This is a genomic window from Streptomyces sp. NPDC053048 (assembly GCF_044547045.1).
Taxonomy (GTDB): Bacteria; Actinomycetota; Actinomycetes; order Streptomycetales; family Streptomycetaceae; genus Streptomyces.
The window spans coordinates 281,929-338,482 of the sequence record NZ_JBITZS010000004.1; the positions used below are offsets into that span (position 1 = coordinate 281,929).

The 56,554-nt window shown below is 74.4% G+C and carries 46 protein-coding genes, 2 pseudogenes and 3 riboswitches (2 of these 51 running past the window's edge); of the genes and pseudogenes, 24 read left to right on the forward strand and 24 right to left on the reverse strand.

The window, feature by feature from the left end:
• Window positions 1–117, reverse strand: the start of a protein-coding gene (locus tag ACIG36_RS12225; protein WP_399925817.1) for a hypothetical protein. 660 nt of this gene lie to the left of the window's left edge; the window shows 117 of its 777 coding nt (coding positions 1–117); its start codon is at window positions 115–117; its stop codon lies beyond the left edge, outside the window.
• Window positions 118–184: 67 nt separating this feature from the next.
• Window positions 185–1,171 carry an NAD-dependent epimerase/dehydratase family protein gene (locus ACIG36_RS12230; protein WP_399925819.1) on the reverse strand — a complete coding sequence of 329 codons (987 nt, stop codon included), beginning with the start codon at window positions 1,169–1,171 and terminating at the stop codon, window positions 185–187.
• A 136-nt stretch (window positions 1,172–1,307) separates the two neighbouring features.
• On the opposite strand from ACIG36_RS12230, the gene ACIG36_RS12235 reads away from it, so the two are divergent.
• Window positions 1,308–2,822 carry an FAD/NAD(P)-binding protein gene (locus ACIG36_RS12235; protein ID WP_399925821.1) on the forward strand — a complete coding sequence of 505 codons (1,515 nt, stop codon included), beginning with the start codon at window positions 1,308–1,310 and terminating at the stop codon, window positions 2,820–2,822.
• Window positions 2,823–2,977: 155 nt separating this feature from the next.
• Window positions 2,978–3,895, forward strand: coding sequence for a hypothetical protein (locus ACIG36_RS12240; RefSeq protein ID WP_399926484.1), 918 nt, complete (start codon window positions 2,978–2,980; stop codon window positions 3,893–3,895).
• A gap of 138 nt (window positions 3,896–4,033) precedes the next feature.
• Here the strand turns inward: ACIG36_RS12240 and ACIG36_RS12245 are convergent.
• Window positions 4,034–4,588 (reverse strand): annotated as a pseudogene (locus tag ACIG36_RS12245) (response regulator); the annotation flags it as partial.
• Window positions 4,589–4,595: 7 nt separating this feature from the next.
• Entirely contained in the window at window positions 4,596–6,662 is a 2,067-nt protein-coding gene (locus tag ACIG36_RS12250) for an ATP-binding protein (RefSeq protein ID WP_399925823.1), read from the reverse strand.
• A 181-nt stretch (window positions 6,663–6,843) separates the two neighbouring features.
• Between ACIG36_RS12250 and ACIG36_RS12255 the strand changes: the two genes are divergently transcribed.
• The 4 genes from ACIG36_RS12255 (at window position 6,844) to ACIG36_RS12270 (ending at window position 13,974) form a co-directional block, all read left to right on the forward strand.
• Complete coding sequence (locus ACIG36_RS12255; RefSeq protein WP_399925825.1) at window positions 6,844–7,905, forward strand: radical SAM protein; 1,062 nt, start codon at window positions 6,844–6,846, stop codon at window positions 7,903–7,905.
• 59 nt (window positions 7,906–7,964) lie between these two features.
• Window positions 7,965–10,577: a class III lanthionine synthetase LanKC gene (gene lanKC / locus ACIG36_RS12260; protein WP_399925827.1), complete on the forward strand. Its 2,613-nt coding sequence runs from the start codon at window positions 7,965–7,967 to the stop codon at window positions 10,575–10,577.
• Window positions 10,578–10,783: 206 nt separating this feature from the next.
• The gene (gene lanKC / locus ACIG36_RS12265) at window positions 10,784–13,303 is read left to right on the forward strand and encodes a class III lanthionine synthetase LanKC (protein WP_399925829.1); all 2,520 of its coding nucleotides are present in this window, start codon (window positions 10,784–10,786) and stop codon (window positions 13,301–13,303) included.
• Window positions 13,304–13,443: 140 nt separating this feature from the next.
• Window positions 13,444–13,974, forward strand: a complete 531-nt coding sequence (locus ACIG36_RS12270; RefSeq protein ID WP_399925831.1) for a hypothetical protein — start codon at window positions 13,444–13,446, stop codon at window positions 13,972–13,974.
• 27 nt (window positions 13,975–14,001) lie between these two features.
• Here the strand turns inward: ACIG36_RS12270 and ACIG36_RS12275 are convergent, their stop codons facing one another.
• From ACIG36_RS12275 to ACIG36_RS12285, 3 genes are all read right to left on the reverse strand, one after another.
• Window positions 14,002–15,543 (reverse strand): MFS transporter, encoded by a 1,542-nt coding sequence (locus ACIG36_RS12275; RefSeq protein ID WP_399925833.1) that lies wholly within the window; start codon window positions 15,541–15,543, stop codon window positions 14,002–14,004.
• Window positions 15,544–15,604: 61 nt separating this feature from the next.
• Window positions 15,605–17,794, reverse strand: a complete 2,190-nt coding sequence (locus ACIG36_RS12280) for an FUSC family protein (RefSeq protein ID WP_399925835.1) — start codon at window positions 17,792–17,794, stop codon at window positions 15,605–15,607.
• A 46-nt stretch (window positions 17,795–17,840) separates the two neighbouring features.
• The gene (locus ACIG36_RS12285; RefSeq protein WP_399925837.1) at window positions 17,841–18,362 is read right to left on the reverse strand and encodes a MarR family winged helix-turn-helix transcriptional regulator; all 522 of its coding nucleotides are present in this window, start codon (window positions 18,360–18,362) and stop codon (window positions 17,841–17,843) included.
• A 101-nt stretch (window positions 18,363–18,463) separates the two neighbouring features.
• Between ACIG36_RS12285 and ACIG36_RS12290 the strand changes: the two genes are divergently transcribed.
• Window positions 18,464–18,673, forward strand: a complete 210-nt coding sequence (locus ACIG36_RS12290; RefSeq protein WP_399925839.1) for a hypothetical protein — start codon at window positions 18,464–18,466, stop codon at window positions 18,671–18,673.
• A 27-nt stretch (window positions 18,674–18,700) separates the two neighbouring features.
• Here the strand turns inward: ACIG36_RS12290 and ACIG36_RS12295 are convergent, their stop codons facing one another.
• The 3 genes from ACIG36_RS12295 to ACIG36_RS12305 are packed head-to-tail and all read right to left on the reverse strand — an operon-like array spanning window position 18,701 to window position 23,134.
• The gene (locus ACIG36_RS12295) at window positions 18,701–21,229 is read right to left on the reverse strand and encodes a bifunctional lysylphosphatidylglycerol flippase/synthetase MprF (RefSeq protein WP_399925841.1); all 2,529 of its coding nucleotides are present in this window, start codon (window positions 21,227–21,229) and stop codon (window positions 18,701–18,703) included.
• Entirely contained in the window at window positions 21,226–22,599 is a 1,374-nt protein-coding gene (locus tag ACIG36_RS12300; protein WP_399925842.1) for an alpha/beta hydrolase, read from the reverse strand. The genes ACIG36_RS12295 and ACIG36_RS12300 overlap by 4 nt, the downstream gene beginning before the upstream one ends.
• A 16-nt stretch (window positions 22,600–22,615) precedes the next feature.
• Window positions 22,616–23,134: a hypothetical protein gene (locus tag ACIG36_RS12305; protein ID WP_399925844.1), complete on the reverse strand. Its 519-nt coding sequence runs from the start codon at window positions 23,132–23,134 to the stop codon at window positions 22,616–22,618.
• A 229-nt stretch (window positions 23,135–23,363) separates the two neighbouring features.
• Here ACIG36_RS12305 and ACIG36_RS12310 point away from each other — a divergent pair, with 229 nt between their 5' ends.
• Window positions 23,364–23,780 carry a YchJ family protein gene (locus tag ACIG36_RS12310; protein ID WP_399925846.1) on the forward strand — a complete coding sequence of 139 codons (417 nt, stop codon included), beginning with the start codon at window positions 23,364–23,366 and terminating at the stop codon, window positions 23,778–23,780.
• A 229-nt stretch (window positions 23,781–24,009) separates the two neighbouring features.
• Here the strand turns inward: ACIG36_RS12310 and ACIG36_RS12315 are convergent.
• Window positions 24,010–24,198, reverse strand: a pseudogene (locus ACIG36_RS12315) (carboxylesterase family protein); the annotation flags it as partial.
• 100 nt (window positions 24,199–24,298) lie between these two features.
• A complete protein-coding gene (locus ACIG36_RS12320) occupies window positions 24,299–25,501 on the reverse strand; it encodes an ABC transporter substrate-binding protein (protein WP_399925848.1) in 1,203 nt (400 codons plus the stop codon).
• A gap of 765 nt (window positions 25,502–26,266) precedes the next feature.
• On the opposite strand from ACIG36_RS12320, the gene ACIG36_RS12325 reads away from it, so the two are divergent.
• The 9 genes from ACIG36_RS12325 (at window position 26,267) to ACIG36_RS12365 (ending at window position 36,717) form a co-directional block, all read left to right on the forward strand.
• The gene (locus ACIG36_RS12325; protein WP_399925850.1) at window positions 26,267–28,426 is read left to right on the forward strand and encodes a hypothetical protein; all 2,160 of its coding nucleotides are present in this window, start codon (window positions 26,267–26,269) and stop codon (window positions 28,424–28,426) included.
• Window positions 28,427–28,486: 60 nt separating this feature from the next.
• Complete coding sequence (gene pelF / locus ACIG36_RS12330) at window positions 28,487–30,004, forward strand: GT4 family glycosyltransferase PelF (RefSeq protein ID WP_399925852.1); 1,518 nt, start codon at window positions 28,487–28,489, stop codon at window positions 30,002–30,004.
• Window positions 30,001–31,452 (forward strand): hypothetical protein, encoded by a 1,452-nt coding sequence (locus ACIG36_RS12335; protein ID WP_399925854.1) that lies wholly within the window; start codon window positions 30,001–30,003, stop codon window positions 31,450–31,452. The genes pelF and ACIG36_RS12335 overlap by 4 nt, the downstream gene beginning before the upstream one ends.
• Window positions 31,453–31,563: 111 nt before the next feature.
• Window positions 31,564–32,565 carry an SDR family NAD(P)-dependent oxidoreductase gene (locus ACIG36_RS12340; RefSeq protein ID WP_399925856.1) on the forward strand — a complete coding sequence of 334 codons (1,002 nt, stop codon included), beginning with the start codon at window positions 31,564–31,566 and terminating at the stop codon, window positions 32,563–32,565.
• 68 nt (window positions 32,566–32,633) lie between these two features.
• Window positions 32,634–33,347 carry a sugar phosphate nucleotidyltransferase gene (locus tag ACIG36_RS12345; protein ID WP_399925858.1) on the forward strand — a complete coding sequence of 238 codons (714 nt, stop codon included), beginning with the start codon at window positions 32,634–32,636 and terminating at the stop codon, window positions 33,345–33,347.
• Window positions 33,348–33,356: 9 nt separating this feature from the next.
• Window positions 33,357–34,274: an NAD-dependent epimerase/dehydratase family protein gene (locus ACIG36_RS12350; protein WP_399925860.1), complete on the forward strand. Its 918-nt coding sequence runs from the start codon at window positions 33,357–33,359 to the stop codon at window positions 34,272–34,274.
• Entirely contained in the window at window positions 34,271–34,981 is a 711-nt protein-coding gene (locus ACIG36_RS12355; RefSeq protein ID WP_399925862.1) for a spherulation-specific family 4 protein, read from the forward strand. The genes ACIG36_RS12350 and ACIG36_RS12355 overlap by 4 nt, the downstream gene beginning before the upstream one ends.
• Window positions 34,978–35,841 (forward strand): endo alpha-1,4 polygalactosaminidase, encoded by an 864-nt coding sequence (locus tag ACIG36_RS12360; protein ID WP_399925864.1) that lies wholly within the window; start codon window positions 34,978–34,980, stop codon window positions 35,839–35,841. Before ACIG36_RS12355 ends, ACIG36_RS12360 begins: the two co-directional genes overlap by 4 nt.
• A 221-nt stretch (window positions 35,842–36,062) precedes the next feature.
• Window positions 36,063–36,240: riboswitch (cyclic di-AMP (ydaO/yuaA leader) on the forward strand.
• Window positions 36,241–36,243: 3 nt separating this feature from the next.
• Window positions 36,244–36,717 (forward strand): C40 family peptidase, encoded by a 474-nt coding sequence (locus ACIG36_RS12365; protein ID WP_399925866.1) that lies wholly within the window; start codon window positions 36,244–36,246, stop codon window positions 36,715–36,717.
• Window positions 36,718–36,803: 86 nt separating this feature from the next.
• On the opposite strand, the gene ACIG36_RS12370 is transcribed toward ACIG36_RS12365, so the two are convergent.
• The 3 genes from ACIG36_RS12370 to ACIG36_RS12380 form a co-directional block, all read right to left on the reverse strand.
• Complete coding sequence (locus ACIG36_RS12370) at window positions 36,804–37,736, reverse strand: NADP-dependent oxidoreductase (RefSeq protein WP_399925868.1); 933 nt, start codon at window positions 37,734–37,736, stop codon at window positions 36,804–36,806.
• Between the two features lie 132 nt (window positions 37,737–37,868).
• A complete protein-coding gene (locus ACIG36_RS12375) occupies window positions 37,869–38,399 on the reverse strand; it encodes an SRPBCC family protein (protein ID WP_399925870.1) in 531 nt (176 codons plus the stop codon).
• A gap of 65 nt (window positions 38,400–38,464) precedes the next feature.
• Window positions 38,465–39,223 (reverse strand): 2OG-Fe dioxygenase family protein, encoded by a 759-nt coding sequence (locus ACIG36_RS12380; RefSeq protein WP_399925872.1) that lies wholly within the window; start codon window positions 39,221–39,223, stop codon window positions 38,465–38,467.
• A 116-nt stretch (window positions 39,224–39,339) separates the two neighbouring features.
• Between ACIG36_RS12380 and ACIG36_RS12385 the strand changes: the two genes are divergently transcribed.
• Entirely contained in the window at window positions 39,340–40,119 is a 780-nt protein-coding gene (locus ACIG36_RS12385; protein ID WP_399925874.1) for a DUF2334 domain-containing protein, read from the forward strand.
• Entirely contained in the window at window positions 40,116–41,264 is a 1,149-nt protein-coding gene (locus ACIG36_RS12390; protein ID WP_399925876.1) for a glycosyltransferase, read from the forward strand. Before ACIG36_RS12385 ends, ACIG36_RS12390 begins: the two co-directional genes overlap by 4 nt.
• A gap of 14 nt (window positions 41,265–41,278) precedes the next feature.
• Here ACIG36_RS12390 and ACIG36_RS12395 read toward each other — a convergent pair whose 3' ends face one another.
• Together ACIG36_RS12395 and ACIG36_RS12400 are read right to left on the reverse strand one after the other, a co-directional pair.
• Complete coding sequence (locus ACIG36_RS12395) at window positions 41,279–42,028, reverse strand: CbtA family protein (RefSeq protein WP_399925878.1); 750 nt, start codon at window positions 42,026–42,028, stop codon at window positions 41,279–41,281.
• A 19-nt stretch (window positions 42,029–42,047) separates the two neighbouring features.
• Window positions 42,048–42,272, reverse strand: coding sequence for a CbtB domain-containing protein (locus ACIG36_RS12400; protein ID WP_399925879.1), 225 nt, complete (start codon window positions 42,270–42,272; stop codon window positions 42,048–42,050).
• 57 nt (window positions 42,273–42,329) lie between these two features.
• Window positions 42,330–42,415: riboswitch (cobalamin riboswitch) on the reverse strand.
• 146 nt (window positions 42,416–42,561) lie between these two features.
• Here ACIG36_RS12400 and ACIG36_RS12405 point away from each other — a divergent pair.
• Complete coding sequence (locus ACIG36_RS12405) at window positions 42,562–43,131, forward strand: histidine phosphatase family protein (protein WP_399925881.1); 570 nt, start codon at window positions 42,562–42,564, stop codon at window positions 43,129–43,131.
• A 119-nt stretch (window positions 43,132–43,250) separates the two neighbouring features.
• On the opposite strand, the gene metE is transcribed toward ACIG36_RS12405, so the two are convergent.
• Entirely contained in the window at window positions 43,251–45,581 is a 2,331-nt protein-coding gene (gene metE, locus ACIG36_RS12410) for a 5-methyltetrahydropteroyltriglutamate--homocysteine S-methyltransferase (protein ID WP_399925883.1), read from the reverse strand.
• 160 nt (window positions 45,582–45,741) lie between these two features.
• Window positions 45,742–45,901, reverse strand: a riboswitch (cobalamin riboswitch).
• A gap of 303 nt (window positions 45,902–46,204) precedes the next feature.
• Between metE and ACIG36_RS12415 the strand changes: the two genes are divergently transcribed.
• The 3 genes from ACIG36_RS12415 (at window position 46,205) to ACIG36_RS12425 (ending at window position 50,325) form a co-directional block, all read left to right on the forward strand.
• The gene (locus ACIG36_RS12415; RefSeq protein WP_399925885.1) at window positions 46,205–47,338 is read left to right on the forward strand and encodes an alpha/beta hydrolase; all 1,134 of its coding nucleotides are present in this window, start codon (window positions 46,205–46,207) and stop codon (window positions 47,336–47,338) included.
• A 148-nt stretch (window positions 47,339–47,486) separates the two neighbouring features.
• Entirely contained in the window at window positions 47,487–48,893 is a 1,407-nt protein-coding gene (locus ACIG36_RS12420) for a serine/threonine-protein kinase (RefSeq protein ID WP_399925886.1), read from the forward strand.
• Window positions 48,894–48,990: 97 nt separating this feature from the next.
• Window positions 48,991–50,325 (forward strand): DUF6777 domain-containing protein, encoded by a 1,335-nt coding sequence (locus tag ACIG36_RS12425; RefSeq protein WP_399925888.1) that lies wholly within the window; start codon window positions 48,991–48,993, stop codon window positions 50,323–50,325.
• Here ACIG36_RS12425 and ACIG36_RS12430 read toward each other — a convergent pair.
• The 5 genes from ACIG36_RS12430 to ACIG36_RS12450 all read right to left on the reverse strand — a co-directional run bounded on the left by ACIG36_RS12430 (window position 50,322) and on the right by ACIG36_RS12450 (window position 55,553).
• On the reverse strand, window positions 50,322–51,464 hold the full coding sequence (locus ACIG36_RS12430) for a ferritin-like protein (protein WP_399925890.1): 1,143 nt from the start codon (window positions 51,462–51,464) through the stop codon (window positions 50,322–50,324). The genes ACIG36_RS12425 and ACIG36_RS12430 overlap by 4 nt on opposite strands.
• Window positions 51,461–53,332: a GMC family oxidoreductase gene (locus tag ACIG36_RS12435; RefSeq protein WP_399925892.1), complete on the reverse strand. Its 1,872-nt coding sequence runs from the start codon at window positions 53,330–53,332 to the stop codon at window positions 51,461–51,463. Before ACIG36_RS12435 ends, ACIG36_RS12430 begins: the two co-directional genes overlap by 4 nt.
• On the reverse strand, window positions 53,329–53,838 hold the full coding sequence (locus ACIG36_RS12440) for a hypothetical protein (RefSeq protein ID WP_399925893.1): 510 nt from the start codon (window positions 53,836–53,838) through the stop codon (window positions 53,329–53,331). Before ACIG36_RS12440 ends, ACIG36_RS12435 begins: the two co-directional genes overlap by 4 nt.
• Before the next feature lie 132 nt (window positions 53,839–53,970).
• Window positions 53,971–54,912 (reverse strand): threonine/serine dehydratase, encoded by a 942-nt coding sequence (locus ACIG36_RS12445; RefSeq protein ID WP_399925895.1) that lies wholly within the window; start codon window positions 54,910–54,912, stop codon window positions 53,971–53,973.
• Between the two features lie 62 nt (window positions 54,913–54,974).
• Window positions 54,975–55,553 carry a TetR/AcrR family transcriptional regulator gene (locus tag ACIG36_RS12450; RefSeq protein ID WP_399925897.1) on the reverse strand — a complete coding sequence of 193 codons (579 nt, stop codon included), beginning with the start codon at window positions 55,551–55,553 and terminating at the stop codon, window positions 54,975–54,977.
• Between the two features lie 96 nt (window positions 55,554–55,649).
• On the opposite strand from ACIG36_RS12450, the gene ACIG36_RS12455 reads away from it, so the two are divergent.
• Window positions 55,650–56,093 (forward strand): DUF1348 family protein, encoded by a 444-nt coding sequence (locus ACIG36_RS12455; protein WP_399925900.1) that lies wholly within the window; start codon window positions 55,650–55,652, stop codon window positions 56,091–56,093.
• On the opposite strand, the gene ACIG36_RS12460 is transcribed toward ACIG36_RS12455, so the two are convergent.
• Window positions 56,038–56,554, reverse strand: the 3' portion of a protein-coding gene (locus tag ACIG36_RS12460; protein ID WP_399925902.1) for a cupin domain-containing protein. It continues 47 nt past the right edge of the window; the window shows 517 of its 564 coding nt (coding positions 48–564); the start codon falls outside the window, past its right edge; its stop codon occupies window positions 56,038–56,040. The two genes, ACIG36_RS12455 and ACIG36_RS12460, sit on opposite strands and share 56 nt — an antisense overlap.

Sequence of the window (56,554 nt, forward strand, 5' to 3'; positions counted from 1 at the left end):
GTTCACCCGGCCGTGGCCGGCGGTGGCGAACACGGCGTTGGCCTGGGCGCGGGCACCCCGCACTCCACCGAGCCGGCCGATCCGGCCGGCTTCCGTCACCTGGTGTCTCAGCGCCATGAGGCTCCTCCCCCTGTAAAGATCACGGGGCAGCTTAGCGAGGCGGCACGCACGCGGGCGTGCCCGCTCACAGCGCTCCCAGCAGCCGGGCCTCCACCTCCGGGTCCAGGCCGACGACCGGCCGGTCGGCTCGCAGGGGTGCCACTCCGCCCAGGTCCCGCAGCCACCGCCAGGTGTCCGCGACCGTCTCCCCCACCGGCCGGCAGCGCAGGCCCGCCGCGAAGGCCTTCTCCACACCGCCCTGGTGCAGCGTCTCGTGCAGTTCGCCCGGCGGCACCCACACGGGAAGTTCCTGCCATGGCTGGATGCCCGCCGCGAGGATCGTCTCCGGTGGCGTCCACCGCAGTTCGGCCGTGCCGCCCGTGACGTGGGCGCAGGCCTCGAGGAGTTCGCCCATGGTGGCGTGGCCCGTCCGGCTGACCAGGTTGTACGGGCCGCCGAGCGCGCGGGCGGCGGCATCCAGGGTCCAGGCGGCCAGGTCGCGGACGTCGATGTACTGCAGCGCCAGGTCGCGCGGCCCGGGGGCCAGGACCGGGCCGCCGCGGGCCGTCCGCAGCAGCCACCAGGGCAGGCGGCCGATGTTCTCGCCGGGGCCGAGGATCAGGCCGGCGCGCACCAGCAGCGCGCGGTCGCCGAAGGCGGCGGCCGCGGCCAGTTCGCCGCCGCGCTTGTCCTCCGCGTACGCCTCCTGGCCCGCGTCGGGCGAGCCGCCGACCAGCGGCGCCCTCTCGTCGAGACCGGCGGGCCGGGGATGGCGGTAGACGGAGCCGCTGGAGATGTACGCGTAGTGCCCGGCCCGGCCGGCCAGCAGCCGGGCGGCGTCCCGCACGGCCGTCGGCGCGCCGGACCAGGTGTCGACGACGACGTCCCACTCGCCGTGCTCGAGGGCCGCGAGGCCGCCCTCCCGTGTCCGGTCGCCCAGCAGGTCCGCGACGCCGGGCGGTGCCGCATGGCGTCCGCGGTGGAAGACCGTCACCTCCCAGCCCCGCGCCAGCGCCTCGTCCGTGACGGCCCGTCCCACGAATTCCGTTCCACCCAGCATCAGCAGTCTCATGACACCCAACCCTGCACGCCCCCGCCCCGGTTGGAAACCGCCGCACGCCCTCAGCGGAATCGCCCAGGGCTGAACGCCGATCACGCATTCGCGGACCGGCGGGCGGGCAGGGTGTGGGGGCGGAGAGGAGGTGCCCATGAAACCCATGGGGCGGGACGTGGTGATCGTGGGAGCCGGGGTCGCCGGCACCAGCGTCTTCGTTCAACTGATCCGCGCGCTCGCCCGCGCCGACGGACCCCGCGTCCGTTCCGTCCGGCTCGTCGACCCGCGCCCCGTCGGCTGGGGCGTGGCCTTCGGCGACAGTGATCCGCTCCTGCTGTGCAACAGCGCGGCCGAGGTCAACTCCCTCCTCGCGGACCGCCTCGACGACTTCGTCGACTACCTGCGGCAGCGGCACGGCTGGACGGGCACACCGCAGGACTGCGTGCCGCGCGCCCGGATGGCCGAGTACTGCCACGACCGCTGGGCCGAGGCGCGCCGGACCGCCACCGCGCTCGGCGTGGGGACCGAGCACGTACGGGCTGCCGCCGCCGCGATCGGGACCGGGCCGGACGGCCGCCGGCTGGTGCGGCTCGAGGGCCCCGCGGGCCGCGAGCTGCCGGCCGACGCCGTCGTCGTCTGTACGGGCGTCCACCGGCCCCGCGTCCCGGACGGCTTCGCCGCCCTCACCGCCCACCCCCGCTACCTGGACAGCCCCTACCCCGCCGGCCGCCTGCGCGACGGAGTGCGCCCCGGCAGCCGGGTGCTCGTCCTCGGCACCCGCCAGTCGGCCGTCGACGCGGCGCTGTTGCTGGGCCGCGACGGCCACCACGTCACCATGACCTCGCCCTCGGGGCTGCTGCCCGCCGTACGCCTCTCCCTGGGCGCGCCTCCGCACCCTCTCCCTCCGGTCGAGCGCATCGCCAGCCTCGACCCGCACGACCCGGCGCTCGAGGACAAGGTGCTGCGCCACGTCGTGGAGGGCGTACGGCTGCTGAGCGACCGCCCCCTGCGCCGGCAGGCCTCCACGGCGGCCGACCCCGTCGAGCGGCTGCGGGAGGAGACCGCCCTGGTGGACGCGGGCGTGTGCGCGTGGCCCGGAGTCGTGGTGGCCGCGCTCGAGGCGGTCATCGAGCTCGGCGCCGTGCTGCCCGCCGGACGACGCCACGCGCTGATGCGGCGCTTCGCCTGGTTCACCGACCGCTATGCCACGGCGATGACGGTCGTCAACGCCCACCGGCTGCTCGCCCTGTTCGACACCGGTGCGCTGCGGGTGGCCGGCTCCTACCCCCGCGCCGTGTCCGCCGCCGACGACGACGGGTGGCGGATCACCTGGCCCGGTGCGGGCGAGCCGGAGCGCTTCGGCCTCGTCGTCAACGCCACCGGCTTCCTCCCGCCCGAGCTGTACCGGTCACCCGACGGGCAAACGCTGCACCTGTCCGGCGGCGTCACGCCCTCCGGTGCCACGGCCGTGGACCACCTGGAGGCCGACCTGCGGGTGCGGGCGCGTCCCGGGGCCCCGCCCGAGCCGGTGTGGGTGGCCGGGGTGGGGACGCACGTACGGATCCCGTTCTCCAACCACCTGCGCAACGTGGCCCGGCAGGCCCGCCGGGTCGCGGAGGAGGTGGCCGGCCCGGCGGACGGCGAGCCGGGCGGCAGTCAGGGGCAGTAACGAACGCGTGCCGCGAGTATGGCCGGAACGGGCACTTTGCCGGGTGCCGGGCCGGGCGCTCCAATCGCCTCATGACGACGACCCGAGAGAGATCCGGCAGAGAGAGAAACCGCGGAGAAAGATCCGGCAGAGGCGGTCTTCTCAATCATCCGAGAATGGCCACCGGGTTCGACCGGTTCGCCCACGCGCTGCGGGCCCGGCCGCCCCGGCGGGCCGCCGGGCTGCCCGGCGAGCCGCGCTGGCGCGGCGAGTTCGTGGCGGGGGACGTCCAGGGGCACGCGGGGCCGCGCCTGACGCTCCAGGACTTCGGCTACGCCACCCACGAGCTCCACCACGGCTACGGCACGGTCGACGACACCGCGCTGGTCGGCCCGTTCCGGATTCTCACGCCGGAGGGCCTGGACTGCCTCACCGAGGTGTGCGACCGGCTGGAGAGTTCGGCGGGCACCGCCCGGTTCATCACCACGCGGCGGGTGCGCAGCGCCGATCTGATGTCGGCGTTCATCAGCAACATGATCCGCGACCGGGGCTTCCTGCTGGCCTGCTCCCGGCTGGCCGGGGTGCCGCTGATCCCGCATCCGCTGCGGATCCCCACCGTGCAGATCAACTACTTCGAGGCCGACGGCCGCTCGGACATCGTCAAGTGGCACCACGACGGCATGGACTACGTGCTGACCATCCAGCTCAACAGCTACGCGGACTACGACGGCGGGCGCTTCGGCTACTTCCTGGGCCGCACCGACGAGTTCACCGGCGCCCGGCAGGGCGATCCGCGGATCAAGGAGGCGCCCTGCGGGGAGCGCGGGGCGGCGCTGTTCCTGCACGGCAGCCGGATCTTCCACGCCGTCTCGCCGGTGACCCGGGGGCGGCGGGTGACGGTGGTGGTGTCGTTCTTCTGCCCGTACTTCGCCCGGCAGGACTCCAACACCTTCTGGCACCTGGCGGCGGACGACGGGATCCCGGCGACGGTGCCGAACTGGCTGCGGCTGAAGTGGCCGGTGCGGGATCCGGCCATGGACTTCGCGCTGCGGTCCGGCAGCCCCGTGATCACCTGGGAAGACATCCGGGGCTGACTCTCCTCTCGCCCCGCCCCGCCAGTCCGTGCCCCTCGGCGCGTGCCGCAGGTAGGCCAGGACCGCGCTCACGCGGCGGTGGAGCTGGGGCTCCTCGGCCAGGCCGAGCTTGGCGAAGGTGGAGTTGACGTGCTTCTCGATCGTCGACTCGGACAGCACCAGCGCCTGGGCGATCGCCCGGTTCGTCTTGCCCTGTGCCATGAGCCGCAGCACGTCCAGCTCCCGCCGCGTCAGCGCCGCCAGTGGCGCGTCGGCGGCCCGCGTGTGGCTGCCCATCAGCACCTCGACGATGCGGGGGTCGACGACCGAGCGTCCGGCGGCGACCTCCCGCAGCGCGCGCAGCAGTTCGTCGAGTTCGCCGATGCGTTCCTTGAGCAGGTAGGCCAGGCCGTCGGTGCCGCGCTGGAAGAGGTCGAAGGCGTAGTTCTCGTCGGCGTGCTGGGAGAGCATGACCACGCCGATGCCGGGGTGGCCGGCGCGGATGGCGTGCGCGGCGGCGATGCCCTCGGTGTGGTGGCTGGGCGGCATGCGGATGTCGGCGATGACCGCCTCGGGCCGCAGTTCCTCGACGGCGGCCAGGAGTTCGGCGGCGTCGCCGACGGCGGAGACGACCGCGACGTCGCCGGTGTCCTCCAGCAGCCGGCGGGTGCCCTCGCGCACCAGGTAGTGGTCCTCGGCGATGACGACACGCATGGGTTGCTCAGTCACAGATCTCCTCCCGCACCCGCTCGGCCAGCCTCGTCCGGATGGTGGTGCCGCAGCCGGCCCGGCTGGTGATCCACAGGTCGCCGCCGACGGCCTCGATCCTGTCCCGCATTCCGGTCAGCCCCAGGCCGCGGGTGGTGTCGGTGGGGAACCCGACGCCGTCGTCGCGGACCTCCACCACCAGCCAGCCGCCGGAGCGCGTTATCCGGATCGTCACATGGGTGGCGTCCGCGTGTTTGAGGACGTTGGTCAGCGCCTCGGAGACCAGGTAGAACGCGGACTCCTCGATGTCGAGGGCGAAGCGCACCCGGTCCAGGGACTTCTCGATGTGCACGGTGACGGGGATCGGCATCCGGCGGGCGCGGGAGGTGACGGCCGCGACCAGGCCCTGGTCGGTGAGGACGGGCGGGTGGATGCCGTGGGCGACCTCGCGCAGTTCGTCGATGACCCGGTAGGCGTCGTCCTGGACCTCGGTGAGCACCGTGTCGATGTCGCCGCCGCGGCCCAGCCGGTTGCGGGCCAGGCGCAGCTTGGCGACCAGGGCCACCAGGTCCTGCTGGATGCCGTCGTGGAGCCGGCGCTCGATGCGGCGGCGCTCGCTGTCCTGGGCCTGGACGATGCGGGCGCGGGAGGCGTCGAGCTCGCCGGCCTGGCGCTGCACCTCGCCCACGCGGGTGGACAGTTCGGCGGCGAGGCGGACGTTGTGGACGGCGAGCGCGGCCTGGCGGGCGAGGGTTTCCACCACGTCGTGGTCCTCGGGGGTGAAGCGGCCCTCCGTCTTGGGCCCGTACTCGATCAGGCCGAGGATGTCGTTGCCGTAGCGCAGCGGGAGCCCGCCGGCCGGGACGCCGTCGCGTCCGGCGGGCCGCTCGCCAGCGGCGCCGCGGTGTACGGGCATGTCCCCGCCCCCGCCCAGCCGTACCCGTGCCCAGGTCAGGCCGAGTCCTTCCTGGAGCCCGGCGGCCAGCTGGGGGGCCAGCCGGCTCAGGTCGTAGGCGTGCTCGAGGGCGCTGCCGAACTGGACCAGCAGTTCGAAGCTGCTCAGGCGCTCGCCGAAGACGCGGCGTTCGGCGAGTTGGTTGAGCCGGGCGCGCAGCGGCTGGAAGAGGGCCGTGGCGGTGACGGCGACGAGGACGGACAGGCCGATGGGGAAGTACTGGCCGGCCGTCAGCCCGAGCGTCATCGCCATGCCCAGGTACCAGCCGCTGATGATGAGCCACAGCGTTCCGTAGACGACGGAGCGGCGGACGACGATGTCGACGCCCAGCAGGCGGTAGCGGAAGGCGGCGTAGACGACGGAGAGGGAGATCAGCACATAGGGCAGGGCTCCGAGCACCGCGCCGATCAGGTAGAGGACGCCGGTCTCGCCGTGCCAGGGGCGGAACAGCCGGGAGGTGGCGCGGCCCAGGAAGAGCGCGGCGGCCGCGGCGGCGACGGGCAGCAGCACGGCGATGTCCCGCTCGCCGGCCGCGCGGGCGCGCAGGCAGCGCACGAGCAGCAGGGTGGCGCCCACGCCGGGCAGCCAGGCCTCGGGGTAGTAGAAGACCGCGTACTCCACGTGCCGGGTGGGCACTCCCGCCAGCGGCAGGACGAGCGGCAGGGCCAGCAGGGCCCACAGCGAGCGCAGCACGCGGCGCTCGTGGCGGAAGCGGATGCGGCCGTCGGGCAGCAGTGCGAGGAAGTGGGCGACGAGGACGCTCACGACGAGGTTGACCCACTCGATCGGGAGCAGCACGGCGGACGCCTCGAGGGAGGGCAGACCGTTCTCGGGTGCGGTCAGGTCCCAGCCGAACCACGTGGTCAGCAGCGCCGAGGTGTAGCGCATGCCGATGCTGACCGCCAGCGCGGTGCCGATCAGCAGCAGCCGGCGGGCGACGGGGCTCGCCGGGGCGTGCCACCAGGCGAACAGGCCGGCGCAGTAACAGGGCAGGACGGAGCCCAGGATCCACGGGAGGGTGACGGTATTGTTCCGCAGCAGAAACGCTCCGGTGGTCACCGCCCAGAGCAGGCAGAGCCCGCCGGTCAGCGCGGCGATCCGTATCGGCCGGCCACTACCCCTCACGCGTACGCCTCACGCGCGCCATTATCGAGGGCGGCGGTGGCACCAGTCCAGACGATGTCCCACAAATCGCGTATAGCGGAAAACCTCCAGACAGTTCGGTGGATTCCGGGGTGGGCACGGGCGGGCGCGGCGCGACAGACTCGGTTCGATTGTGCGGTCCGAGGAAAGCCGAAAGGGAACCATGAGCGTGTCTTCCGGTCCCGAGGTGGTCGTCTGGGACACCACCTATGCCTGTCCCCTGCGTTGCTCGCACTGCTATTCGGAATCCGGCAGGCGGGCGCCGCGGCAATTGGGCCACGAGGACATGCTGAGGGTGGCCGACGCCCTGATCTCGCTGAATCCCCGGGTGGTCGCGCTCTCCGGGGGCGAACCGCTCGTCGTCAAAGGGATCTTCGAGGTGGCGGGGCGTCTTTCCCGGGCCGGGGTGAAGACGGCCGTCTACACCAGCGGCTGGATCATGGAACCGTGGATGGCGACCGAACTCGCCAGGGTGTTCGACGAGGTGATCGTCAGCCTCGACGGAGCGACGGCGCAGGTCCACGACCGGATCCGGGGCCGCCGGGGCTCCTTCGACCGCGCGCTGAGCGCCCTGACCCTGCTCGACGGCGTCGCCAGGGAACGCCGGCGCCTCAAGCGCAGCCCGCTGTGGTTCGGCATCGACTGCGTCGTGGTGCGCAGCAATTTCCCGCAGCTGGAGGAATTCTGCACGGCGATCGCCCCCAGATTCCCGGAACTGCGGACCGTCACCTTCAACGCCGCCGTTCCCGAAGGCCTCGCCAGCCGACCGGAATTCGGCCACTTCGAGCTTCTCGAGGACGAGCAGGTGGCCCGGTTGACGAGCGAGGAGCAGCGCGCCCGGCTCCAGGAGCTCGCGCCCGAGGGGGTGCGCGTGTTCACCACCGACAACCAGAACCTCGTCATGCGCCCGGACCGTTTCGCCAGTGGCGTCGACACACTGGTGATGCAGATCGAACCGGATGGTGCCGTACGGGCGTTGCCGGTCTACGAGGGAACGGTCGGGAACATCCTCGAGGAGTCCCCGCTCGATCTGTGGTACCGGGGGGTGTCCCGGCTGAGCGATCCCTTTGTGGTGGAGACGCTTTCGGCGGTGCGGACCATGCAGGACTGGGCGGAGGCCGTGCGGCGCATGGATTACCACTTCGGTTCGGAGGAGGTGCGGTCCCGGATCGACCGCCGCTCGGTGCGGACGAATCCGCCGGAATTCAGCGCCCTCGCCCTGTAGCCACCCCGGGAAATATCCCTCGCCTTCCGAGAAGTCCTCGCCCCCGAAAGGGACGCGCCGTGCTCACGCTCAAGGACTACGACCGCTTCTGCCTCGCCGACCCCGACTTCTACGACGTGCCCGAGCGCTATCCCGACGACCACGACCGTCTCGACGCGGCGCGCCGCACCCCGCCCCCGGGCTGGGAGCGCGGCGAGTGGGGCTGGTGGGTCACCATGCGCCCGCAAGGGGCCGCGCCGCCCGGGCAGGGCTGGCGGATCCATGTCTCGGTGGCGCTGCCGGAGCTGGCCCGCGCCGTGGAGACCGTCTGGGCCCACTGCGTGGCGCACGGGCTGCCCTTCGACTTCATCCGCAGCCGCGCCACCGCCCGGGAGCTGGGCGACGACCGGGCCGACCGGCTGGCGGGCGGCCGCCTGGTGACGGTGTACCCGGCGGACGAGGACGAGCTGGCCCGCACCCTGGACCGGCTCGGCGCGCTGCTCGAGGGCCTGCCCGGGGCGTACGTCCTGGGCGCCCTCCGGCACCGCGAGGGCCCCCTGTACGTCCGCTACGGCGCCCTCGGCTCCGGCATCCTCGAGCGGCCGGACGGCACCCGCGAACCCGAGCCGCGCCGGGCGGTGTTCACCCCGCCCGACTGGCTGCCGCTGCCCGAGGTGCTGCGCCCGGACCTGGCCGCGTTGCGCGCCCGGCCGGCGGGCGGGTTCCCCTATCAGGTGGAGCGCGCGCTCGGCATGCGGTCGGGCGGGGGTGTCTACCGCGCGACGGACCGGCGCACCGGACGGCGCGTGGTGCTGCGCGAGGCCCGGCCCCACGCCGGTCTCGACCGGCGCGGCGAGGACGCCGTCGCCCGCCTGGAGCGGGAGTGGGCGGCGCGCGAGCTGCTGACGGGCCTGGCGTGCGTACCGCGGCCCGTCGAGCGGCGCGTGTACGGCGAACACCTCTTCACGGCCGAGGAGTTCGTCGAGGGCACCTCCCTGCGGCAGGCCGCCGCGGCCGCGTTCCCGCTGACCTCGGCGCGGCGGGCCCAGGCGGAGGCCGGCCCGTACACCGCGTGGGCCCTGGGCGTCGTGGAGCAGGTCGCGGCCGCGCTCGAGGCCATCGGCGCCAGGGGGCTGCGGCTGGGCGAACTGCACCCGCGCGACGTGCTGCTGCGGCCCGGCGGCCGCGTCACCCTGCTGGGTCTGTCCACGCTCACCCCTCTCGGCGACCGGCGTCCCCCCGCCGCCGGGGATCCCGACTTCTGCGTCCCCCGGGGCAGGGCGGGCACCGAGGCCGCGCGGTATCTGCTGGACCGGCTGCGGCTGTGGCTGCTGCTGCCGCTGCCGTCCCCCGGACCGGGCAAGCTGCGCACCCTCACCGCCGCCGTCGAGCGGCACTATCCGGTGCCGCCCGGCTTCGGCGCCCGGCTGCTGGCGGGGCTGTGGCCGACGGGCCACCCGGCCGAGGAGGACCGGGCCGGCGCCCTGCTGGCGGCCGACCGGCCCGACTGGCCGGCGATCCGCGACTCGCTGGTGCGCGGCATCCACGGCAGCGCCACGCCCGGCCGTCGCGACCGGCTCTTCCCGGGCACGCCCACGGGGCCCGAGGCCATCGGCGGGCACGCGTTCGGCTACGGCGCGGCGGGCGTGCTGTACGCCCTGCACCGGGTGGGCGCGGACGTCCCGGACGAGTACGCGCGGTGGCTGATCGCGGCCGCCGAACGGGACCGGCGGCCCCTGCCGGGCCTGTACGACGGCCTGCACGGCGTCGCCCTGACCCTCGACGTGCTCGGCCGGCGCGAGGCGGCGCTGGAGGTCCTGGACCGCTGCCGGACGTTCGAGACCCGGGCGGCCGGCGCCGACCTGGCCGGGGGCGGCGCGGGCATCGCCCTGAACCTGCTGCGTTTCGCCGCCGCGACCGGGGACGGCGCCCTGTACGACCGTGCGCTGCGCGCGGCCGCCACGGCCGCCGGCGCCGTCGAGGACGGCCCACCGCCCGCCCTGCCCGGCCGCCCCCCGCCGTACGGCCTGCTGCACGGCGCGACCGGCGTCGCGCTGCTCCACCTGCGGTTGTACGAGGAGACCGGCGAGGCGTCCTTCCTCGACATCGCCGACCGGGCGCTGCGGCACGACACCGCGCGGCTCACCACGCTGGCCGACGGCACCGTCACCCTCTTCGACGGCACCGCCAACCTGCCCTACCTGCACGGCGGCAGCACGGGCCTGGCCTTCGTCCTGCGCGACCTCCTCCGCCACCGCCCCGACGCGCGCCTGGACCGGCTGACCGGGGCGCTGCGGCGCACCTGCGACGCCGTGTACGTGCGCAACAGCGGGCTGCTGCGCGGGCGCGCCGGGTCCATCGCCTGCCTCGCGGCGCTGGGCGAGGGCGCGGACAGCCCCGCCGTGCTCCGGCAGATCCGGCGGCTGTCCTGGCACGCCCGCAGCCACCAGGGGCATCTGGCCTTCCCCGGCTTCCGGCTGCTGCGGCTGTCGGCCGACCTGGCGACCGGGTCCGCCGGCGTCCTGCTCGCCCTCGGCCGCGTATTCGAGGCGACCGGTCCGGTCCTGCCCTTCCTCGAGGCGTGGCCGCCGCCCCGTCCGCCCCGTCCGCCCCGGGAGGGAGGTGAACGACGTGTCGGAGATCCTGGAGCTGCAGGAGCTGGAGGAGGAGACCCCCGCTCAGTGGCCGTGTAGCAACAGCTACCACAGCACCCTCGGACAGGTCTGAGCCGCTCCGAGGGAGGCGCGCGCCGGCCGTCGCACCGGACGGCGGCGGCCGGCGCGCCGCACACCGCCGCCGGAAGGAAACGGTCGCCGGACGGAACGGGCGCCGGGCACACATCGCGGGAACAGCCGTCGTCGCAGGAACAGCCGTCGGGGAGTACCGGAGGAGATCGTTCATGCTCGCTCAAGGCCACCTCGTCGCCGACCCCCTGTTCGTGGACTCGCTCGAGCGCGTCGAGGACAGCGCCAGCCGCTTCGCGCGCACCGCGCACCCGGCGCCGGCGGGCTGGCGCCGCGCCGAGCGCGGCGGCTGGGTCGTGCTGCGCAGCGGCGATGCGCGGCTGCCGGCGCAGGGCTGGAAGATCCACGCCTCGGCGACGGCGGAGGAGGCGCCCCGGGTGGTGGACGCGGTGTGGGAGTACTGCGTCGAGCACGGCATCAGCTTCAAGTTCCTGCGCAGCCGTACCCTGCTGGCCCTGGTCAACAGCAAGCGCGCGCCGCGCTCCGCGGGCGGCAAGCTCATCACCATCTACCCGCGCTGCGACGAACTGCTGGAGCGCACCCTCAGGGAGCTGTCGGCACTGCTCTGCGGGGTGAAGGGGCCGTACATCCTCAGCGACCTGCGCTGGGGCGAGGGCCCGTTGTACCTGCGCTACGGCGGCTTCGCGCCCCGGTACTGCTTCGCGCGCGACGGCGAGTACGTGCCCGCTGTGGTGCGCCCGGACGGCGAGGCGGTGCCCGACGTGCGGGGGGCCGCCTTCAAGGTGCCCGCGTGGGCGAGGGTGCCGCCGTTCATCGACGCCCGCATCCGGGCCGCGCGGGCCAAGTCCTCCGGCGGCCTGCCCTACCGCGTCGAGAAGGCCCTGCGCTTCTCCAACGGCGGCGGCGTCTACCGGGCCGTCGACCCGCGCACCGGCCGGCGGGTGGTGCTCCGCGAGGCGCGCCCGTACGCGGGTGTCGACGACAACGGCATGGACGCGGTGGCCCGGCTGGCCCGGGAACACGCCGTGCTGCGACGGCTGGCGGGCCTGGACTGCGTGCCGCGGGTCCTCGCCCGGACCCGGCACTGGGAACACCACTTCCTCGTCGAGGAGTTCGTCGAGGGGGAACGGCTCCACGAGGCCATGGGCCGCCGCCATCCTCTGCTGCGCCCCGCCGCCTCGCGCGAGGACCTCGCCGCGTACGCCCGGTGGGCCCTCGAGGTGCTGGGCCGCGTCGAGGAGGCGCTGGCGGCCCTGCACCGGCGGGGCGTGGTCTTCGGGGACCTGCAGCCGGGCAACGTCCTGGTGCGGCCGGACGGGAGAGTCTGTCTCGTCGACTTCGAGACGGCCTTCGACCGCTCGGAGTCCTTCACGCCCGTCATGGGCACGGCGGGCTTCACGGCCCCGTGGGCGCGCTCGGGGTTCGCCGTCGACACCTACGCCCTCGACTGCCTGCGGCTGGCGGTGTTCTGTCCCCTGACGGAGCTGACGCGCTTCGACGCGCGCAAGCACGAGCAGCTCATCCGGCTGGCCGAGGACCGCTTCCCGCTGCCGCCCGGCTTCGCCGACCGGCTGCGGGACGGGCTCACCCCGCCCCCGGAGACGGCACCGCGGTCCGCGGAATGGCCCACCGCCGACTCTGGCCCCGGTGAGTCCGCGGACGCCTGGCGGGAGGCGCTGGAGTCGATGCGGGAGGCGATCACGCGCAGCGCGACGCCGGAGCGCACCGACCGGCTGTTCCCGGGCGACGTCAAGCAGTTCGACGGCCAGGCGACGGGGCTCGCGTTCGGCGCCGCCGGGGTACTGCTCGCGCTCCACCGCACGGCGGACAGCGGCGGGCCGTGCCTGGACGGGTACGCCGACTGGCTGGTCCGCGCCGTCGAGCGCACCCGCTGGCCGCGCCCAGGCCTCTACGACGGGCTGGCGGGCGTGGCCTACGCCCTCGAGGAGCTCGGGCGCCCGCAGCAGGCACGCGAGATGCTCGGCCGGCTGGCCGGCTTCGACCTCAAGGGCTGCGGGGCGGGGCTGTTCGGCGGCCTCGCCGGCATCGCGCTGGCGTTCCTGCGCTCCGGCGACCGGGAGCGGGCCGTCCGCCTGGGCGACCGGCTCGCGCGGACGCTCGACGGCGACGGGCCGGACGAGGCCGCCGGAGTGGGGCTGATGCGGGGCTGGTCCGGTCCGGCGCTGCTGTTCACCCGCCTGTACCCGGCGACCGCCGATGCCCGGTGGCTGCACCGCGCGCGGGCGGCGCTGGCCCGGGACGCCGTCCACTGCGCGCTGACCGCGACCGGTCACCTCCAGGTGCGTGAGGGCGGGCGGCCGTTGCCGGGGCTGGCCCGGGGCGGCGCGGGCATCGGCGTCGCCCTGCACGCGTACCTGCGCCACCGCGAGGACCCGCGCCTGCGGCGGCTGCGGGACCGGCTGCGCGACGGTCCCGGCCCGGAACTCCTGCTGTCCTCCGGCCTGTTCGACGGGCACGCCGGGCAGCTGTACGCCCTCGCGCACCTGGACGGCCCGCGGGCCGCGCGCGAGGCGGAGCTGCGGGGGCTGGGGCTGCACGCGGTGCGGTTCCAGGGGCGGTTGGCGTTCCCGATGGACGGGCGGCTGCGGCTGTCGATGGACCTGGCGACGGGCACGGCGGGTGTCCTGCTGGCGGTGCACCGCGCGGTGGTGCCCGGCTCGGGGGCGGCGCTGCCGTTCCTGCGCCCGGAGTGAGAGCCGCGCGCCGGGCGCGGGCGGCACGCGTGTGCTGCGGGAGCGCCGGGGACACGGGGTGCCCGGCATGATCCGGAGGGTAGGCAGGGGCCGGTGAAGCGCACATTCCGGTGTGCTTCGACGGTCTCGAAGGGGTGTTCATGTTCGGTAGGCGTGGTCTCGGAGTGGTGCTGTCCTCGCTCGCGCTGCTCGGCACATCCGTGCTCACGGCTCCGGCCGCCCAGGCCCATGACGGGCCGATCGGCTGTACGGGGCAGGCGAGCACGACCTACAGTCCGGGGCTGACGCTCACTCCCCGGCCGATCGGCGTCAGCGAGGACATCGTGTACCGGTGCGCGGACGCCCCCGGTCACCTCACCGCGGCCCGCAGCCACATCGTCGGGGAGTCCCCGGACGGCACCTGCGTGGCGTTCCACAACATCAGCGCCCGGGAGGTCGTCACCTTCGGGGACGGCACGACGTCCGAGATCGAGTACCCCACCGGCCGCGCCACCCGCGTCCTCGGCGTCAACACCGTGCGGCTGGAGGGCATCGTGGTGTCCGGGCGCGGCGAGGGCGGGCACGCCGAGCGCGTCATGCAGGTGACCCCGTCCGGTACTCCGGCGGACTGCCTGACGTCCGGGGGCATCACCGCGTCGACCGGCCAGGTGCGGCTGACCATCCTGCCCTGACCCGACGGCTGAACGGGCGGCCGCCCGTCAGTGGCCGCCCGTCACCTTGAAGCCGCGCGGCACCATGAGGACGGTCAGCAGGGTCACGGCGACGACGATGCCCGCCGAGACGTACGCGGTCGTGGTGAGCGCGTGGTCGAACGCCGCCCGCGCCGTCTCCAGCACGCGCCGGCCCGCGTCCCCGCCCACGTTCTCGGCGACCTCCGCCGCGCCGCCCACCGACTCGCGGGCGGTGTCCAGGTCGTGTCCGCGCAGCGGCAGGCCCGTCATGCGGGTGGCGAAGACGGCGCCGTGGACGCTGCCGAGCAGCGCCACCCCGAGGCCGACGCCGAGTTCGTAGCAGGTCTCGGACACCGCGCCCGCCTGCCCGGCCCGCTCCACGGACACGGAGGAGACGAGCACCGACGCCGAGGCGGTGATGGCCAGCCCGTCGCCGAGCCCCAGCCCGGCCAGTACGAGCGCGACGACCGGGTACGTCGTCGGCTCGGGCGCCAGGGCGAGCAGGAGGAACCCGGCCGCCAGCGCGCCGAGGCCGACGGCCAGCACCGCGCGCACCCCCATGCGGTGCATCAGCCAGGGCGAGGAGAGCGAGCCCGCCAGCATGGCGAGCGCCGAGGGCAGAGTGCGCAGGCCCGCCTCCGAGGGCGAGTAGCCGTGCACGTACTGCAGCCACAGGGAGACCAGGAAGAGGGCCGCGCCGATGGCGAGCATCGCCAGGAGCGTGGCCAGCGCGGCGGCCAGGAAGGGCCGGTTGAGGAAGAGTCGAACGTCCAGCAGGGGGTCGACGAGCCGGAGCTGGTGCCGGGCGAATACGGCCAGCAGCACCAGGCCGAGCAGGAGCGCGCCCACGTCCTGGGGCAGCAGGCTGCCCTTGGCGACGTGCTTGATGCCCCAGGCCAGGGCCACGATCCCGACGATCGACAGCAGTGCGCCCGGCCAGTCGAGACGGCCGTGCTGCGGCGCCCGGAACTCCGGCAGCAGCCGGATGCCGGCGACGACGGTCACCACGACGACAGGGACGTTCACCCAGAACGCCGCCTGCCACTCGAAGTGTTCGACGAGGAACCCGCCGATCAGCGGTCCCACGCAGGCGCCCGCGCCGGCCACGGCTGCCCAGACGCCGATGGCCAGGGCCCGCTCCCGGTCGTCGGTGAAGATGTTGCGGATCAGCGAGAGCGTCGAGGGCATCACCATCGCCCCGCCGAGCCCGAGCAGCACGCGGCCGCCGATGAGCTGCCAGGAGCTGTGGGAGGTCGCGGCGATGACGGAGGCCAGCCCGAACAGCACGAAGCCGGTGAGGAAGAGCAGCTTGCGGCCCCAGCGGTCGCCGACGGCCCCCGTCGTGACCAGCAGGCCGCCGAGCACCAGCCCGTAGATGTCGATGATCCACAATTGTTCCAGGGCGCCGGGCCGCAGGTCGTCGATGAGCGAGGGCAGCGCCACATTGAGGATGGTGGCGTCCATGGCGACCAGCAGCAGGCTGGCGCACAGGACGGCGAGCATCGCCCAGCGGCCGGACGCGGGCGCCGGGTGGCGCCGGGCGGCGGGGTCTTCGGGAGCTCGCGCCATGGGAGGACACCTCACCCTGTACGGGCCCCGAGCGGCCGGCGGTCGCGCACGGCCGGTCAGCTCAGTATCGGCCCGGTCGCCGTGGTGCGCACGGCGTGGCGTCCGGCGCCCCGACGCGGGCCAGGTCCTGGGCGACGCCGGTGAGCCAGGCCTCGGCGTCGACGGTCAGCAGCACGCGCTCGGCGTCCGTGGCCGCCGCCCGCCGGGCCGCGCACCGCAGGGTGCCCGAGTCATCGGCGCGGTACGGCTCCGGTGACGGCTCGGGCGGCGTGGCCACCGCGCCGCGGCGCAAGTCGCCGGCCGCACGGAGGGAGTCCGCCGTCACCCGTTCGGCCAGGGCGGTCAGTTCGGCGGCCGCGTCCGGCGGCAGCGGGGCGCCGGAGCCGCGCCCCCGGCGCCTGAGCAGCATGAGTTCGCCGCCGCGCAGCATGTGGTAGCCGGCCACCAGGGCGGGCTCCCACGGCGGGTCGGTGCCGCGCCGGCCCAGGCGTTCGGTCTGGTACTGGGAGTAGGAGGCCTCCGCCAGCAGCATCGCGCGGCGCGCGGCCCGCAGCGGGTCCGCGGGAGCCGGCCGCCCGCACAGCAGGTCGGTCACCCACCGGCAGCCGGCGGCGCCCTGGACGAGGAAGTCGGCGAGGGCGACGCGCAGTTCGCCGCGGCCGCCGCGCGGCCAGGCGAGCAGGCTCGCCAGCGCCCCGACCGCGCCGCCGATCAGCACGTCGAGCAGCCGCACCGCCGAGAGGGTCCAGTCCGGGGAGGAGAGCTGGGAGAACATCAGGACGAAGACGAGAGTGAACGCCGCCTGTGCCCAGGCCTGCCCCAGCAGCGGGCCGGCGGTCAGGCCCACGAGGAGGACGAGGGGGAGCACGGCCGCGTAGAAGACGGGCACGTCGCCCACGGCGAGCAGCAGCAGGGCCGCGGCCACCGCCCCCGCCACGGTGCCGAGGAAGGCGGGGCGCAGGGTGGTGCGGGTGTCGGCGGCCGAGGTGCGCATCAGGCTGAGGGTGGCCAGCAGCACCCAGAAGCCGTGCGACAGGCCGAGGGCGCCGGCGACGATGCGGGCGGCGGCCAGGGCCAGGGCGAGCCGGAGGGCGTTCTGCAGGTGGACCGAGCGCGGGGTCAGGTGCAGGCGCAGCCGGCGCCACCACAGCACGGGCACGGGGAGTCCGGCGTACCACAGCGGCTCGCCGGGGCGGGCCGCCTGGGGGTCGGGGCGCGCTCCGAGCGCGAGGCGGGCGGCGGCCGCGGCCAGTTGGGTGCCTTCGGCCGCCGCCCGGACGACGGCCCCCTGCCGCAGCAGGGCGGGAGAGGCACCGGGCAGGCCGCGCACCCGGGCGGCGTCGAAGGACTTCAGGGCGGCACGCAGGCCGCCGTCCCGCGGGGGCGGGTTGCCGCCGCACAGGCCCGCCGCGACGGGCCGCAGGGCGGACGCGGTGTGCCGCAGCAGCAGTCCGGCGGCCGGTCCCGTGGTGTGCGGGGCGCCGTCGGGGCCGGTGGGCAGCCGGTCGAGCTGGTCGCGCACGTGCCGGAGGGCGGCCCGGGTGTGGTTCAGGGCGCGGTCGCGCGGCGAGGGGGAGGCGGGGCGTTCCTCGGGCGGGATGCGGGAGGGGCGCGCGGCGTCGAGCGCCCGGTCGGCGGCGTCCCTGCCGTCACCGGGGCCTTCGGCGGCCCGTGCGCAGCATTCGGCGACGGCGGCCGCCGCGCCCGCCAGCCGCAGGCGGTAGGGCACGGTGGGCTTCGGGTCGGGCAGCAGCCGGTCGACGAGGGCCGTGAGCGCGAAGCCGATGGCGAGTCCGGTCAGCCGGGAGCCCAGCGCCTGCGGGGCGTAGGGCGGGAAGCAGGGCAGGACGTAGTAGAGCTGGAAGGCGACGCTCAGCCCGGCCAGGCGGGGACCGCCCACGCCGCCGTAGGAGACGGCGAAGCCCACGGCGAACATCCCGCAGGCGGCGGCCCAGTCGTGCGCGGCCAGCAGGGTGCCGGCGGTGACCAGGGCCAGGCCCACGGGCAGTGCCGCCAGCAGGGTGCGGGTGCGCTGCGGGGCGGGGCCGGGGACGCGGGAGAACATCACCAGCGGCAGCGAGCCGAAGAGGGCGTACAGGCCCATGACGGCGTCGCGCAGACCGTAGGTGCAGGCGTAGAAGCCCGTGCACCCGGCGAGGGTCACCCATACGGCGCGCCGGGCGGCCTCGCGGCCGTCCGGCCGGCGCAGCAGGTCGCCGAGGGCCCGGGGCGGGGCGGGCCGTCGTGTCATCGTCTCCGACCATACGAACGGTCGCCGGGCCCGGCGACCGCACCCGTCACCGCAGGCGGGGCAGGGCGTCGCGCGCGGCGTGGCTGAGGGTGCGCAGGTCCTCGGCGAACCGTTCGCGGTGCGCTTCGGGCAGCGGCTCGAGGAAGAAGCGCCGGATGTTCTCCCGATGGATCCGCGCGGCCCGCACCACCGTCTCCTCCCCCGCCGCGGTCAGCCGCACCAGCCGGCCCCGGCGGTCGCCGGGGTCGGCGTCGCGGACGACCAGGCCCGCCGCCTCCATCCGGTCCACCAGCCGGGTCACGCCGCCGGTGCTGAGCACCCGTTCCTGGGCGACGGCCCGCATCGGCAGCCCGTCGCCGCCCGCGCGGCCCAGGATCAGCAGCACCTCGAACATCAGGTGGCTGATCCCGCATTCCTGCTCGATGGCCCGGCCCAGGATGTACTCCAGCCGGTTCGCCGCCCCCTGCAACCGCCCGAACGCCAGCACGAGCCCGTCGTTCGCCGCCTGCTCGGCCGTCGCGATCTCCGCTTCGTCCGCCACCTGGCCGCCCCTCTCACCGCGTCCCATGCGTCTCACCGCATTTCATGGCACCCACGCGCCACCCCGGGAGCCTACGGGGAAGCCGGGGCCCGGATGCGTGCGCCGCCGCCCTGGCGCAGGCTGGAGGTATGTCCGTACCTGCGCGGATCGTGGTGCATCCGCCGTCGCCGGCGGGCGGCCGGTGGGTGACGCTCGGCGCGGAGACGCTCGGCAGGGCCTACGGCATCGTGGACCTGATCGAGTTCCTGCAGCGCGCCGGGCTGAACACGCAGGCCCTGCGGCTCGAGGACCCGCACGCGATCGAGTGGCAGGGAGGCGGGCCCGGCATCTGGGAGTGACGTCCGGCCCGGACCGGTCGCGGGGTCCTACGCGGAGAACTGCCGTACCAGCCGGACCCCCTGGGCTGCCGTCATGTGGGGCAGGTAGGCCTTGGTGATCGCGCGGGTGATGACGGGGAGGGCGGCGGGGTCGGGGTAGGACATGTACAGCGGGCGGTAGTGGGGCTGGAACTTGGCCTTGAAGTTCAGGAGCGAGCGGAAGCCGTAGACCGGTTCCAGGGCGCGGCCGGTCCAGTCCAGGACGCGCTGCAGGGCGGCGGGCGGCTCCTCGGTGGCCTTGCGGGCCAGGGGGGCGCCCGAGAGGCTGAGGAAGCGGGCGCCCTCCTCCTTGAAGCCGAGGGCGGCGGAGGCGATGAGGAACTCCATCGAGCCCCGGAAGCCGCTCGCCCGGCGGCGCATGAAGTCCAGCGTCCAGCCGACCGGCACGCCCGCCTCGTACACCGGCATCCAGCTGGTGATGCCGTGCACCGTGCGGTCGGCGTCCACGGCGATCAGGCAGCGCACCGCCGGGTCCTCGAGCTCGTCGAGGCCGCCCAGGGTGAAGCCCATCTCCGGCAGGCCCTTGTCGGCGACCCACTCCTCGGAGATCGAGCGCACCTGGTCGGTGAGGGCAACCGGGGCGTCGGGGAAGGACCACCATTCGGCGCTGATGCCCTCCTTCTTGGCCTTGTTCAGGGCGGTGCGGACGTCCTGCCACTTCTTGCCGGTGAAGGCGAGGTCGGGCAGCGGCACCACGGTGTCCTCGGCGACCTGCACCGAGCGCCAGCCCAGCCGTTCGGCGGCCGCGCGGGTCTCGTGCCCGGCGCTGTAGAAGCAGGGCGTCCAGCCGTGTTCGTCGCAGAAGCGGGCGAAGCCTGCGACGGCGCCCGCGCGCGCCTCGGGAGCGCCGAAGGGGTCGCCGGTGGTCAGCGCCACGGTCGAGATCACCCGGTAGGCGACGGCGGCCCGTCCGTCGTCGGCGAACCAGTAGAAGTTGCCGTCCCACGTCGTCAGGTACGACAGGTTCGACCCGCCGTGCGCGGTGAGGAGCGCACGCGCGCGGACGGCGGCGTCCGCGTCGGTGTGCAGCCGGGGCCGCCGGAAGGTGACGAGCAGGGCGACGAGTGTGACGAGCCAGAACAGCAGCCCGCAGTACTGGAAGAGGGCCTTCGCGGTGCCGCCGACCGGGACCGGCCAGTCGGCGAACGCCCCGGTCAGGGTGGGCGGCAGGAACTCCGAGACCAGCCCGGACAGCAGCAGCCCGAGGCTCGCCCCCTGGTCGTACTGGTCGCGTACGGCGTAGCCGATGCCCACGTAGGCGGCGCAGGCCAGCAGGAGGGCGCCGCCCGTCACGGCGGCGAGCCGGCGCGTCGTGGCGCGGGGCAGCCGCAGGTCGAAGCGGGAGCGGGTGGCGACGAGCAGCACCAGCACGAGGAAGGGCAGCAGCATCTGTTCGGCGAAGGCCTGCGCGTACGTCGACTGCTCGGCGGGCTCGGCCCAGCCGGCGGGGTGGCCGAGGAAGTCGTCGAGCCAGTAGGAGAACAGGGCGATCCAGGCGAGGTGGACGAGCACCGCCAGGGCCCACGCCAGTCGCAGCCCGCGCCGCAGCCCCTCGGCGAGGACGAGCAGCAGGGCGGGGACGAGTACGGCCATGACGGCGGCCGGCGAGTGGTAGAAGTCGCGCAGGGCGTGGACGTAGTGGCAGTCCGCGGCGGAGGCGGCGCAGGCCTCGGCGACCTCCTGGCCGGTGGGCCGGACGGCCACGTAGAGCTGGAAGGAGTTCAGGGGCCCGAAGGCGTCGCGGTAGAGGATGGCCACCATCGGGCCGATGGCGGAGGCGGCGACGACGAGGGCGACCAGCACCCGGGCCTCGGTGTGGGAGGAGTGGCGCAGTCGCGGGGGCCAGGTGCGGTGGTACAGCGCGGCGCCGGCGGCCAGGCCGACGACCGCGCCGCCGAGCCGCAGCACGCCCTGCAGGTGGCCCACGTACAGCGCCATGACCAGGGCGAAGGCGACGATGCCCAGGCGGGTGCGGCGGCGCCACAGGGCGGTCAGGCGGTAGCTGAGGACGCCGCCGACGGCGAGCGCGCCGACGCTGGGTGACACGGCGAGGTCGCCCGCGAGTTCCTCCAGCCACCACTCCCCCGCCAGGTCGCCGAGCGCGACGACGCCCACGCCGAGCAGCGTGCCGAGGATCTGCCCGCCGAGCAGGACGGCGGCGGTGCGGGCCACGCCCAGGCGGCGTTCGCAGGGGGTCACGAGCACCAGCACGATCAGCGTGGAGCCGATGTAGCCGCCGAGCCCGGGGCACCAGAGCAGGGAGCTGGCGGGGGTCCACCAGCGGCCGTCGGCGAGCGCGGGGACGCCGACGGCCATCCGTTCCATGCGCTGCGGTCCCGGACCGGAGCCGAGGCTTCCGGTGACGGCGCCGAGGATCCACAGGACGGCGAGGAAGCCGAGGGTGAAGGGGGCGTGGCGGACGGGGGCGAGCAGCCGGTCGAGCGTGGTGCGCCAGGGGTGCGTGGAGTCGCCCGGGGTGGGGGCGGGCGGCGGGGCGGTGGCGGTGGTGTCGCTCATCGGATCAGCCCCGTCTCACGGGAGATCCACGGCAGTTGCCGTTCCAGTCCGGGGCGCCAGACCTGCCAGCTGTGGCCGCCGGGCAGCAGCACCCACTCGGCCCGCATCCCGGCCCGCACGGCGGCCTCGTAGACCCTGCGCTGCTGCGGCCGGTAGGTGCTGTCCTCGCTGCCGGCGACGAACGCGGCCTTGGTGTCGGGGAAGCGCTGCCGTGCCATCACGTCGAGGGGGTTGACCTTCTCGAAGGCGGCGGCGTCCCCGCCGAAGGCCTTGTCGATCGTCTTCTCCCGGCTGCCGAGGGTCGGCGCCTCCTGGCCGGAGATGTCGTTGACGACGCCGTAGACCTGGGGCGCGTTGACGCCGAGCTGGATCGAGCAGGTGCCGCCGAAGGAGATCCCGGAGACGGTCCAGGCCGTGCGCGCGGTGGCCACCTGCAGGTGGGAGCGGATCCAGTCGGGGACGTCCTGGGCGAGGTAGGTCTGGACGTCGCCCAGGCGGGAGTCCATGCAGAGGGTGTTGGCGAACTGCGAGCCGAGCGGGTCCACGACGACGACCACGGGCGCCAGGCCGCGGTGCCCGGCGGCGAAGGTGTTCATCATCTCCACGAGACGGCCGGAGTTGATCCAGTCGTCGGGCGAGCCGGGCTGCCCGGCCATGAGGACGATCACCGGAAGCAGCGGGCGAGGCGTGGTCCGGTAGGCCGGCGGCAGGTACACGTACGCGCTGCGGGCGTCGAAGCCGGACCTGGTGCCGGGGATGGACGACCTGGACAGCGTGCCCTTCGCGGGCAGGCCGGCGGGCGGCCGCCACACCTCGGAGATCGTCTTGCCGGCGGGGACGGCCAGGGCCGGCTCGGTGCGGCCGGTGGCGTCGGTGAGGCTGGTGGTCTTCTGCAGCCAGGCGTTGAGGGCGGTGCGGGCCGTGGGGTACTGGTCGAAGTGCCGGTTGATCTGCGAGGCGCCCAGGAGCACCACGAGGAGCCCGGCGAGCAGGGCGCCGGCCCAGTGGCGGGGCCGCAGCAGCGGCAGCCGGAACGCGGTCAGGCACACGCCCAGCACGGCCACGCCCGTCCAGAGGACGACGGCCGTCGGCAGGGGGTCGGGGAAGGGCTGCAGCCAGTCGTCGACGGCCGTCCGCAGCAGCCAGGTGAGCAGGGCGGCCAGCAGCACCGCGGCCGGAGCCCAGCGCGTCCACCACGTCCGGCGCCGGGAGACCAGCAGCACGGCCAGCGCGCACAGCCCGAGGACCAGCAGGGTGAGCGGGATCCAGCCGCGCACCAGGGACCAGTCCAGCGGGCCCGCGGCCCGGACGCCCGCGACCGGCGAACCGGTGGCGGACGCTCCGGGCCACGGCGGGCGCGACGCGCTCACGGCGTACCGGTGGTTCCTAGACCGCCGGCAGCGGGACGGGCAGCGGAACCACGCCCGTCAGGAGCTTGGGCACCGACAGCAGGAGGGCCTGGAGGTCCGCGACGACCTGGGAGACCAGGGCGGTGATCTTGGCGACGTCCTTGGCCAGGACCGCGGCCAGCAGTTCGGTGACGTCCTTGATCAGCTTGTCCAGCTGCGCCTTGACGTCCGCGACGGGGTCCTGCGCGTGGGCCGCTCTCGCGCGTACGTCCACGAAAAGACGGCCCGCCGACTCCTTCAGGCGCAGCCGCAGATCCCTCAGGTGCTCCATGTCCGGGTAGCGGGACCGGGCCTCCTTGGTGAAGCGGGATCCGAGGGTGACCGTCTCACCCAGGCTGTTCATCGGATCGATCTGGGCGGGGGCGCCCGGTGCGGGTTCCACGACCGGGGCGGGGTCGGGGACCTGGCCGGAGGCGAGGGCCGGTCCGGCGGTGCCCAGCGTGAGCGAGCCGGATATGAGGGCCACGGCCACCGGGGTCAGCTTGTGGGTGCGCATACGGGACAACTCCTTTCGCAACGCCTGGGATGCGACCACCGTCCGCCGGTGCCCGGTGCCGCGCAACCGATCGCCCGGATGGGCGGCATGCCGCACGGAGACCGGTGCGCCCGTGGTGACCTGGGGGTTCCGGGGCAGGGGTGGCGGTTTGCGGCGGGGTGCGGCCATGCAGCCGAAAGGGTTCGTACCCGGTTCCCGGCGTCGGCCGGGCGGCGGGCAGAATCGAGGGGTGTCCAGAAGAAGCGCGCGCCGGCAGCCGGCGATCACAGCCACCTCGCCGTGTCCCTGCGGCCTCGACGCCACGTACGGGGACTGCTGCGGCAGCCTGCACCGGGGCGTGGCGAAGGCCCCCACCGCCGAGCGCCTGATGCGCTCGCGCTACAGCGCCTTCGCCGTGGGCGACACCGCCTATCTGCTGCGGACCTGGCATTCCACGACCCGTCCGCCCGGCCTCGAGCTCGACTCCGGTGTGGAGTGGACGGGGCTGGAGATCCTCGCCACGACGGGCGGCAGCGCGTTCCACACCGAGGGCACCGTCGAGTTCCGCGCCCACTGCCGCTTCGGTGGTCACGAGGACGACCAGCACGAGCTGAGCCGCTTCGTGCGCGAGGACGGGGCGTGGGTCTACCTGGACGCGGCCCCCTGACCCCGGCCGGGGGCCGCGTGCCGGGTCAGGGCAGGTCGTAGGGCTCGACGCCGTGGCCCTCCCACACCCGCCGGGAGGGCTCCTCGGGGTAGGGGGCCGTGCGGGTGCGGGCGTCGAGAAGGCGGGTGAGCCGCCCGTCGGTGACCCGGTAGGGGGACCAGCCCGGGTCGCCGTGCGTGACGAACGACGTCCAGGAGCGGCGGATCTCGCCGGCGAGCTCCAGTGCCTCGGGCGGCGGGCCGAACGCGACGGCCTCGCGGACCCCGTCCCACGGCCGCGGCGGCTCGGGCGCGGCGAAGCGCAGGGCGCCCACCGGGGGTTGGGCGTAGGGGATGCCGCGGAAGACCGCGATCCCCTCGGTCATCCGTCCGCGGACCGTCCCGTGGACGGTCCGTACCTCCACACCGGTGCCGTGCATCGCAGCTCCCAGGGGTTCGTCCGTACGGGACCGGGGCCCGCCCGGACGCCCACGGTACCGGGGCGGGTTCGCGGTCCGGGCGGCGGGGCCGGGCGAACCGTCAGAGTCCGACGGTGAGTTCGGCGTCCGGCCTGATGCCGGGCAGCCGGGTGTTGGTGACGACGGCGAGCTCGGGTTCCCGGCCCCGGCGCTGCCGCCACTGGCCGCCGATCAGCGGCAGCAGCGCGATGTTGGGGGCGGGGCCGGTGGTGAAGTCGAGCAGGCCCGCGACCGTGGCCAGCCGGGTGCGGCCGAGTGCCGCCGCGACCGTGAACCGGTCGTCCGGGTCGTCCGCGGTGGCCAGGGCGTGGACGGCGACCTCCAGCAGGGCGTGGGCGGGGCCCAGCGGCTGGAGCCAGGGTCCGCCGGTCACGCGCCGGTAGTCGCGGGCCAGTTCGCCGGCGGTGGTGCCGTCGAGCGAGGAGCGGAAAGGGTGGCGGGGCGTCCAGTAGACCAGGGTGGCGATCCGGGTGCCCCTCAGCCCGTCGGCGCCGGCGCCGTCGGGCGGGCAGGTCAGCCGGCGCGAGCAGGTGATCAGCCGGGGACGCAGGCCCTCCTCGCACGCCTGCCGGTGGAAGAGGACAAGATCCTCGACGGTGGCCGCGCTGGTGACGATCTCGGCTCCGGACTCCTTGAAGCGGCGGATGTGGGCGGCGAAGGAGACGGCGGGCTCGCCGTAGCCGCCCGGGTCGACCAGGGCGTGCCCGCGGGCGGCCGCCACCGGGGCGAAGCCGAGGCGCGGATGCCGCAGCAGCCGCCCGTGCGGGCCGTCGTTCCACAGGCAGCCCACCGTCCGGCCGGGCCCCACGCGCTCCCACATCTCGGCGAAGACGGTCGCGATGTCGTCCAGGCCCCACGCGAAGTGGTACGCCCAGCGCAACGGCCCGGCGGGCGGCGGCTCGGGGTCGGCCACGCCCCGGCCGAAGACATGGGCCTGCCAGGGGAAGGCCGTGGTCAGGCAGGGGATCTGCAGCACCTCGCAGGCCTCGGCCACGGCCGGCAGCGCCCGGCCGCCGTCCATCGTCACCACCAGCCGCGCGCCCTCGTCGCGGACGAGCTCGGCGACGGCCCGGCGCGCCCCGTGGGGGCCGGAGCGGCTGTCGCGCCAGGCGAGCCGCACGGGGTGCCGGTCCGTGCCGTCGGCGCCGCGGGCGAGCCGGGGCGCCAGCCGCCGCAGTACGTAGTCCAGTGGGTCGCCGAGCCGGGCGAACCGTCCCGTCCGTGGCACGACCGCGCCGATGCACCATCCGTCCGTCCCGCGCACGGCCACCCCGTTCTTTCCGTCTCCCCCACGCCCGAACGGCGTGTCGGTACCAACGTCCCCTCGCCGCCATGCGGTTGACACCCGGCACCCCGGACCCGGAAGGGTGATTCGGTATCCGGCGGTGACCGTCGTGCCGGAACGGCGGCATCGTCTTCCGCCGAGGGGAGGGCAGATGACGGGCGCCCCGGCGGAATGCATAGTGCACCTGGCATATCGGACAGCCGTCATCAGGCCGATCTCGGGGCGACGGGGTGCGCCCGGCCCCGGGGGCGGCACTGTCCGGAACCCGGAAGTCCTGGTGCCTCGTAGGCAGAAGTTGACACAGGTCACCCGAGCGATGGCCGTACGCGCGAGCGGGCCGGTTGTGGTCACCGGCGGCGCGGCGCGGTGACGGGTTTCGGCCAGGGTTTCACAAACGGTCGTGGGCGTACTCCCGAGTGCGCCACTCGCGGCCTTCGGGCATGCCGCACTATATGGCTGAGCGGTCGGGAGGCAGTGGTGTCGCCCGAGGCCGTGGCACTCCCGTGCCCGGAGCCCGCGTCATCGTCGCGCGGCCACGGCTCCGGCCGCGCGGCCCGGGACCGGACATCGGCGTCCGTTCCCGCGGCAGGGGGAGGAGCGGTCGCGACCGGAGTGGGGACTCCGGCCGTCACGGGGCCGAACAGTGGGGATCACTCGATGTGCGCGGGCGTCCTGGCGACGCCGCGCGCGATGTCTTGGGGGACGCCGCGCACCCCGCGCGGTTCCGTCCCGGGGGGAGAAGGCATGGGGCGTACGACCCGTCTGGTCGCGGCGTGGGCCGGGGCCGTCCTGCTGGCGATGGGGCTGCCGACCGACGGCGCCGTCGCGGCGGACGCCGTACCACGCGTGGACCTGCGCGTACTCGTCGTCGACGACGGAGGACCGTCCGTCGCGGCGCTGCGGAACGAACTCGAGACCTCCGGCACGCCGTACACCAGGGTCGACCTGGGCGACTCCGGGCGCGCCCGCGTCGACGGGGCGTTCCTCAGCGACACGGTGGACGGCAGACCGAGAGCCAAGTACCAGGGCGTGATCCTGCCCAACGACAATCCCTTCGGGGCGGGTTCGGCCGAAATGGCGGCGCTGGCCGACTACGAGAAACGATTCGGCATCCGGCAGGTGGACGCCTACACCTATGCCCGCCCGGCCGTGGGCCTGAACACCGGACACGCCGGTTCCCTCGACGGGCAGACCGCGCAGGTGACCGCCGCCGGCGCCACGGGCCCGTTCGGGTATCTGCGGAAAAACGTTCCGTTCGAGAACAACGACAACGGCGTGAGCGAGAGCTACGGCTACCTCGCCACGCCGCTGGACAAGCAGGCCGAGGGCGCGAGCTTCACCAGCTACCTCGACGCGCCCGTGCCCGGGACCGGCGGGCGCGGCTCGCTGGTCGGCCAGTACACCCACGACGGCCGCAGCGAACTGGTCGTGACGTTCGTCTACAACCACTACCAGAGCCAGTTCCGGCTGCTCTCGCGCGGCATCGTCGACTGGCTGACCCAGGGCGTGCGCCTGGGCGCGGCCCGCAACTACTTCGCGCTGCACGTCGACGACGTCTTCGGCTCGGACGACCGCTGGGACTCCGTGCTCAACTGCACCCCCGGCGACATCGACTGCCCGCCCGGCAGCCCCGAGAACGACCCGATCCGGATGACGGCCGCCGACGCCCAGCACGCCAAGCAGTGGCAGAAGGACCACGGCCTCACCCTCGACCTCGCCTTCAACGGCGGCGGCAGCGAGGCCCACAAGGAGGCGCACGGCGGCACCGACCCGCTCGCCCAGCAACTGGTCGCCGACCAGGGCTCCTTCCGCTGGATCAACCACACCTACAACCACCCGTTCATGGGCTGCGTCCAGGACACCTCCACCGTGCCGTGGAAGTGCGCCACCGACGCCCGCGGCAACATCCGCTGGTACAGCAGGCCGAGCATCGTCGCCCAGATCAACGACAACCGGGGCTGGGCCGCACGCCAGGGCCTGGCGCTGGACAAGGACGAGCTCGTCACCGGTGAGCACTCCGGGCTGCGGACCCTGCCGCAGCAGAAGGACGACAACCCCGAGCTGGCCCCGGCCCTCACGCAGACCGAGGTGTCCTGGCTGGCCAGCGACACCTCGCGGGAACGCGAGCAGCGATCGGTGGGGCCCTCCCTGACCGTGCCCCGCTATCCGATGAACGTCTTCTACAACGCCGGCAAGGCGGCCGAGCAGGTCGACGAGTACAACTGGCTCTACACCCGCAAGTCCGACGGCGGCAGCGGCCTGTGCGAGAACTCCTCCACCACCACCTGCCTCAACGAGCCGCTCCCGCGCACCACCGGGTACGCCGACTACATCGTCCCGCTCGAGAGCCGGATCGCCATGAGCCATGTGCTCGCCAACGACCCCCGGCCGCACTTCATCCACCAGTCCAACCTCGCCGAGGAGCGCATCGGCTACCAGCCGGCGGAGAAGATCCTCGCCGACTACCGGGCCCTGTTCGCCGACAGCACCCCGCTGGTCAACCTGCGCATGCGCGACATCGGCGCCGAGCTGCGCAAGCGGGCCGCCTGGAGCGAGGCCGTGAACGCCGGCAAGGTCACCGCCTACCGCGTGGGCGACGGCATCGCCGTCAGCGCGCCGGCCGGCGTGGACGTCACCGCCACCGTGCCCACGGGCACCGTCCAGGTGCGCGGCACCGGCCGCATCGCCTTCGGCAGCGCCTACGCCGGAAGCCGCTCCGGCTGGGCCACCCCGGACGCCGGGCAGACCACCGTCGTCCTCGCCCTGCCCACCGACGGCCCGACGACTTCCCGCCCGCTCTCCGGCAAGGCGGCCCGGGTGCAGGCCCCCGCGGCCTCGCTCCCGGTGCCCAAGGGCGTCAGCCACCGCGTTCCCTACGGCCCCGGCGACACCGTGCGCCGCTGAGAACGCCCGTACCTCCGTGCTGACCCGCCCATCACCGTCTTCTGGAGAGAACCGACTTTCATGCACGGACCGTCAGCCGAACCGTCGTCCGCCACCCCCTCGGTGACGCTGCTCACCGAGGGGACCTACCCGCACAGCCACGGCGGGGTGAGCGTCTGGTGCGACCAGCTCGTCCAGGGGATGCCGGACGTCGACTTCCGCGTCATCGCCGTCACCGGCACCGGCCGCGAACCCCTCGCCTGGCAACTGCCCCGCCACGTCGGGCGGGTGGACACCGTCCCCCTGTGGGGGCCGCCGCCCTCCGGGCGCGCCCCGCGCGGCCGGGAGCTGCGCCGCTTCCTCACCTGCTACGAGCGTTTCCTGCTGGCCCTCCTCGACCCCGCCCAGGAACACCACTTCGCCCGCAGCTTCTACCGGCTCGCCGAGCACGCCACCGACGGCACGCTCTTCCCCGCCCTGCGCGGCGAGAAGGCCGTCCGCCTGCTCGCCCGCGTCTGGAACCGTCCCGAACTCGCCACGGCCGCCGCGCGCCCCACGCTCCACGACGCGCTGATCGCCACCGACCTGCTGGAACACGCCCTGCGCCCGCTCGCCGCCCCGGCCCCCGCCGAGGGGATCACCCACGCGGTGAGCGGGGGCCTGGCCACCCTGCCGGGCCTGGTCGCCCACCACCGCCACGGCACTCCCTTCCTCCTCACCGAGCACGGCATCTACCTGCGCGAGCGCTATCTGGGCTTCCGCGCCGAGCCCTATCGCTGGCCGGTCAAGGCGCTGATGCTCGGGCTGTTCCGGCTGCTGGCGCGGGAGAGCTACCGGTGCGCCGCGCTCGTCACCCCGGGCAACCGCTACAACCGGCGCTGGGAGGAGCACGGGGGCACACCCTCCGGCCGCATCCGCACCGTCTACAACGGCGTGGACCCGGCCGCGTTCCCGCCCGCCGGACCGGAGCCGGAGGTGCCCACCCTCAGCTGGGCCGGGCGGGTCGACCCCATCAAGGGCCTGGAGACCCTCATCCGCGCCTTCGCCCTGGTGAAGGCCAAGGTGCCCGACGCGCGGCTGCGCCTGTTCGGCGGCACGCCGCGCGGCGGGGAGGGCTACCGCACCGCCTGCGAGAAGCTGGCCGCCGACCTCGGGGTGGCCGACGCGGTCACCTTCGAGGGGCGCGTGGAGGACATCCGCGACGCCTACGCGGCCGGGAACGTGGTGATGCTCTCCAGCATCAGCGAGGGCTTCCCGTTCACCCTGATCGAGGCCATGTCGTGCGGGCGGGCCACCGTCTCCACCGATGTGGGCGGCGTCCGGGAGGCGGTGGGCGACAGCGGGCTGGTCGTACCGCCGCGCGACCCGGAGAGCATGGCCCGCGCCGCGCTGACCCTGCTGGGGGACGCGGGCCTGCGGGCCAGGATGGGCGAGGCCGCGCGGCTGCGCGTCATCGAGCAGTTCACCCTCCGCCAGACGATCAGTGCCTTCCGCGACATCTACCACGACCTCGCCGGCCTGCGGCAGCCCGTGCCCGCCCACCTGCCGGCGCCCCGGCCCGCCCCCGTCATGGCCATGGCCGCGGGCGGTGCCGGATGAGCGGACTGCTGCGCCTGCTGCCCGACGAGCCGGAGCCGGCCCACGACCTGGCCCTCGCCCCGGCCCCGGCCCGGCACCGGCCCCGCTGGGCCACCGATCCGATCGACGAACTCGCCGGGGAACTGGCCGCCGTGTGCGCGGCGGCCGTCCACCCCGACGAGATCGCCGCCGTGCTCGAGGCGGACGGCCTCACGGGCGAGCAGATCGCCGAGCGCTACGGACGGGCCGACGCCTTCGACCTCGCGGCCGAGCTGTTCGCCCGCGTCCCGCGCGGTCACCCCGAGCCCGAGCCGGCGCCCGACCCGTGGAAGGTGAAGCCGGGTCAGTTCCTGCTGCGCTCATTGGTGTTCACCCTGCCGGGCTTCGGCTACGCGCTCGGCTCACCGCTGCTGGCCGGCGGGCAGGACCGTTTCGGGCTGCCCGCCGGCACCGGGGCCCTCATCGCCTCCGCGCTGGTGGCCTGGGCCTGGAACCAGGCCCTCGCTCACCGCGCGTACCTCCGGCTGGCGGCGGGCGGCCGTGGCGCGGCCGCCCGCTGCCTGGGCGTGGGGGCCCCGCTGGGCGCGCTGCTCGCCACCGGCGCGGCGGCGGCCCTGCCGGCCCCGCCCGGGGCGCTCGCCTTCGCCGCGGGCCAGGTGCTGTACCTGGCGGCGGCCACGTCCCTGCTGGTGCTCGGCCGGGAGCGGCTGCTGCTGCTCGCCCTGCTGCCGACCGCCACCGGAGGGGTGGTGGTCCTGCTCACCGAGCCGCCGCCGGTGGTGGGCGTCGTGCTGCTGCTCGCCACGGCCGGGGGCGCGCTGTTCGCCGCCGGGTACGAGATCGCGCGGGCCCGCCGGGCAGAGGCACCGCAGGCCGGGCCGGGGACGCTGCCGCTGGGCGCCTCGGTGCCGTACGGCCTGTTCGGCCTGGGCTGCGGGGTGCTGACGACCATTGCCGCGCTCGGCGACGTCCTCGTCCGGCACCCGGGGGGCGCCGGCGGGCCCGTCGTGCTCGCCCTGACCCTCAGCATGGGCGTCGCCGAGTGGCTGCTCTACCGCTGCCGCGGGCTGGCCCTGGCCGCGCTGGCCGCCTCGACCAGCACCGGCGGACTGCTGCTGCGGGTGGGGCGCGTGCTCACCCTGTGCGTCGCCGGGTACCTGGCCGCCCTCGCCGCCCTGACACTGGGCGTCTCGGCGCTGTGGCCGGGCGACCCCACACCGTCCGGCCCGCGCCTGACCGCCCTGCTGGCGCTCGGTGCGGTGCTGTGGACGGGACTGCTGCTGCAGGCCTACGGCTTCGGCTGGCTCCCGGCACTGCTGTGCCTGGGCGCCGCGGGCGCCGAGACCGCCGCGCTCGCGCTGCGGATCTCCGCGCCGGCCACCGATCAACTGGTGATCTGTACCGGCGCGGCCGCCGGGCTGCTGGCCGCCGCCACCGTCCTGCTGGGACGGATCACCACGCACCGCTGAACCGCCGCACCGCCTGAACCGCCGCACGTCCGAACCGCCGCACGTCCCCGAACCGCCGCACGTCCCCGCACGTCCCGCACACCGCGCCCGTCACGCCAGAGGAGACCGCTCATGTCCGCACCGGAACTCGTCGCCGTCACCGGCGCCGAAGGGTTCATCGGATCCCACCTGGTCCAGGCGCTCGTCGCCGACGGCCACCGGGTCCGCGCGATGGTGCAGTACAACTCCTTCTCGTCCTTCGGATGGCTGGAGGACCTGCCGCCGGAGGTGATGGACCACGTCGAGGTCGTCCTCGGCGACGTCCGCGACCCCGGCTCCGTCACCGGCCTGGTCACCGGCGCCGGGACCGTCTACCACCTGGCCGCGCTGATCGCGATCCCGTACTCCTACCGGGCCCCGCACAGCTACGTCGAGACCAATGTCACCGGCACCCTCAACGTCCTGGAGGCCGTACGGCACCTGGGCATCCCCCGGCTGGTGCACACCTCCACGAGCGAGACCTACGGCACCGCGCAGACCGTGCCGATCACCGAGGACCACCCCATCAACACCCAGTCCCCGTACGCCGCCTCCAAGGCCGGCGGGGACCGGCTGGCCGACAGCTACCACGCCAGCTTCGGGCTGCCCGTGGTCACCCTGCGCCCCTTCAACACCTTCGGCCCCCGCCAGTCCATGCGGGCGGTGATCCCCACCGTCATCGGGCAGGTCGCCGCCGGGCAGCGCCGCATCGCCCTCGGCGACCTGCGTCCCACCCGGGACTTCAGCTACGTCAAGGACACCGTCGCCGCCTTCCGGGCCGTGGGCACCGCCCCCGCCGACGCCGTCGTCGGCCGCACCTTCAACTCCGGCACCGGGGAGGAGATCTCCGTCGGCGACCTCGTCACCCTCGTCGGCAAGCTCATGGGCACCGACCTGGAGGTGACGGAGGACGCCCAGCGCGTGCGGCCCGCCGACTCCGAGGTGATGCGGCTGGTCGCCGACGCCTCCCGGCTGCGCGCCGCCACCGGCTGGGCGCCCGCCCACACCCTGGAGGACGGCCTCCGCGAGACCATCGCGTTCTTCCGCGACCCTGGCAACCTCGGCCGGTACAAGACCGGCATCTACAACGTCTGACGCTCTGCCACGAGAGAAGCGCACGGAACCGACGCGAGAGATCCCCACGCAGAGAGGAAACGGCACCCATGCACGCAGTCATCCTGGCCGGAGGCAAGGGAGTCCGGCTCCGTCCCTACACCACCGCGCTGCCCAAGCCCCTGGTGCCCATCGGTGACCAGCACGCCATCCTCGAGATCGTCATGCGCCAGCTGGCCGGCGCCGGCTTCACCAGCTGCACCCTGGCCATCGGCCATCTCGGCCACATCATCCGCGCCTACGTCGGCGACGGCTCCCAGTGGGGCATCAGAGTCGACTACACCACCGAGGAGAGCCCCCTGGGCACCATGGGACCGCTGCTGACCATGACCGACCGGCTGCCCGAGCACTTCCTGGTGATGAACGGCGACGTCCTGACCGACCTCGACTTCGGCGACGTGCTCCGCGACCACATCGGCTCCGGCGCCCCGCTGACCATCGCCACCTACGCCCGCAAGGTCAGCATCGACTTCGGGGTGCTGACCACCGACTCCGGCCGTGTCGTGGGCTTCGCGGAGAAGCCCAGCATGGACTACCGCGTCTCCATGGGCGTCTACGGAGTCACCCGCGACGCCCTCGCGCGCTACACCCCCGGCCTGCCCCTCGGCTTCGACGAGCTGGTGCTCGACCTGCTCGAGGCGCGCACCCCGCCCAACGCCTACGAGTTCGAGGGCTACTGGCTCGACATCGGCCGCCCCGACGACTACGACCGGGCCAACGCGGAGTTCTCCGTCCGCCGCGATCTGCTGATCAAGGGAGCGTGACCGGCCCCCATGCGCATTCTCGTCCTGGGCGCCACCGGCTTCCTGGGCCGGCACGCCGCCGACCGCCTGCGCGCCCTGCCGGGCGCCCGGGTGCTCGGCGGCGGCCGCGGCCCCGGTGCCGACGTGCCCGTCGACCTGGCGGCCGGTGACCCGGCCGCCCTGGCCGAGGCGCTGCGCGCCGCGGCCCCCGACACCGTCGTCAACTGCGTGGGCGCGGTCGGCGGCAGCGCCCTGGCGCTGACCTCCCTCAACGCCCACGCCCCGGCCGTGCTGTGCGAGGCGGTGCGCCGGGCGGCGCCCGATGCCCGGCTGGTGCACCTGGGGTCGGCCGGTGAGTACGGTCCCGCCGACGGCCACCGTCCGGTCGGCGAGGGCCATCCCGCGCGCCCGCTCGGCCTCTACGGCGCCACCAAACTGGCCGGCACCCTCGCGGTGACCGGCTCGGGCCTCGACGCCGTCGTCCTGCGGGTGTTCAACCCCGTCGGCCCCGGCGCCCCGGACGCCTCCCTGCCCGGACGGCTCGCCGCCGAGCTGCGCAAGGCCGGACCCGACGGCCGGGTGCGCACCGGCGACCTGTCCGCGTACCGCGACTTCGTCGACGCGCGGGACGTCGCCGAGGCGATCGCCTGCGCGGTGACCGCGCCCCGGCCGCTGCCCGGTGTCCTCAACATCGGCAGCGGGACGGCCCGTCCGGTCCGCGACATCGCCGAGGGGCTGCTGCGGGCCGCCGGTCGGGGCGACCACGTCGGCGACCGCGTCGACGAGGACGGCGACGGCTCACCCCGTTCGGCCGCCGTGCCCTGGATCCAGGCGGACATCACGGCCGCCTGCCGGGCCCTGGACTGGGCGCCGCGTCACTCCCTCGAGGACTCCCTCGCCGACCTGTGGGCCGCCACCGGCGAGCCGGGCGCGGAGGCCCCCGGATGACGGACCACCGCGCCGGACAGGCGCCGCCGGGAGACGGCGAGCGGCTGCTCGTCCCGCTGTACGCCCACCCGGCGACGCACCCGGAGGAATGGGACGCGCTGCTCCGGGCGGCGCCGCGGCTGCACGCCGTGGTGCTCAACGTGGCGGACGGGCCGGGCGGCCGGCCCGACCCGGACTTCCGGGCGGCCGCCGGGCGGCTGCGCGGTGCCGGGGTGCGGCTGCTGGGGTACGTCGACACCGACTACGGCCGCCGCCGGGCCGGCGCGGTGGTGGCCGACGTCCGCCGGCACCGCAGGTGGTACGACGTGGACGGGGTCTTCCTCGACCAGGTCCCGGCGCACGCCGCGCTGCTGCCGCGCTACCGCAGGCTGGTGCTGACCGCCCGGGTGCTGGGCGCGCGGGAGGCCGTGCTCAACCCGGGGACGCACCCCGACCCGGGCTATGCGGCGCTTGCCGATCTGCTGGTGACCTTCGAGGGCACCTGGGAGGACTACCAGCGGGCCCGGGTGCCCGACTGGACCGCCGACCACCCGCCGGGCCGCTTCTGCCACCTGGTCCACGGGGTGCCCGAGGACCGCGCCGCGGTGGTGGCCCGTACCGCCGCCCGGCGGGGGGCGGGGGTGCACTGCGCGGTCCCGGGGACGGGCGCCAATCCCTGGCGGACCGCGCCCCCGGCCGTGGCCGGGGCGGCGGGGGGTGCCCGGTGACCGGGCGGCGGACCGGGGCCGCGCTGTCGGGCCTGCTGCTGCTCGTCCTCGCGGGATGTTCGTCCGCCTCGCCCCCGGACGACGGGCCGGAGCCCACCGCGGACAGCCCCAGGGACCTGCTGACGGCCGCGCCCGACGGCAGCGCGCCGCAGCCGTCCGGGCGCTGGCAGCCGAAGCCGGGCACGCGCTGGCAGTGGCAGCTCGGCGGGCGGGTGGACACCTCCGTGGACGTGCCCGTCTACGACATCGACGGGTTCGAGAACTCGGCCCGTACGGTGGCCGAGTTGCATGCCCGGGGCCGCAAGGTGATCTGCTACATCAACGCCGGGGCGTGGGAGAACTTCCGTCCCGACAAGGAGAAATTCCCCCGGTCGGTGCTCGGGAAGAACAACAAGGGATGGGACGGCGAGAAATGGCTGGACATCCGGCGCCTGGACGTCCTGCGGCCCATCATGGCGGCCCGTATCGACATGTGCCGGCAGAAGGGATTCGACGGGGTCGAACCCGACCTGACGGAGGGATTCCGCAACCGCACCGGCTTTCCGCTGACGGCACGGCACCAGCTGGCGTTCAACCGGATGCTGGCGGAACTCGCCCATGAGCGGGGCCTGGCCATCGGGCTGAAGAACGACCTCGAGCAGATCCCGCAGCTGGTGCGCGACTTCGACTTCGCGGTGAACGAGCAGTGCGCGCAGTACGAGGAGTGCGAGAAGCTGACGCCCTTCGTGAAACGGAACAAAGCGGTCTTCCATGTCGAATACGAACTGCCCCCGGGGGAGTTCTGCGCGACGGCCAAGCGGCTCGGCCTCAGTTCGATGAGGAAGAACCTGGAGCTGGACGCATGGCGGCGCCCCTGTTGAGGAGTGCTGCGGAGGACTTGATTCCATTGCTTCGACTGCCGCCTGCCACAAGGGTTTAGGCCCTGTTCGGCGGGGCCGGCGACGCCTCGGTTCCGGGTTTGCATCCGAAGTGAAGAAGTTCACAGATGACCGTTTGGGCACCGAATTTGAGCGATTGATGGTGCAGGATCTCTCACCGAACACAAGATCCCGTCACCGAGGCGGGCGACCCGGGCGGACGCCGAGTCCTGCCGCCGCACCGGGTGCGGATTCGAATTGATGGATCGGCAGGAGCGGGAGACCCAAGCGGTACGAACCACGAGGTCGGTGGTTCTAGGGGTGAAGCCACGCGAGTGGCCGGGCAACTTCGCAGTCCGAACCCGACAGGTCATCTTTCGCAGGCGGATGTCGAAGGGCTTAGGCATGTCTGCGTTGCCTCGAATACCCGCGCTCGCCAAGCGGGCCGGTACCGCGTCCGCCCTCACCGTCGCCACCCTGGCGGCGTCGGTGCTCGTTCCGGGCATGGCGGCCGACGCGTCGGCGGCCACCGTCGGCGAGAAGGCGATGAAGGTCGCGGCCTCCAAGAAGGGCTCCCCCTACCAGTACGGCGCCGCCGGCCCGAACCGGTTCGACTGCTCCGGCCTGACGCTCTACTCGTTCAAGAAGGTCGGCAAGACGCTCCCGCGCACCGCGCAGAGCCAGTACAACTCGACCCGGCACCTGTCGAGCGGTTCCCGCCAGGTCGGCGACCTGGTCTTCTTCCACTCGGGCAGCAACGTCTACCACGTGGGGATCTACGCGGGTAGCAACAAGATCTGGCACTCCCCCAAGCCGGGCGCCTCGGTCCGGCTGGAGAAGATCTGGACCAACAGCGTCTGGTACGGCCGCGTCAAGTAGGACGTGACACCGGTACCCCCGCTCCGCCCTGTGCCCGGCCACGCGACCGCGTGGCCGGGCACAGCCGGTTTCCGGCCCGGTCGTTCCTAGGCCACCGCGATGACGATCTTCCCCGTGAGGTGGCCGTGCTCGCTGGCGCGATGGGCCTCGGCGGCCTCGTCGAGCGGGTAGATCCGGTGGATGGGCAACTGGAGGATGCCGGCCTCGTGCAGGGCGAGGGCGGCGGTGAGGGCGGGAACGGTCTGTGACGTGGGGCCGCCGACGCTGAAGCGGGCCCCGTGCCGCCGGGCCCCCTCGGGGTCGGCGATGCTCACGACGCGCTCGGGGCCGCCGGTGAGTTCGACCGAGACCCCGACGGCGTCGCCCTTGCCGACGGCGTCCAGGGCGGCGTCCACCCCGCCGGGCGCCGCCTCGCGCACCCGGTCGGCCAGCCCCTCCCCGTAGGCCACCGGGATCGCGCCGAGCCCGCGCAGGTACTCGTGGTTGAACTCGCTGGCCGTCCCCACGACGCGGACGTCCCGGGCGCGGGCGAACTGCACGGCCAGGGTGCCCACTCCCCCGGCCGCGCCGTGGATCAGCAGGGTCTCGCCCTCGTTCAGGCTCAGCAGGTTCAGCGCGCGCCAGGCCGTCTCGGCGGCCACGGGCAGCGCGGCAGCCTCCTCCCACGGCAGGGACAGCGGCTTGACCATCAGCTCCTCGGCCTCGGCCAAGGCCTGCTCCGCATAGGCCCCGGTGGCCGTGCGGCCGAGGACCGCGTCGCCCGCCTGCACCCCCATCACCCCTTCGCCGACCGCCTCGACCAGGCCCGACGCCTCCACGCCGGGCACGTGCGGCAGGTCGACGGGGGCGGCAGCACCCATGGCACCACTGCGGATCCTGTGGTCGATCGGGTTGACGCCGGCGCAGCGCACGGCGAGCCGGACCTGTCCGGGCCCGGGGACCGGCAGGTCGATGTCGGCGAGGCGGAGCACATCGGCGGGGCCGTACGAGGTGAAGACGATGGCCTTGGTCTTGGTCATGGAATCACCTTCTCCGAAAATCAGGCTTTTCCATGTCAGATCCGTATCACCCCGCCCGTTTCCACTCGGATACCCTGCCGGCTCCCTGTCCGCCCGTGCCCGCCCTCCGTGCCCGCCGCACCGTGCGGCTCCTCAGGCGCGGCCTTCGGCGAGCTCCTTCACGCCCTGGAGATTGGCCCGGATCCCGGCGAGGAAGGCACCGAGCCGACGCTCCACTATCTGCTCCTCCTTCTCCGGCGCGCGCTCGATCGCGACGCTGACCCCGGACCGGCCAGGGCCCAGCCGCACGGACTGCCGCAGCAGGGTGCCGTCCCCCTCGGGCTGGAGTTCGAAGCGCCAGGTGGCCATCGGATGCGCCGGGTCGGCGGGGCCGCCGCCGAAGAGCCCTTCGGAGTCGGTGACGGCCCAGCCGAACACCCGCTCGGGCTCCAGGTCGACCACATAGGAGACGGTCCGCCAGTCGCCCATGAACTGACTGTGGTTGTGCCCGGCGAAGGCCGCCCCGAGTGCCGGGCCGGTGGCCCCGTCCAGCCATTCGACGCGCTGGAGCTCGGGGCTGAACCGGGTGGGCAACGCGATGTCCGCCACCAGTCTCCAGACCTCGGCCGGCGCCGCGCCGATGTGGATCTCGTCCTGCGTGCCGGGCCCGTCCGCGTACCGCATGCGCTTCTCCTTGGCTCTGTCGTCTTGGCTCTGTCGTCGACGCTCTCTGTTTCTTCCCTCAGTTCTCAAACACCGGAAGCACCCGATTCGTTGCCCGGGTCGAACGGGAAGAAGTCGACGAGCAGCATGTCCCGCAGGCCCGTCCGGGCGCCGGGCTCGGGCCGGATCGGCGAGACCCCGTGCAGCACGCGCCGGTCGTCGAGGACGATGGTCTCCAGGGGCGCCGTCAGCGAGGCGCGGTGGAGCGGTCGCATCCGGTCGTCGTACAGGCAGGACTCGGCGCCGCGCACCCGTTCGCGCCTGATCAGCACCTGCGCGACATAGCTGTGCCCGTCCCGGTGCACGCCCTCCGGGGCCGGATGCCCGTCGGTGTCCGTGGTGGCGGTGACCCTGATCTGGTGGACGCCACAGGCGTCGATGCCGGCGCGCGGGCCGGGCAGGCGCTCCCGGAGCGTGCGGACGACCGCGCGCAGCGCGGGCCCGTGGGCCACGGCGTCGTCCAGCGGAGCGAACATCCGCTCGACGCCGCCATTGACCTTGTTGACGGCCCGGTCCTGGAAGAACGGGACGTGCGGCAGCCGTTCGAGGCGGTCGCCGAGGATGCGGAACCTGCCGTAGCGGCGGAAGCGGTAGGGCCTGGCGGTGCCCAGGTGCGCGTCGGCGGGCAGGTCGTTCCAGGACTCGGTGAACCGTGTCACCAAGTCCTGGGGTATGCGTTCCAGCGCCGTGGCGAGCAGGGCCGGGCCGTAGTGCGCGTAGGGAGGTGGTACGCGCGAGGAGGTGTCGGACGTGTCGGCGGCAGCGCTCAGCGGCATCGCGGTCATGGAAGTTCCCCCGTATCACCCGTTCTTGGTGCCACCACGGTACCCGGCGCTCCTTCTCCCGAGCCTGTTCATCCGGCGTACACCGCATGTCCGCGCGGCGGGAGGAGGCTTGAGCGGTGAGAGCCGTCACAGCCGCCGAAGCGGTCCTCGTGGTCTCCGTGCACGACGTCGCGCCGTGGAGCTTCGACCGGTGCCGTCAGTGGCTGGACGAGCTGGACCGGCGCGGTGTCCCCGCGACGCTGCTGCTCGTCCCCGGCGCCTGGCGCGGGGTGCCGCTGCCCCAGGCCCCGGCCCTGGTGCGGTGGTTGCACGACGCGCGGGAGGGCGGGCACGAGCTCGCGCTGCACGGCTGGTCCCATCAGGCCGTGCCCGGCGGCCCGTTGGGGCGCCGCTGGGTGAACGCCGTGGTGGCGAGGGGCTGTGCCGAGTTCTGCGCGCTCGGCGAACGGGCCGCGCGCGAGCGGCTGGAGAAAGGGGTGTCCGCGCTCGCCTCCGTGGGCATCACGGCGCGCGGCTTCACCCCTCCCGGCTGGCTCGCCTCCCCCGGCACCGTGGCCGCCCTGCGCGGCCTGGGCTTCGACTACACGGCGAGCCACCTGGCGGTGCGGGACCTGCGTACCGGCGACCGGCACCGCGTTCCGGCCCTGTCCCACCGGCCGGGCGGCCTGGGCGAACGGGCGGGCGCCGCCCTCATGCGGGCGGCGGCCCGGCACCGGGCGGCCGCCGGCCGGCCGTTCCGCCTCGCGCTGCACCCCGCCGACCTGGACCGGCCCGGACTGCGCGCGTGCGCGCTGGCGGCCGTCGACGACGCGCTGGCGGCGGGGGCACGCCCGTGCACATACGCCGACCTGGTGCGCGCCCGCCGACGGCCGCCTGTCGAGAGGCGCGCGGCATGAGGATCGTGCAGCTCGCCAACTTCTACGGTCCCGTCTCCGGCGGCCTGCGCACGACGCTGGACGCGCTGGGCCGCGGGTACACCGCCGCCGGGCACGAGCGGGCGCTGATCGTGCCGGGCCCCCGGTACGCGTGCGTGCGTGACGCCGCCCAGGGTCTGCGGATCACGCTGCCGGGGCCGCGTGTGGGCGGCGGCTACCGGCTGCTGCTCTCGCCGGGCACGCTGCGCTCGCTGCTGACCCGGCTGGGGCCGGACTCGCTGGAGGTGTCGGACAAGCTGACGCTCACGCCTGCCGCCGCCTGGGCGCGGGCGCGCGGGATACGGACGGTGCTGTTCTCCCACGAACGGCTCGACGCGATCCTGGCGCCCCGGCTGCCGCGGCGCCTGCCGCTGCGCCGGGCGGCCGACGCCTGGAACCGGCATCTGGCGGGATCGTACGACGCGGTGGTGGCGGCATCGGCCTTCTCCTGCGCGGAGTTCTCCCGCGTGGGGGCGAGGACGCTGCACCGGGTGCCGCTGGGTGTCGACCTGGACGTCTTCTCGCCCGCCGGTGCCCACGGTCGCCGCACGGGCGGCGTCCGTCTGGTGTACGCGGGGCGGCTGTCGGCGGAGAAGCTTCCCCGGCTGCCGGTGGAGACGCTGGGCGTGCTGCGGCGGCGCGGCGTCGAGGCCCGGCTGGATGTGCTGGGTGACGGTCCCGAGCGGGGCCGGCTGCGGCGGTACGCGGCGGCGGCCGGGCTGCCGGTGCGTTTCCACGGTCATGTGACCGACCGGCGTGCGGTGGCCGCGCTGATCGCGCGGGCCGATGTGGCGCTGGTGCCGTGCCCGGCGGAGTCGTTCGGGCTGTCCGCGCTGGAGGCGCTGGCGTGCGGGACGCCGGTGGTGACGGCGGACCGTGGCGCGGCGCGGGAGTTGCCGGTCGCGGGCGCGGGGCTTGCCGTGCCGCCGGTGGCGGCAGCGACGGCGGACGCGGTGGTGCGGGTGCTGGGGTGGCCGGAGGCCGGGCGGCGGGCGGCGGCGCGGGCCCGTGCGGAGGAGTTCCCGTGGGCGAGGGCCGTGGAGGGGATGCTGGCCGTGCACGGCGCGGCCCCTGCCCCCGGACGCTCACGAGCCGGACGGGCCGAGGTCGGCTCGTCCGGCTCGTGAGGTCGTGCGGGTCGTCAGGCCGCCTGCGGCTGCCGCTCGGCCGGGGCGGCCTTGGGGGCGAGGAGCCGCTCGGCGAGCTCGCCGAAGATCAGGCCGAAGCCGGTCCACAGGACGAGCTCGACGGCGAGGGAGGACAGCCGGAACTGCCACAGCAGGACCGCCGGGAACCCCTCGGGTACGTTCTCGCCGGAGGGCAGGAACGCGTAGGCGAGAGCGATGGCCAGCACCAGGGCGGCGCCTGCGGCGACCGTCGCGTTCCAGTTGCCCAGGCGCGGGGCGAGCCGCTTGCCGAGGATGACCGCGGCGACGGCCAGCAGCACGCTGAGGGCGATCATCAGGAAGAACAGCGCGGTGCGCTTGTCCAGGGTGTCCGGGTCGCCGACGGCGGGTGGGTTGGCCGGGTACTTCAGGAACGGCACCAGGAAGACCGCCACGAAGGCGCCCAGCGCGACCAGCGCCGCGGTCGCCCGCGGGCCGAACCGGCCGATGCGCCCCAGCGCCACGCAGAACGCGAGCGCCGCGATGCCGCCCAGCGCCACGCCGTAGACCAGGACGCCGGTGGCCAGGCCGCCGGTGGCCTGCATGGACCGGCTGACGAGTTCGACGCCGTCGCCGTGGTCGTGGCTGTGCGCCTCCTCGAACGCGATGGCCGCGTCCACGTGGGGTTCACCCAGGAAGTAGGCCGTGATCAGGGCCAGTACGCCGGTGGCGAGACCGGCCAGCATGCCCCGCACGAGCAGGGCCCGTACCGATACGGAGTTCATGTGCGCGTACCCCTGGGGATCAGTGGCAGGGGAACCCGAGGAGGTGGCGCCCGTCGTGCACCCACTCGTGGACGTCCTCACCGGCGATGAGGGAGGTGGCGCCCTGCTCCGCGCCGACGAAGTACAGCAGGACCAGCATCAGGATCCCGACGAAGGCCGCCCAGGGGGCGATCGCCTTCAGGGAGATGGGCGCGATCTGCGGTATGGCGGAGCTGGTGGAAGCGGGGGCGGCGGACTGAGCCATGACTGAACCTCCTGGGGAACACGCGTCCCGGTCGTTGGTGCCCGACGACGGTGGTGGGTCTGACTCTCCTGCCGCCGCCCCGGACTTCCCGGTGCCCGTCAGGTACACAGTGGCGCGACCGTGCCGGATTCGCACCGGCTTCCGAACGCACCGTCGTCATGTACACGCGACCGTACCGCCTGGCAGGTCACCGCGCTACGGGCGTACGGTTGCGCGCCCCCCGCGCACGCCCCGGCCAACGCCCGTGGTCTGCTGGGCATGTGGGCCCGTGCGCCCGGGAGGAGGGACCATGACCACCCGTGTGATGTTGATCTCGCCGGCGATCGGCACCGCCCTGCGGGCCGCGCGCTTCGACGACGACGCGCCGCTGGACGAGGCGGCGGCGCGCGGCGCCCGCGCGGCGGCCGGTGCGCTGCCGCGTGCCGGCCTCGCCGTCACCGCCCCGTCCACCCGCTGCCGGCAGACAGCCGGCGCCCTCGGGCTCGAGGACGCGGAGCCGGTGCGCGAGCTGCGCGACCTGGAGGCCGGCCGCTGGCGCGGCCGCTCGCTGGAGGAGGTCGCGGCCGGCGAACCGGAGGCGGTGGCACGGTGGCTGACGGACCCCGGGTCCGCACCGCACGGCGGGGAGTCGGTGGTCGACCTGACGGCACGGGTGGGGGCCTGGCTGGACGGCGGGGTCGCCGACGGCGCCCGCGTGCTGGCCGTGGCGGAGCCGGCGGTGGTCCGCGCCGCGGTCGTCCACGCGCTCGCCCTGCCCCCGCAGACGTTCTGGCGCCTGGACGTCCCCCCGCTGACCCTGACGGAACTCACCGGCCGCGCCGGCCGCTGGAACCTGCGCTGCGGGCGGCCGCTGGGCTAGGGCGTGTCCGACGGGTCGGCACGGGCCCGTCGGACACGCCCGGGGTTGCCGCCGCGCCGGACCGCGTCCCACCGCCCCTCAGCGGTGGTACCGGCCGGCGCGGCGGCGGCTTGTGACGGCTACCGCGCGCCGCCGAGCTCCGCCCGCACCTGGCGGGCGCCCTCGACCAGGCTCTCCAGGGAGCCGCGGACCTCCGCCCAGCCGCGGGTCTTCAGACCGCAGTCCGGGTTGACCCACAGGCGTTCGGCCGGAATGGCCTCGAGGCCCTTGCGCAGCAGCGCGGCGACCTCCTCGGGGCCCGGCACGCGCGGCGAGTGGATGTCGTAGACGCCGGGCCCGACCTCGTGCCCGTAGCCGGCGACGGCGAGTTCACCGGCGACCTGCATGTGCGAGCGGGCGGCCTCGAGGCTGATGACGTCGGCGTCCAGGTCCTCGATGGCGGCGATGATCTCGCCGAACTCCGCGTAGCACATGTGGGTGTGGATCTGGGTGTCGGCCCGGACGCCCGAGGTGGCCAGCCGGAAGGCCTCGGTGGCCCACTCCAGGTAGGCGGTCCGGTCGGCGCGGCGCAGCGGCAGGGTCTCGCGCAGGGCGGGTTCGTCGACCTGGACGACGGCGGTGCCGGCGGCCTCGAGGTCGTTCACCTCGTCCCGCAGGGCCAGGGCGACCTGACGGGCGGTGGCGGCGAGCGGCTGGTCGTCGCGGACGAAGGACCAGGCGAGCATGGTGACGGGCCCGGTGAGCATGCCCTTGACCGGGCGGTCCGTCCGCGACTGGGCGTAGGTGGTCCAGGCGACGGTCATGGGCTCGGGGCGGGAGATGTCTCCGGCGAGGATCGGGGGACGGACGTAGCGGGTGCCGTAGGACTGCACCCAGCCGTGCTGGGTGGCCAGGTAGCCGGTGAGCCGCTCGGCGAAGTACTGCACCATGTCGTTGCGTTCGGGTTCGCCGTGGACGAGGACGTCCAGTCCGGTCTTCTCCTGGAAGTCCAGGACCTCGCGGATCTCGGCGGCGATGCGCTCGTCGTAGGCGGCCGCGTCGATGCGTCCGGCGCGCAGGTCGGCGCGGGCGGTGCGCAGTTCGCGGGTCTGCGGGAAGGAGCCGATGGTGGTGGTGGGCAGCAGCGGCAGGTTCAGGCGGGCGCGCTGGGCGGCCGCGCGTTCGGCGTAGGGCTGGGGGCGGCGGGTGTCGGCGGGGGTGACGGCCTCGGCACGCGCGCGTACGGCCGGGTCGCGGGTGAGGGCGGAGGCGGCGCGCGAGGCGCGGGCGGAGCGGTTGGCCGCGAGTTGCGGGGCGATGGTGTCGCTGCCCTCGTTCAGGCCGCGGGCCAGGGTGACGATCTCGTCGGTCTTCTGCCGGGCGAAGGCGAGCCAGCGGGCGACCTGTGGGTCCACCTCGCGTTCGGCGGCCGCGTCGAGGGGGACGTGCAGCAGGGAGCAGGAGGGGGCGACGTCCACCCGGTCGGCGAGGCCGAGCAGGGTGGCGAGGGTGGACAGGGACTGCTCGAGGTCGTTGATCCAGACGTTGCGCCCGTCGACGACGCCCGCGATCAGGCGCTTGCCGGGCAGGCCGCCGGCCGCCGCGAGGTCGTCGAGGTTGGCGGCGGCGGGCCCGGTGAAGTCCAGGGCCAGGCCGTCGAGGGGGGACCTGGCCAGTACCGGCAGGGCCTCGCCGAGCCGGTCGAAGTAGGTGGCGGCCAGCAGCCTGGGCCGGTCGGTGAGGGCGCCCAGCTCGCGGTAGGCGCGGGCGGCGGCGTTCAGGACGGCCGGGGGCTGGTCCTGGACCAGGGCGGGCTCGTCGAGCTGGACCCATTCGGCGCCTGCCGCGCGCAGGTCGGCCAGGACCTCGGCGTAGACGGGCAGCAGCCGGTCGAGGAGGGTCAGGGGCTGGAAGCCGGGCGCGGTGCCGGGGGCGGGCTTGGCCAGCAGGAGGTAGGTGACGGGGCCGACGAGGACGGGGCGGGCCCGGTGGCCCGCCGCCAGTGCCTCGCGCAGTTCGCCGACGGGCTTGGCGGAGTCGGCGGTGAAGACGGTGTCGGGGCCCAGTTCCGGTACGAGGTAGTGGTAGTTGGTGTCGAACCACTTCGTCATCTCCAGCGGCGGGACCTGCTGGGTGCCGCGGGCCATGGCGAAATAGCCGTCGAGGGCGTTGTCCCGGACGAGGGCGCGGTGGCGGTCGGGAACGGCGTCGACCATGACGGTGGTGTCCAGGACGTGGTCGTAGAGCGAGAAGTCGCCGGTGGGGACCTCGTGGACGCCGGCGTCGGCCAGCTTCCGCCAGGCCTCGCGGCGCAGGGCGGCGGTGGTGCGGTGCAGGTCGTCGGCGGTGACGCGGCCGGCCCAGTAGCCCTCGACGGCCTTCTTCAGCTCACGGTTCGCCCCCTGCCGGGGGTAGCCGTGGACGGTGGCCCGCGCCCGGGGGGCGGTCGTGCCGTCGGTGTGTGCTGCCACGGAACTCTCCTTCGCGAGTCGCGGAAGTCGTCGCGGCGGCCCGAGCGGGCGGAGGAACGGCAGACCGCGGGCGGTGCACACCGTGCGCGCCCGTCCGTACCGCCGGCCCGCCCTCGAGGCCACCGAGATCGCCGCGTGCGGTCGCACGCGGGCAGGCGGCAGGTATTCGGACTCGCGGGCGTGTCGTGTCCCGTTCAGGACACGACGCCTAGTGGCCGTCGCTTCCCGGACCGGTCGGGGACGCGGTCCAGTGCGTATGACGGCGGTCGTTCCCGCTCACCGCTGCGGGGCAGTCCCGGATTCCCACCGGGTTCCCTCTTGCGACGCCTCCCGCCTGGCGGGCGGGGCGAACCGGCTGCGTACCCAGCCTAGACACACGTGCCCGCCCGCGGACAGGGGTTTCGCCCCCGCATTCGATCTTTGACTCGTCCGGCGGTGTATGGGTGGACTTCCAGTTGAACGAGGGCGAGCAGTTGTACGCGAGGAGCTGGTCGGGGATGGGTCGGCGGCCGGTCGTCGACGAGAACCGCACGACGTGCGTGCCGTTCCCGGAGGAGCCCTGAAACCTCTTCCCGCCGTCTTCCCTCTCTTCAGGAGACCCCCTGTGAAGAGGAGCGACAACCGTGGGCCTGACGTCCCAGACCTTCCTGCTGACCCTCGTGGTCATAGCCGTCGCGGTGACCGCGCTGGTGCTGTGGCTGTGGCCACGGGCCGCGAAGAAGGGCCCCCTGGCGCTCGTCTCCCGGCTCGGGCTGCTCGTCATGGCCCAGCTGTGCATCCTGTCCGTGCTGCTCGTCGCGGCGAACAACGAGTTCGGCTTCTACTCCACCTGGAAGGAGCTCCTCGGCCAGAACTCCCGCAAGCAGGCGCTGCGGGCCGGCTCGGGGGACGGCAAGCGGCCGCCGGCCCTGACGGTCAAGGGGCAGGAGTCCATCGGCCTGGGCCCGAAGGAGAAGGCGGGACGGGTGGACCGGATCGAGATCCGCGGCCCGGTGACCGGGCTGAGCATGGACGGCTTCGCCTATCTCCCGCCCCAGTACTTCCAGAAGGGGCACGAGAAGGACACCTTCCCCGTGATCGTGTCGATCACGGGCCAGCCCGGCCAGTCCATCAACCTCATCACCAAGGCCAAGGTCCCCCAGGCCGCCTCCAAGGCCGTGATGGCGGGCGAGATGAAGCCGACGATCGTGCTGATGCTGCGGCCCTCGGTGGTCGCCGACCGCGACACCAACTGCACGGACGTGCCCGGCGGCCCGCAGGCGCTGACCTTCTTCAACCAGGACGTGCCCATCGCCGCCAACGACGTCTACCGCGTGGACAACACGCGCGGCGCCTGGGGCGCGGTCGGCAACTCCACCGGCGGCTACTGCGCGTTGAAGATGGCCATGACCAACCCGTACCGCTACGGCGCCGCGGCCGGCCTGTCCACCGACCTCTTCGCCCGCCAGGACGGCACCACCGGCGACCTCTACGCCGGCAACAAGCAGATCCGGAACGAGTCCGACCTGACCTGGCGCCTGGAGCACATGTCCCCGCCGCCGGTCTCCCTGCTCCTGGCCGCCAGCGAGAAGGGCGAGGAGAAGTACTACGCGCAGATGGTGAAGTTCGCGGAGAAGGGCAAGTCCCCCACCAAGGTCGAGAAGCTGGTCCGCGAGGAGGGCGGCCACAACTTCGTCACCTGGCGCGAGGAGTACCCCGTGGTGCTGCGCTGGCTCGACCGGCAGCTGGCCGACCGCTCTCGATCCGACCACCGTTGAACCGACCGTCGTTGAACCGACCACCGTTGAACCGCACACAACCGGCGCACACGGAGGGGAACGGTCCGCGGCACGGCCACGTCTGAGCCGGTGTGGCCCGAACGCGCACGGCTCGGTGTGCCGTACGTACGGGGAGGGGGCGTACGGCATGGACACGGAACGACGTCATCCGCTGCTGGCCGGACGGTACCGGCTCGTCGAGCAACTGGGCCGGGGCGGCATGGGCGTGGTCTGGCTCGCCAACGACGAGGTGCTCGACCGGGAGGTCGCGGCCAAGGAGGTCCGGGCCCCGGAGACCATGGACGGGGACGACGTACGGGTCCTGTACGCCCGCCTGAAGCAGGAGGCGCGGGCGGCCGCCCGGATCAGCCACCCCAACGTCATCACCGTGCACGACGTGCTGGAGCAGCAGGGCCGCCCCTGGGTGGTCATGGAGTACGTGCGCGGGCAGGCGCTGTCCGACGTGCTCGCGGCCGAGGGCGTGCTCCAGCCCAAGGAGGCCGCCCGGATCGGGGCGCTGGTGCTGCAGGCGCTGCGGGCGGCCCACGCGGTCGGGGTGCTGCACCGTGACGTCAAACCGGGCAACGTCCTGCTGGAGGCGGGCGGTCGGGTGGTGCTGACCGACTTCGGCATCGCCCTGATCGAGGGCGCGAGCACCCTGACCCGCACCGGCGACCTGGTCGGCTCCGCCGAGTACCTGGCCCCCGAGCGGGCGACGGGCAAGCGCCCCGGCATCCCCTCGGACCTGTGGTCCCTGGGCGCCATGCTCTACACGGCCGTCGAGGGGGTGCCGCCGTTCCGGCGCGGCGACCCGCTCAGCACGCTGCGGGCCGTGGTCGACGAGCCCCCTCCCCCGCCCCGGCGCGCCGGTCCCCTGACGCCGCTGCTGGAGGGGCTGCTGCGCAAGGATCCGCAGGAGCGCATGGGCTCGGCGGAGGCCGAACAGCTGCTCGTCGCCGTCGCCAGCGGGCGGCTCACCGAGACGCCGGGCTATGTGCCGACGGCTCGGGCCACGGCCGCACCGCTGGTCTCGCACCAGCCGCCGCCCGAGCCCTCGGCACAGCCCGCGCCCCAACCCACGCCCCAGCCCTCGTCGCCGTACTCGCCCCCGCCCTCGAACCGTTCGACGACGCTGCCCCGGCCGGAGCCGGTGGCCGCGCCGGGACCCGTCGTCCACACCGGGCGGACCGAGCTGGTCGCGCGTACCGGGGCGCCGTCCGGCGGGCTGCCCTCGGTCGGCGCTCCGGTGCCGGCCACCGGGCGGGGCGGGGCGGCCGGTGACGACCGCGGCGGGGCCTGGTGGATCGTGGGCGCCGTGCTGGCCCTGGCCCTCGTCGTCGGCGGGACCGTCGCGCTGATCGCCCTGCGCGACACCGGTGGCACGGGCACCGGACCGCCGGGGGGCGGTTCCGCGCCGACACCGACGGCGACGGCCCGTCAGACGGGCGGCGCCGCGGTACCGGATCCCCCGCACCGGACGGCCGCCCCGACGCCCGCACCGACCGAGTACACGCCCGCCCCCACGGCGACGTGCGGCGGCTGGATCGCGTGCTGAGGGAACGCTGACGAACGCTGACGAACGCCGACGGATACACCGTCGGAACCTCGACTGAGCACCACATGTGACACATCGGCCATGGGGGGAGTGTGCTGTGAAACGGATACGTGTCGTCGCGCTGGTGGTCGCGACCGGACTGCTCGGCGGCGTGGGCGCGGTGGGGTGCGGGAAGGGCAAGTCCGCCAAGGTGGCGACGGACATCGCTCTGGAGGCGGCAGGGGTCATTGCCGAGGGTGCCTTCATGAAGTCGCCGGGAGTCGACCTGCCGGACGTCAGGCCCGTCGCCCAGGCGGGCGACAGGACGAAGGGCGACGCCCGCGGCGCCTTCGGCGGCACCCGTAACCGCGCCCGGTGCGACAAGGCGCAGCTGCTCGCGGAGCTGGCCCGCGACCAGATCAAGGCGAGGGCCTGGGCGGAGGCCCGCGGCATCGTATATGAGCGCCTCCGGGAGCACATCGAGAGCCTGACCTCGGTGGTGCTGATCCGCGACACCCTGGTGAAGAACCACAACTACAAGGGCGACGGCAAGATCACCGAGTATCTGTCGGTGCTGCAGGCGGGAGTCGCGGTGCTCGTGGACGAGTACGGGCAGCCGGCCGTCAAGTGCAACTGCGGCAATCCGCTGAAGGACCCGGGGAACATCGACCGCAAGGCCTCGACCTACAAGGGCGAGCGCTGGGCGGGCTTCGTCGAGGTCAACGTCACGATCGTCGTTCCGCGCGACAAGGACGACGGTCCGCTGCGGAAGATCACGCTCGCCGACCCCCAGCAGCCGGACAAGGGCTTCGAACGCGCGGTGGGCACGGACGGCACCCAGGACTCGGCGACCGTTCCCCTGCCGACGCCGAGCCCGTCCGCGCCGCCGAGCGGCGTCCCGAGCGGCGCCCCCACCGGCACGCCGTCCGGCAACCCGTCCGGGTCGGGGTCGCGGCCGCCGACGTCCGTTCCCTCCGGCACGCCGTCGGCCGGGGGGTCGGGGTCGTCGCGGCCACCGACCGGTGTGCCGTCCACCCCGCCGCGCACGGGGACGCCTCCGCGCACGGCGACGCCGCCGCTCCCGCCGCCGTCCACGGCCAAGCCGGTGACGCCGACCCGCTCGGCGCAGCAGGTGCCCGTGACCCCCACCCGCCTGGCGCCGCCGGAGAAGACGGTGGCCCCGCCGGTACGGACCACGGCGGCGGCACCGGAGAAGACCGTCGCTCCACCCGTGCGGACCACGGCCGCGGCTCCGCCGCCGAAGACGGCCGCCCCGCCCGTACGGACCACGGCGGCCGCCCCGGCCTCTCCCCCGCGTGAGAAGCCCGTGGCACCGGCCCCGGCCTCGCCGCCGAAGGAGAAGCCCGTCGCGCCGGCCGATCCCCCGCCGGCCCGGACCGCGGCTCCGCCCGCGCGGACCGCCGCACCGCCGGCGGGGGCGTCCGCCGGCTAGCCGGGGGCCCGTGCCGCCGTCCGCAGGGCGGAGCGGGCGCGGTCGAAGTGCCGGGCGGTCACCTCGTAGGTGGGGCTCGCGTGCAGGCCCCGCGCCCGTTTCACGGGATCCGGGTGCGGGTTGCGGTACAGCCGCTCGGCGAGCCCCTTCAGTCGCAGCATCACCGGCGCCGCCGTCCCGATCGCGGACGGGGCGCCGGTGAAGGCGTACTCGAGGACGCACAGCAGCTGCGCGTACACCTCGTTGAACTCCTCGGCGGCGCGCCGCACCGCGCTGCCGCGCGGGTAGTCCTCGACCCTGGCCTCGGGGTCGATGGGATGGACGTCGCGCCAGGAGACCTCGACGGCGGGGCCGGTCGGGCCGCCGGCGGGGGTGTCGTGGGGGCCGTAGGCGCGCTGCTGCAGGAGCTCGTTGAAACGGAAGTAGTGCGCGGGCTCCCTGGCCTCCCCGAAGATCTGGTCGTCGGAGTCGAAGACGGACATGCTCGCGCCCTCGCCCTGGTCGGTGATCACTTTGAGCGCCTTGAGCGCCGAGGCCAGGTCGGTGACCGGGAAGACCTCGCCGCCGGAGTTGTAGAAGTGCTCGGGGCCCACCTGGCGGGCCCGCTCGCCGCGGAAGAGGACCGCCTCGCCCAGCTCCGCCGACAGCCGCAGCATGCCCTCGCGGATGGTGTTGTAGAACTGACCGATCGAGGTCCAGCCCTCCTCCCCGGCCGCCGACGGGTGTCCGGGCGGCCCGGTCAGGTACTCGGGCTGCTCGATGCGCAGGAAGGTCTCCAGGGCCTCGGCTCCGAAGTGGCGCAGGTGGACGACGATGTGGTCCCTGCTGTACGGCAGCTTGGCGGGATAGCCGGTGACGAACCGTGAATGGGCCACCAGGGGCTCGCCGCCGACCGCGTTGAGGAGGTTGGCGACGAGCGTCATGTGGAGCATCTCCTCGAGCACCACGCCGCGGACCGCGTAGAAGGCGGGCCGGTTGGTGCCGGCCCGCAGCGTGTACATCGCCGTCAGGTAGGGCGGGATGGTCAGGTGTTCCAGCGTGAGCGCGGCCTGCAGGAACAGCTGCAGGTCGGCGCGGTCGCGCGGGACGCGGAAGGGTGGTTCGCGGACGACGGCGGGGCTGGCCGGGCGGCTGGTCACGGCTGTCCTCCCTGACGGACGACGGCGGGCCGGCGCAGCTCGGTCAGGTCGCGGTGGATCTGTTCGGCGCTGCGCAGGGCGAGGGCGGCCATGGTGAGCGAGGGGTTGGAGGTGCCCATCGACGGCATGCTGCCGCAGCCGACGGCGTAGAGGTTGCGGTGGTCCCAGCAGCGCTGCCACTGGTCGACGACGGAGGTGCCGGGCGTGTCGCCCATGATGTGCGTGCCGCCGCCGTGCCCGGCGCCGTTGAAGACGAAGTCGCGGCCGTCGTGGCGGAACCAGCCGGGGGCGAGGGGGCCGGGCCGGTAGGCGGTGTGGTCGTCGGCGCCCAGGATGCGGAAGATCTGGTCGGAGACGTCCTTGGCGGCGGCCATGCCGCGCTTGACCCGTTCGGAGAGGTCGTAGGTGATCACGGGCCGGGGGTTGCCGAGCCGGTCGCGGTGGCGCGGGTCGACGGTGACGCGGTTGCGGCTCTCCGCGTCCTGTTCGAAGGCGAACTGCAGGCTGAACTGGCGGCCGGTCTCCCGGCCCAGGGTCGCTCGCAGCCGGCGGCCGAACACGCCCTTGGCGCGGGGCGCCGCGGAGTCGGGGCCGATGCCCAGCAGCCGGGCGACGTCGCTGCCCGGGGAGCCGGCCGGCCAGCTCCAGCCCCAGTTGGCGATCTCGATGCGGAAGGGGGCGCGGCCGGCGCGGGGCGCTCCGGTGCGGAAGTTCTCCAGGCCGGCGGTGGAGCCGGGGCCGCGGTAGGGGCCCACCGGGTGGTCGAGGAGCCCCCAGGTGAGGAGGGTGGGGTGGTCCATGAGGTTGCGGCCCACCTGTCCGCTGCTGTTGGCGAGCCGGGAGGCCAGGAGCAGCTTGGCGTTCTCGATGGCGTGGGCGGCGAGGACGACGACGGCGGCCTCGGCGGTGCGGGTGGTGTGCACGGGGGTGGCGGGGTCGTCGTAGTGCTGGTACTCGACGCCGGTGACGCGGCCGTTCGCGGCGGTGAGGACCCGGCTGACGACGGCCTGGGCGACGAGGGTGACCCGGTGGCTCCAGGCGGCCTGGGTCTTGAGGGGGTTGTACTTGGCCTGGACGGGACAGATGGGCACGCAGGAGGCGTTGCCCACGCACCGCTCGCCGTAGTTGGGCAGGCCGGCGGCGCCGACGGGGCGGAAGCCGCGGCCGCCGTCGTAGCGGGGGTCGGGGGTGCTGTTGCGGGCGTGCGGGGTGGTGACGACGCGCAGGACGGTCGGCGGCACGTCGGGGCGCTCCCGGACCGTGGCCCCGTCGAGCCGGTCGGCGATCACGGTGTCGAGGTAGCTGCGGGGGATCCGCTGCATCGGGTAGGTGTAGCCGGGCGGGAAGGGCAGGCCGATGGCCTCGCCCTGTTCTGCGGCGTCGCCCGCCACGCCCAGCACGCGTTCGGCGGCCCGGTAGTGGCTCTCCAGGTCGGCGTAGCCGATGGGCCAGTCGCGGCCGTAACCGTAGGTCGTCCGGGTCCGGAAGTCGTCCGGGTGCATGCGGGGCACGAGGCCCATCCAGTGCATGGCGGTGCCGCCGGTGACGCGCAGGTAGTCGCTGGCGTAGGGCAGGGCGCCGTTCTGGACGAAGTAGCCGTGGGCGCGGTAGCCGCCCGCGGGCAGGCCCTCGAGGTCGAGGACGTTCGGCGAGGGGGCGGCGGCGTTGGGGCGGTAGGGGGAGTTGGGGGCCTTGGCGAGGGCGGAGTAGTAGGTGTCCATGGCGTCGAGGTGGCCGGGCCAGGTGTCCAGGGTGCGGGTGCCGGCCTCGAGGACGAGGACGCGCCAGCCCTGGTCGGCCAGCTGCCCGGCCACCAGGGAGCCGGCCAGGCCGGCGCCGACGACGATGACGTCGTAGCGGTCGTTCACGCCGCCCCCTCCGCCCGTCGGGCCGCCGCGGGACGGACGGGGGCGCCGGGCGGCGGGACGGCCCAGGTGCCGAAGCCGGGCGGCTTGGCCCCCGGCGGGTGGCCGTGGAAGGTCCGCCAGACCAGGCCCTCGGTGTACGCCTCGGGCGAGACCACGAAGGCGGCGTTGGCCCGCTCCCGGCCGAGCGCGGAGTGCGTGGAGCGGGCCAGTTGCGGCCAGACGCCCAGGTACCACAGGTGGGTGATGGCGCGGGCGATGTCCCGCGAGGTCTCGTCGGCCAGGCCGTCGGGGTCGCCCCCGGCGGCGGCCATGGCGGCGAGGAAGCGCCCCACGGCGGGGCGGCCCAGCTGCGCGATGGTGGTGTCGTGGTACAGCCGGACCATGCCGGTGGCCCGCAGCTCGAATTCGTCGAAGCCGGTGAGGCGTTCGGAGACGGCGACGAACCCGGCGTGCTCGGGCCGGGATCCGCCGGGTTCGGGCGAGGGCGCTTGCAGCTGACCGTCCATGTGCGGGGTTCCCCCATCTGTGCGACTGCCCCATTTCTAGCGGAGAGTCCACTTTGGGAGAAGGGCCGCGAACGCCCTTCACCTGTAGGGGGGTTGCCACGGCGGCCGGGAGCGCTCCCGCCAGGACACGTCCTAACGCTGCACGAGGTCGCCCGGATCGGTGTTGGCCCCGCAGACCACCACCGCCACACGCTCGCCGGCCTCGGGGACGTAGGCATTGCGCTCCCCCGCGCCGAGGGCGGCCGAGGCGGTGGCACCGGCGTGTTCGACGGCGAGGCGGCGGTCGTCCCAGAGCGTCTGGCGGGCGCGGACGATCTCGGCGTCCGGAACGAGGACGGAGCGCACGTCGGCCCCCCGGGCGACGGCCAGGGCCGTCGGGGAGACCCGGCGGGCGCCGAGCGCGTCGGAGGCGACGGAGTCCACCTCGACGTCGACGACGGCACCGGCCTCGAGCGCGGCGTTGAGGGCCCGGCAGTTCTCGGGCTCGACGGCGACGGTCCGCAGGCCGTGGTGGCGGGCGGCGGTGGCGACGCCCGCGAAGAGCCCGCCGCCGCCGACCGCGACGACGACCGTGTCCAGGCCGGGGACCTGCTCGCGGATCTCGTCGAGGAGGGTGCCCGCGCCGGCCGCGATCAGCGGGTGGTCGTAGGCGTGGCTGGCCAGCGCGCCGGTCGTGGCGGCGAACTCCTCGCAGGCGGCCAGTGCCTGGGCGTACTCGGTGCCGACCAGCCGCACGTCGGCGCCGTAGCCGCGCAGCTTGGCGACCTTGACGTGGGGTGCGTTCTCGGGGAGGAAGACGGTGGCGCGTACGCCCTGCAGGCGGGCGGACCAGGCGCAGGCGAGTCCGGCGTTGCCGCCGGAGGCGATGGTCACGCCCGCCTCGGGCAGGGTGCCGGCCTCGCGGTGGGCGGCGAGGAAGTTGTGGGCTCCGCGGGCCTTGAAGGAGCCGGTGTGCTGCATATGCTCCAGCGCCAGCCATACGCCGTGGCCGGCGGGCGTGACGGTGACGGGCCGGACGTGCCCCGCGAGCCGGTCGGCGGCCAGCTTGACGTCGTCGTAGGTGAGGCTGTGCACAGTGCGTTGCTCCTTCGGAGAGAGATGACCGATATGCCCGGACCGCGCGGTGCGCGGTGTCCTCACGAGGGGCGGGACGCGGCGTCCAGCAGCACTTGCGCCGCTTCCCGCGCCTGCCGTGCGGCCTCCGCACGGCCCGAGAGGGCCGCCGTGGTGATCGCGCCCTCGGCCAGCAGCAGGAGGTGGTCGGTCAGCGGCGCCGGCGCCCCGGCCTCGGCCACCAGGCCGGACAGATACCGCCGGAAGGCGTCCTTGTGGGCGCGGGCGGCGGCCGCCACGCCGGGCGACGTGCCGCCCAGCTCGCCGAAGGAGTTGACGAACGCGCAGCCGCGGAAGCCGGGTTCGGCGAACCACAGGCCGAGCCAGTCGAAGACCGCGAGCAGTCGCTCCCGCCCCGCCGGGCGGTCACCGGCGTACGCGGCCAGCGCCGCGCGCCAGCGCTCGTCGCGCCGCCGCAGACAGGCCTCGACCAGCGCCTCCTTGGACGGGAAGAGCTGGTAGAGCCGCTTGAGGGAGACGCCGGCGGCCGTGCGCAGGGCGTCCATGCCCACGGCCTGCAGGCCGTGGGCGTAGAAGAGTTCCCCGGCCGCGTCGAGGACCCGGGCCTCGGCGCTCGCCCCGTCCGGTGCCGCCTGCGTCATGTCCGCCTCTCCTTGCGCGAGAACCATCGTTCTCCTACGCTACCGCACACCATGGAGAACGATCGTTCTCCGCCGCGAGTGACCAAGGGGAGAGTCATGCCCGACAGCAAGCCGCCGTTCCCGCCCTTCACCACCGAGACCGCCCTGCTGAAGGTCCGGGCGGCCGAGGACGCCTGGAACAGCCGCGATCCCGAGCGGGTCGCGCTCGGCTACACCGAGGACTCCGAGTGGCGCAACCGCGACGTGTTCCTGACCGGCCGCGCGGAGATCGTGGCGTTCCTCCGCGAGAAGTGGGCGCGCGAGCTGGACTACCGCCTGCGCAAGGAGCTGTGGGCGCACAGCGGCAACCGCATCGCCGTGCGCTTCGAGTACGAATGGCACGACGCGGCGGGCCAGTGGTACCGCAGCTACGGCAACGAGAACTGGGAGTTCGACGCCACCGGCCTGATGCGGCGGCGCTACGCGAGCATCAACGATCTGGCCATCACCGAGCGGGACCGCCGCCTCGCGCCGCCCCCGGAGTCATCCGCAGCGGCGTGAGCTGCTCGATGTCGTAGCGCTTGCGCAGCTCGGCGATCGCCTCGTGGTCGACCTGCGGGCCCGAGGCGAGGATGTCGAACAGCTCCTCGAAGTAGCGCTCGTGGTCCGGCGGGGGCGACGCCTGGAAGAACATCCGCACCGGGTCGGACGTCGGATTGGCGAAGGCGTGCGGGCAGCCGGGCGGCACCAGGATGACGGTGCCCGCCCGTGCCCGCACGCAGCGCTGCCCGGAGGAGGACTCCCACTCCCGCCAGTTGTCGCGGGTGCGGACGCGGGGCTCGAAGGCGAGGACGTCGAGTTCGCCCTCGAGCACGTAGAACAGTTCCTCGCTGCGGGTGTGCAGATGGGCGCCGACGTCGAAGCCCGGGGGGACGAGGACCTCGAAGCTGGAGGCGGCCCGGGAGTGCTCGCCGGTGACCTTGAACGTCACCTGTTGTGCCGCGGTGACCAGGGTCCGTCCC

Excerpts from the sequence above, each read along its gene's own strand:
- ACIG36_RS12420 (WP_399925886.1), top strand. The coding sequence starts at position 47,487 with ATGGACACGGAACGACGTCATCCGCTGCTGGCCGGACGGTACCGGCTC.
- ACIG36_RS12295 (WP_399925841.1), bottom strand. The coding sequence starts at position 21,229 with ATGAGCGACACCACCGCCACCGCCCCGCCGCCCGCCCCCACCCCGGGC.
- ACIG36_RS12380 (WP_399925872.1), bottom strand. The coding sequence starts at position 39,223 with ATGACCGCGATGCCGCTGAGCGCTGCCGCCGACACGTCCGACACCTCC.
- ACIG36_RS12395 (WP_399925878.1), bottom strand. The coding sequence starts at position 42,028 with ATGAACTCCGTATCGGTACGGGCCCTGCTCGTGCGGGGCATGCTGGCC.
- ACIG36_RS12285 (WP_399925837.1), bottom strand. The coding sequence starts at position 18,362 with ATGGGACGCGGTGAGAGGGGCGGCCAGGTGGCGGACGAAGCGGAGATC.
- ACIG36_RS12405 (WP_399925881.1), top strand. The coding sequence starts at position 42,562 with ATGACCACCCGTGTGATGTTGATCTCGCCGGCGATCGGCACCGCCCTG.
- pelF (WP_399925852.1), top strand. The coding sequence starts at position 28,487 with ATGCACGGACCGTCAGCCGAACCGTCGTCCGCCACCCCCTCGGTGACG.
- ACIG36_RS12375 (WP_399925870.1), bottom strand. The coding sequence starts at position 38,399 with ATGCGGTACGCGGACGGGCCCGGCACGCAGGACGAGATCCACATCGGC.
- ACIG36_RS12305 (WP_399925844.1), bottom strand. The coding sequence starts at position 23,134 with ATGCGCACCCACAAGCTGACCCCGGTGGCCGTGGCCCTCATATCCGGC.
- ACIG36_RS12335 (WP_399925854.1), top strand. The coding sequence starts at position 30,001 with ATGAGCGGACTGCTGCGCCTGCTGCCCGACGAGCCGGAGCCGGCCCAC.
- ACIG36_RS12400 (WP_399925879.1), bottom strand. The coding sequence starts at position 42,272 with ATGGCTCAGTCCGCCGCCCCCGCTTCCACCAGCTCCGCCATACCGCAG.
- ACIG36_RS12390 (WP_399925876.1), top strand. The coding sequence starts at position 40,116 with ATGAGGATCGTGCAGCTCGCCAACTTCTACGGTCCCGTCTCCGGCGGC.
- lanKC (WP_399925829.1), top strand. The coding sequence starts at position 10,784 with ATGCTCGCTCAAGGCCACCTCGTCGCCGACCCCCTGTTCGTGGACTCG.
- ACIG36_RS12440 (WP_399925893.1), bottom strand. The coding sequence starts at position 53,838 with ATGGACGGTCAGCTGCAAGCGCCCTCGCCCGAACCCGGCGGATCCCGG.
- ACIG36_RS12255 (WP_399925825.1), top strand. The coding sequence starts at position 6,844 with ATGAGCGTGTCTTCCGGTCCCGAGGTGGTCGTCTGGGACACCACCTAT.
- ACIG36_RS12450 (WP_399925897.1), bottom strand. The coding sequence starts at position 55,553 with ATGACGCAGGCGGCACCGGACGGGGCGAGCGCCGAGGCCCGGGTCCTC.
- ACIG36_RS12365 (WP_399925866.1), top strand. The coding sequence starts at position 36,244 with ATGTCTGCGTTGCCTCGAATACCCGCGCTCGCCAAGCGGGCCGGTACC.
- ACIG36_RS12340 (WP_399925856.1), top strand. The coding sequence starts at position 31,564 with ATGTCCGCACCGGAACTCGTCGCCGTCACCGGCGCCGAAGGGTTCATC.
- ACIG36_RS12455 (WP_399925900.1), top strand. The coding sequence starts at position 55,650 with ATGCCCGACAGCAAGCCGCCGTTCCCGCCCTTCACCACCGAGACCGCC.
- ACIG36_RS12355 (WP_399925862.1), top strand. The coding sequence starts at position 34,271 with ATGACGGACCACCGCGCCGGACAGGCGCCGCCGGGAGACGGCGAGCGG.
- ACIG36_RS12270 (WP_399925831.1), top strand. The coding sequence starts at position 13,444 with ATGTTCGGTAGGCGTGGTCTCGGAGTGGTGCTGTCCTCGCTCGCGCTG.
- ACIG36_RS12350 (WP_399925860.1), top strand. The coding sequence starts at position 33,357 with ATGCGCATTCTCGTCCTGGGCGCCACCGGCTTCCTGGGCCGGCACGCC.
- ACIG36_RS12370 (WP_399925868.1), bottom strand. The coding sequence starts at position 37,736 with ATGACCAAGACCAAGGCCATCGTCTTCACCTCGTACGGCCCCGCCGAT.
- ACIG36_RS12325 (WP_399925850.1), top strand. The coding sequence starts at position 26,267 with ATGGGGCGTACGACCCGTCTGGTCGCGGCGTGGGCCGGGGCCGTCCTG.
- ACIG36_RS12230 (WP_399925819.1), bottom strand. The coding sequence starts at position 1,171 with ATGAGACTGCTGATGCTGGGTGGAACGGAATTCGTGGGACGGGCCGTC.
- ACIG36_RS12280 (WP_399925835.1), bottom strand. The coding sequence starts at position 17,794 with ATGACACGACGGCCCGCCCCGCCCCGGGCCCTCGGCGACCTGCTGCGC.
- ACIG36_RS12275 (WP_399925833.1), bottom strand. The coding sequence starts at position 15,543 with ATGGCGCGAGCTCCCGAAGACCCCGCCGCCCGGCGCCACCCGGCGCCC.
- ACIG36_RS12240 (WP_399926484.1), top strand. The coding sequence starts at position 2,978 with ATGGCCACCGGGTTCGACCGGTTCGCCCACGCGCTGCGGGCCCGGCCG.
- ACIG36_RS12345 (WP_399925858.1), top strand. The coding sequence starts at position 32,634 with ATGCACGCAGTCATCCTGGCCGGAGGCAAGGGAGTCCGGCTCCGTCCC.
- ACIG36_RS12235 (WP_399925821.1), top strand. The coding sequence starts at position 1,308 with ATGAAACCCATGGGGCGGGACGTGGTGATCGTGGGAGCCGGGGTCGCC.
- ACIG36_RS12290 (WP_399925839.1), top strand. The coding sequence starts at position 18,464 with ATGTCCGTACCTGCGCGGATCGTGGTGCATCCGCCGTCGCCGGCGGGC.